General features: G+C 72.3%; 55 protein-coding genes and 1 riboswitch (1 of these 56 cut by a window edge). Of the genes, 31 read left to right on the top strand and 24 right to left on the bottom strand.

Features of this window, described 5'->3' with window-relative positions:
• From cobN to ABZ354_RS12795, 5 genes are all read right to left on the bottom strand, one after another.
• A protein-coding gene (cobN, locus tag ABZ354_RS12815; RefSeq protein ID WP_358655937.1) for a cobaltochelatase subunit CobN crosses the window boundary here: on the bottom strand, positions 1–2112 show its 5' portion. The gene continues 1608 nt to the left of window position 1, outside the view; only the first 2112 of its 3720 coding nucleotides appear in the window; its start codon is at positions 2110–2112; its stop codon lies off the left edge, out of view.
• On the bottom strand, positions 2109–3620 hold the full coding sequence (locus ABZ354_RS12810) for a cobyric acid synthase (protein ID WP_358655935.1): 1512 nt from the start codon (positions 3618–3620) through the stop codon (positions 2109–2111). The genes cobN and ABZ354_RS12810 overlap by 4 nt, the downstream gene beginning before the upstream one ends.
• Before the next feature lie 31 nt (positions 3621–3651).
• The gene (locus tag ABZ354_RS12805) at positions 3652–4623 is read right to left on the bottom strand and encodes a cobalamin biosynthesis protein (RefSeq protein ID WP_358655933.1); all 972 of its coding nucleotides are present in this window, start codon (positions 4621–4623) and stop codon (positions 3652–3654) included.
• Positions 4624–4722: 99 nt separating this feature from the next.
• A riboswitch (cobalamin riboswitch) is annotated at positions 4723–4864 on the bottom strand.
• A 186-nt stretch (positions 4865–5050) separates the two neighbouring features.
• The gene (locus tag ABZ354_RS12800; protein ID WP_358655932.1) at positions 5051–5272 is read right to left on the bottom strand and encodes a hypothetical protein; all 222 of its coding nucleotides are present in this window, start codon (positions 5270–5272) and stop codon (positions 5051–5053) included.
• 70 nt (positions 5273–5342) lie between these two features.
• Positions 5343–6638 carry an inorganic phosphate transporter gene (locus tag ABZ354_RS12795; protein ID WP_358655930.1) on the bottom strand — a complete coding sequence of 432 codons (1296 nt, stop codon included), beginning with the start codon at positions 6636–6638 and terminating at the stop codon, positions 5343–5345.
• A 230-nt stretch (positions 6639–6868) separates the two neighbouring features.
• Here ABZ354_RS12795 and ABZ354_RS12790 point away from each other — a divergent pair, with 230 nt between their 5' ends.
• The 3 genes from ABZ354_RS12790 to ABZ354_RS12780 all read left to right on the top strand — a co-directional run bounded on the left by ABZ354_RS12790 (position 6869) and on the right by ABZ354_RS12780 (position 10475).
• Positions 6869–7609: a class II aldolase/adducin family protein gene (locus ABZ354_RS12790; RefSeq protein ID WP_358655928.1), complete on the top strand. Its 741-nt coding sequence runs from the start codon at positions 6869–6871 to the stop codon at positions 7607–7609.
• Between the two features lie 80 nt (positions 7610–7689).
• The gene (locus ABZ354_RS12785) at positions 7690–8919 is read left to right on the top strand and encodes an alpha/beta hydrolase (protein WP_358655926.1); all 1230 of its coding nucleotides are present in this window, start codon (positions 7690–7692) and stop codon (positions 8917–8919) included.
• A gap of 305 nt (positions 8920–9224) precedes the next feature.
• Entirely contained in the window at positions 9225–10475 is a 1251-nt protein-coding gene (locus tag ABZ354_RS12780; RefSeq protein ID WP_358655924.1) for a hypothetical protein, read from the top strand.
• Between the two features lie 85 nt (positions 10476–10560).
• Here ABZ354_RS12780 and ABZ354_RS12775 read toward each other — a convergent pair whose 3' ends face one another.
• The gene (locus ABZ354_RS12775) at positions 10561–10974 is read right to left on the bottom strand and encodes a VOC family protein (RefSeq protein ID WP_358655922.1); all 414 of its coding nucleotides are present in this window, start codon (positions 10972–10974) and stop codon (positions 10561–10563) included.
• A 234-nt stretch (positions 10975–11208) separates the two neighbouring features.
• Between ABZ354_RS12775 and abc-f the strand changes: the two genes are divergently transcribed.
• The 3 genes from abc-f to ABZ354_RS12760 all read left to right on the top strand — a co-directional run bounded on the left by abc-f (position 11209) and on the right by ABZ354_RS12760 (position 14349).
• Entirely contained in the window at positions 11209–12807 is a 1599-nt protein-coding gene (abc-f, locus tag ABZ354_RS12770) for a ribosomal protection-like ABC-F family protein (RefSeq protein ID WP_358655921.1), read from the top strand.
• Positions 12808–13161: 354 nt separating this feature from the next.
• Complete coding sequence (locus ABZ354_RS12765; protein ID WP_358655919.1) at positions 13162–13383, top strand: helix-turn-helix domain-containing protein; 222 nt, start codon at positions 13162–13164, stop codon at positions 13381–13383.
• A gap of 162 nt (positions 13384–13545) precedes the next feature.
• Positions 13546–14349: an enoyl-CoA hydratase/isomerase family protein gene (locus ABZ354_RS12760; RefSeq protein ID WP_358655917.1), complete on the top strand. Its 804-nt coding sequence runs from the start codon at positions 13546–13548 to the stop codon at positions 14347–14349.
• Positions 14350–14371: 22 nt separating this feature from the next.
• Here the strand turns inward: ABZ354_RS12760 and ABZ354_RS12755 are convergent, their stop codons facing one another.
• Positions 14372–15112, bottom strand: a complete 741-nt coding sequence (locus ABZ354_RS12755) for a nucleopolyhedrovirus P10 family protein (protein ID WP_358655915.1) — start codon at positions 15110–15112, stop codon at positions 14372–14374.
• Between the two features lie 133 nt (positions 15113–15245).
• Between ABZ354_RS12755 and ABZ354_RS12750 the strand changes: the two genes are divergently transcribed.
• The 5 genes from ABZ354_RS12750 to amaP are packed head-to-tail and all read left to right on the top strand — an operon-like array spanning position 15246 to position 17618.
• Positions 15246–15695: an Asp23/Gls24 family envelope stress response protein gene (locus ABZ354_RS12750; protein WP_358656215.1), complete on the top strand. Its 450-nt coding sequence runs from the start codon at positions 15246–15248 to the stop codon at positions 15693–15695.
• Positions 15696–15752: 57 nt separating this feature from the next.
• Complete coding sequence (locus ABZ354_RS12745; RefSeq protein ID WP_358655913.1) at positions 15753–15947, top strand: hypothetical protein; 195 nt, start codon at positions 15753–15755, stop codon at positions 15945–15947.
• Positions 15944–16339, top strand: coding sequence for an Asp23/Gls24 family envelope stress response protein (locus ABZ354_RS12740; RefSeq protein WP_358655911.1), 396 nt, complete (start codon positions 15944–15946; stop codon positions 16337–16339). Before ABZ354_RS12745 ends, ABZ354_RS12740 begins: the two co-directional genes overlap by 4 nt.
• Entirely contained in the window at positions 16336–17034 is a 699-nt protein-coding gene (locus ABZ354_RS12735; protein WP_358655909.1) for a DUF6286 domain-containing protein, read from the top strand. The genes ABZ354_RS12740 and ABZ354_RS12735 overlap by 4 nt, the downstream gene beginning before the upstream one ends.
• The gene (amaP, locus tag ABZ354_RS12730; protein ID WP_358655907.1) at positions 17031–17618 is read left to right on the top strand and encodes an alkaline shock response membrane anchor protein AmaP; all 588 of its coding nucleotides are present in this window, start codon (positions 17031–17033) and stop codon (positions 17616–17618) included. Before ABZ354_RS12735 ends, amaP begins: the two co-directional genes overlap by 4 nt.
• Before the next feature lie 293 nt (positions 17619–17911).
• Here the strand turns inward: amaP and ABZ354_RS12725 are convergent, their stop codons facing one another.
• The 5 genes from ABZ354_RS12725 to ABZ354_RS12705 form a co-directional block, all read right to left on the bottom strand.
• Entirely contained in the window at positions 17912–18667 is a 756-nt protein-coding gene (locus ABZ354_RS12725; RefSeq protein ID WP_358655905.1) for an SDR family oxidoreductase, read from the bottom strand.
• Positions 18668–18672: 5 nt separating this feature from the next.
• On the bottom strand, positions 18673–20457 hold the full coding sequence (locus ABZ354_RS12720) for a glycoside hydrolase family 15 protein (protein ID WP_358655903.1): 1785 nt from the start codon (positions 20455–20457) through the stop codon (positions 18673–18675).
• 78 nt (positions 20458–20535) lie between these two features.
• The gene (locus tag ABZ354_RS12715; protein WP_358655901.1) at positions 20536–21357 is read right to left on the bottom strand and encodes an SURF1 family protein; all 822 of its coding nucleotides are present in this window, start codon (positions 21355–21357) and stop codon (positions 20536–20538) included.
• Positions 21358–21406: 49 nt separating this feature from the next.
• Positions 21407–21640, bottom strand: coding sequence for a hypothetical protein (locus tag ABZ354_RS12710; RefSeq protein ID WP_358655900.1), 234 nt, complete (start codon positions 21638–21640; stop codon positions 21407–21409).
• Positions 21641–21988: 348 nt separating this feature from the next.
• Positions 21989–22978 carry a DEDDh family exonuclease gene (locus tag ABZ354_RS12705; RefSeq protein WP_358655899.1) on the bottom strand — a complete coding sequence of 330 codons (990 nt, stop codon included), beginning with the start codon at positions 22976–22978 and terminating at the stop codon, positions 21989–21991.
• 613 nt (positions 22979–23591) lie between these two features.
• Between ABZ354_RS12705 and ABZ354_RS12700 the strand changes: the two genes are divergently transcribed.
• Both ABZ354_RS12700 and ABZ354_RS12695 read left to right on the top strand, forming a co-directional pair.
• Complete coding sequence (locus ABZ354_RS12700; RefSeq protein ID WP_358655898.1) at positions 23592–24473, top strand: sterol desaturase family protein; 882 nt, start codon at positions 23592–23594, stop codon at positions 24471–24473.
• The gene (locus ABZ354_RS12695; protein WP_358655896.1) at positions 24470–25144 is read left to right on the top strand and encodes a lysoplasmalogenase; all 675 of its coding nucleotides are present in this window, start codon (positions 24470–24472) and stop codon (positions 25142–25144) included. Before ABZ354_RS12700 ends, ABZ354_RS12695 begins: the two co-directional genes overlap by 4 nt.
• A 352-nt stretch (positions 25145–25496) precedes the next feature.
• Here the strand turns inward: ABZ354_RS12695 and ABZ354_RS12690 are convergent, their stop codons facing one another.
• Positions 25497–27032, bottom strand: a complete 1536-nt coding sequence (locus ABZ354_RS12690; protein WP_358655894.1) for a S8 family serine peptidase — start codon at positions 27030–27032, stop codon at positions 25497–25499.
• Positions 27033–27290: 258 nt separating this feature from the next.
• Between ABZ354_RS12690 and ABZ354_RS12685 the strand changes: the two genes are divergently transcribed.
• The 3 genes from ABZ354_RS12685 (at position 27291) to moaA (ending at position 30414) form a co-directional block, all read left to right on the top strand.
• Entirely contained in the window at positions 27291–27647 is a 357-nt protein-coding gene (locus ABZ354_RS12685) for a DUF485 domain-containing protein (protein WP_358655892.1), read from the top strand.
• Positions 27644–29263, top strand: coding sequence for a cation acetate symporter (locus tag ABZ354_RS12680; RefSeq protein ID WP_358655890.1), 1620 nt, complete (start codon positions 27644–27646; stop codon positions 29261–29263). The genes ABZ354_RS12685 and ABZ354_RS12680 overlap by 4 nt, the downstream gene beginning before the upstream one ends.
• A 161-nt stretch (positions 29264–29424) precedes the next feature.
• Positions 29425–30414, top strand: a complete 990-nt coding sequence (gene moaA / locus ABZ354_RS12675; RefSeq protein WP_358655888.1) for a GTP 3',8-cyclase MoaA — start codon at positions 29425–29427, stop codon at positions 30412–30414.
• Between the two features lie 282 nt (positions 30415–30696).
• Here the strand turns inward: moaA and ABZ354_RS12670 are convergent, their stop codons facing one another.
• Together ABZ354_RS12670 and ABZ354_RS12665 are read right to left on the bottom strand one after the other, a co-directional pair.
• Positions 30697–30942 carry a hypothetical protein gene (locus ABZ354_RS12670; RefSeq protein ID WP_358655886.1) on the bottom strand — a complete coding sequence of 82 codons (246 nt, stop codon included), beginning with the start codon at positions 30940–30942 and terminating at the stop codon, positions 30697–30699.
• A 212-nt stretch (positions 30943–31154) separates the two neighbouring features.
• A complete protein-coding gene (locus tag ABZ354_RS12665) occupies positions 31155–31556 on the bottom strand; it encodes a DUF3099 domain-containing protein (RefSeq protein ID WP_358655884.1) in 402 nt (133 codons plus the stop codon).
• 241 nt (positions 31557–31797) lie between these two features.
• On the opposite strand from ABZ354_RS12665, the gene ABZ354_RS12660 reads away from it, so the two are divergent.
• Positions 31798–32076, top strand: coding sequence for a GlsB/YeaQ/YmgE family stress response membrane protein (locus ABZ354_RS12660; protein WP_358655882.1), 279 nt, complete (start codon positions 31798–31800; stop codon positions 32074–32076).
• 176 nt (positions 32077–32252) lie between these two features.
• On the opposite strand, the gene tyrS is transcribed toward ABZ354_RS12660, so the two are convergent.
• The 3 genes from tyrS to ABZ354_RS12645 all read right to left on the bottom strand — a co-directional run bounded on the left by tyrS (position 32253) and on the right by ABZ354_RS12645 (position 36544).
• The gene (gene tyrS, locus ABZ354_RS12655; protein ID WP_358655881.1) at positions 32253–33521 is read right to left on the bottom strand and encodes a tyrosine--tRNA ligase; all 1269 of its coding nucleotides are present in this window, start codon (positions 33519–33521) and stop codon (positions 32253–32255) included.
• Between the two features lie 108 nt (positions 33522–33629).
• Entirely contained in the window at positions 33630–35024 is a 1395-nt protein-coding gene (locus ABZ354_RS12650; protein ID WP_358655879.1) for a metallopeptidase TldD-related protein, read from the bottom strand.
• Positions 35021–36544, bottom strand: a complete 1524-nt coding sequence (locus ABZ354_RS12645; RefSeq protein ID WP_358655877.1) for a TldD/PmbA family protein — start codon at positions 36542–36544, stop codon at positions 35021–35023. Before ABZ354_RS12645 ends, ABZ354_RS12650 begins: the two co-directional genes overlap by 4 nt.
• 365 nt (positions 36545–36909) lie before the next feature.
• Between ABZ354_RS12645 and fabG the strand changes: the two genes are divergently transcribed.
• From fabG to ABZ354_RS12630, 3 genes are all read left to right on the top strand, one after another.
• The gene (fabG, locus tag ABZ354_RS12640; RefSeq protein ID WP_358655875.1) at positions 36910–37629 is read left to right on the top strand and encodes a 3-oxoacyl-[acyl-carrier-protein] reductase; all 720 of its coding nucleotides are present in this window, start codon (positions 36910–36912) and stop codon (positions 37627–37629) included.
• 5 nt (positions 37630–37634) lie between these two features.
• Positions 37635–38402: an enoyl-ACP reductase FabI gene (gene fabI, locus ABZ354_RS12635; RefSeq protein WP_358655873.1), complete on the top strand. Its 768-nt coding sequence runs from the start codon at positions 37635–37637 to the stop codon at positions 38400–38402.
• A gap of 245 nt (positions 38403–38647) precedes the next feature.
• Positions 38648–39034, top strand: coding sequence for a hypothetical protein (locus ABZ354_RS12630; protein ID WP_358655871.1), 387 nt, complete (start codon positions 38648–38650; stop codon positions 39032–39034).
• Here the strand turns inward: ABZ354_RS12630 and ABZ354_RS12625 are convergent.
• Positions 38970–39704: a FadR/GntR family transcriptional regulator gene (locus ABZ354_RS12625; RefSeq protein ID WP_358655869.1), complete on the bottom strand. Its 735-nt coding sequence runs from the start codon at positions 39702–39704 to the stop codon at positions 38970–38972. The genes ABZ354_RS12630 and ABZ354_RS12625 overlap by 65 nt on opposite strands.
• Before the next feature lie 70 nt (positions 39705–39774).
• Between ABZ354_RS12625 and ABZ354_RS12620 the strand changes: the two genes are divergently transcribed.
• The 4 genes from ABZ354_RS12620 to ABZ354_RS12605 all read left to right on the top strand — a co-directional run bounded on the left by ABZ354_RS12620 (position 39775) and on the right by ABZ354_RS12605 (position 42399).
• Complete coding sequence (locus ABZ354_RS12620; RefSeq protein WP_358655867.1) at positions 39775–41136, top strand: CynX/NimT family MFS transporter; 1362 nt, start codon at positions 39775–39777, stop codon at positions 41134–41136.
• Positions 41137–41246: 110 nt separating this feature from the next.
• The gene (locus ABZ354_RS12615) at positions 41247–41363 is read left to right on the top strand and encodes an SGM_5486 family transporter-associated protein (protein ID WP_358655865.1); all 117 of its coding nucleotides are present in this window, start codon (positions 41247–41249) and stop codon (positions 41361–41363) included.
• A gap of 227 nt (positions 41364–41590) precedes the next feature.
• The gene (locus tag ABZ354_RS12610; protein WP_358655863.1) at positions 41591–41797 is read left to right on the top strand and encodes a hypothetical protein; all 207 of its coding nucleotides are present in this window, start codon (positions 41591–41593) and stop codon (positions 41795–41797) included.
• Between the two features lie 83 nt (positions 41798–41880).
• A complete protein-coding gene (locus ABZ354_RS12605) occupies positions 41881–42399 on the top strand; it encodes a histidine phosphatase family protein (protein ID WP_358655861.1) in 519 nt (172 codons plus the stop codon).
• A gap of 530 nt (positions 42400–42929) precedes the next feature.
• Here the strand turns inward: ABZ354_RS12605 and serB are convergent.
• On the bottom strand, positions 42930–44192 hold the full coding sequence (gene serB, locus ABZ354_RS12600) for a phosphoserine phosphatase SerB (RefSeq protein WP_358655859.1): 1263 nt from the start codon (positions 44190–44192) through the stop codon (positions 42930–42932).
• A 542-nt stretch (positions 44193–44734) separates the two neighbouring features.
• Here serB and ABZ354_RS12595 point away from each other — a divergent pair.
• On the top strand, positions 44735–47287 hold the full coding sequence (locus tag ABZ354_RS12595) for an FHA domain-containing protein (RefSeq protein WP_358655857.1): 2553 nt from the start codon (positions 44735–44737) through the stop codon (positions 47285–47287).
• 83 nt (positions 47288–47370) lie between these two features.
• On the opposite strand, the gene ABZ354_RS12590 is transcribed toward ABZ354_RS12595, so the two are convergent.
• From ABZ354_RS12590 to ABZ354_RS12580, 3 genes are all read right to left on the bottom strand, one after another.
• Positions 47371–48090 (bottom strand): transglycosylase SLT domain-containing protein, encoded by a 720-nt coding sequence (locus ABZ354_RS12590; protein WP_358655855.1) that lies wholly within the window; start codon positions 48088–48090, stop codon positions 47371–47373.
• Positions 48091–48395: 305 nt separating this feature from the next.
• Positions 48396–49577, bottom strand: coding sequence for an S-adenosylmethionine:tRNA ribosyltransferase-isomerase (locus ABZ354_RS12585; protein WP_358655853.1), 1182 nt, complete (start codon positions 49575–49577; stop codon positions 48396–48398).
• A complete protein-coding gene (locus tag ABZ354_RS12580) occupies positions 49574–50272 on the bottom strand; it encodes an SDR family oxidoreductase (protein WP_358655851.1) in 699 nt (232 codons plus the stop codon). The genes ABZ354_RS12585 and ABZ354_RS12580 overlap by 4 nt, the downstream gene beginning before the upstream one ends.
• A 281-nt stretch (positions 50273–50553) precedes the next feature.
• Here ABZ354_RS12580 and ABZ354_RS12575 point away from each other — a divergent pair, with 281 nt between their 5' ends.
• The 3 genes from ABZ354_RS12575 (at position 50554) to ABZ354_RS12565 (ending at position 52720) form a co-directional block, all read left to right on the top strand.
• On the top strand, positions 50554–51699 hold the full coding sequence (locus ABZ354_RS12575; RefSeq protein WP_358655850.1) for a GAF domain-containing sensor histidine kinase: 1146 nt from the start codon (positions 50554–50556) through the stop codon (positions 51697–51699).
• Positions 51692–52333 (top strand): response regulator transcription factor, encoded by a 642-nt coding sequence (locus ABZ354_RS12570; RefSeq protein WP_358655848.1) that lies wholly within the window; start codon positions 51692–51694, stop codon positions 52331–52333. The genes ABZ354_RS12575 and ABZ354_RS12570 overlap by 8 nt, the downstream gene beginning before the upstream one ends.
• 144 nt (positions 52334–52477) lie before the next feature.
• Positions 52478–52720: a chaplin gene (locus ABZ354_RS12565; protein ID WP_358655846.1), complete on the top strand. Its 243-nt coding sequence runs from the start codon at positions 52478–52480 to the stop codon at positions 52718–52720.
• 130 nt (positions 52721–52850) lie between these two features.
• Here ABZ354_RS12565 and ABZ354_RS12560 read toward each other — a convergent pair whose 3' ends face one another.
• Positions 52851–53639 carry a hypothetical protein gene (locus ABZ354_RS12560; protein WP_358655844.1) on the bottom strand — a complete coding sequence of 263 codons (789 nt, stop codon included), beginning with the start codon at positions 53637–53639 and terminating at the stop codon, positions 52851–52853.
• 150 nt (positions 53640–53789) lie between these two features.
• Here ABZ354_RS12560 and ABZ354_RS12555 point away from each other — a divergent pair, with 150 nt between their 5' ends.
• From ABZ354_RS12555 to ABZ354_RS12545, 3 genes are all read left to right on the top strand, one after another.
• Positions 53790–54587: an ABC transporter ATP-binding protein gene (locus ABZ354_RS12555; RefSeq protein ID WP_358655842.1), complete on the top strand. Its 798-nt coding sequence runs from the start codon at positions 53790–53792 to the stop codon at positions 54585–54587.
• An 82-nt stretch (positions 54588–54669) separates the two neighbouring features.
• Positions 54670–55101: an NfeD family protein gene (locus tag ABZ354_RS12550; RefSeq protein WP_358655840.1), complete on the top strand. Its 432-nt coding sequence runs from the start codon at positions 54670–54672 to the stop codon at positions 55099–55101.
• Between the two features lie 140 nt (positions 55102–55241).
• A complete protein-coding gene (locus tag ABZ354_RS12545) occupies positions 55242–56204 on the top strand; it encodes an SPFH domain-containing protein (RefSeq protein ID WP_358655838.1) in 963 nt (320 codons plus the stop codon).
• The last annotated feature ends 179 nt before the right edge of the window (positions 56205–56383 follow it).

Raw genomic sequence — 56383 nt, 5'->3', positions numbered from 1 at the left:
CGCCCGCCCGCCCCACACCTGTGAGGCCCGCAGCACCGCCAGTACCAGGTTCACGCGGGGTTCACCGACCGGGCCGCCGCCCAGGACGTGCAGGCCGTCGCGGATCTGCACGTCCTTGATCTCGCACAGGTAGCCGTCGATGTGCATGACGAACTCGTCGAACCCGGCGTCGTCCGGCTGCTCGTCCACGCGCAGGTCGTGGTGGAGCTCGGCCGCCTTGACCAGCGTCCAGATCTGCGCGCGCACCGCCGGTGCCTTCACCGGGTCCAGGTCGCAGACCAGCGCGTACTCGTCGAGCAGCTGCTCCAGTCTGGCCAGGTCGCCGTAGGTGTCGGCGCGGGCCATGGGCGGCACCAGGTGGTCCACCACGGTGGCGTGCCCGCGCCGCTTGGCCTGCGTGCCCTCGCCGGGGTCGTTGACGATGAACGGGTAGACCAGGGGGAGTTCGCCGAGCACGGCGTCCGGGGCGCAGCCGCCGCTCAGCCCCAGGCCCTTGCCGGGCAGCCACTCCATCGTGCCGTGCTTGCCCATGTGCACGATCGCGTCCGCGCCGAAGCCGCCCTCCGACGTCGCGGCCTCCAGCCAGCGGTACGCGGCCAGGTAGTGGTGCGAGGGCGGCATGTCCGGATCGTGGTAGATCGCGATGGGGTTCTCGCCGAAGCCGCGCGGCGGCTGGATCATCACGACGACGTTCCCGAACCGCAGCGACGCAAGCACGATGTCGTCGCCGTCGACGTACAGCGAACCCGGCGGCTCACCCCAGGCCTCCAGCATCGCGGCCCTGAGGTCCGGGTCGAGCCGGTCGAACCAGGCCCGGTAGTCGGCCAGTGGCACCCGTGCGGGCGCGGCGGCCAGCTGGTCCTCCGTCAGCCACTCCACGTCGTGCCCGCCGGCCCCGATGAGCCGGTGGATCAGCTCGTCGCCGCCCGAGGGGTACCCGCGGACGCCGTACCCGGCGTCCCGCAGCGCGTCCAGCACCCGTACCGCCGACGCGGGCGTGTCGAGGCCGACCGCGTTGCCGACCCGCGAGTGCTTCGTCGGGTACGCGGTGAAGACCAGCGCCAGCCTCTTCTCCGCGTTGGGCTTGTGCCGCAGCCGGGCGTGCCGTACGGCGATGCCGGCCACGCGCGCCGCCCGCTCCGGGTCGGCGGTGTACACCGGGACGCCGTCCGGGCCCTGCTCCTTGAAGGAGAACGGCACGGTGATCAGCCGGCCGTCGAACTCGGGGATGGCGACCTGCATCGCGGCGTCCATGGGGGACAGCGCGGTGTCGGACTCCTGCCAGGCGGCGCGCGAGGAGGTCAGGCAGAGCCCTTGCAGGACGGGCACGTTCAGGTCGGCGAGGGCGCCGACGTCCCACGCGTCCTCGTCCGCCCGTCCGCCCCCGCCGTCCTCGGCGGCGGTGCCGCGCACCACGGGGTCGTGCCCGCCCGCCGAGGCCCCCGCCGCGTGCGTGCCGCCCGCCGCGAGCACGGTCGCGACGAGCGCGTCCGCCGCCCCGAGCAGCTCGTACAGCCCGGCGTCCGCGCCGCGCAGCGAACCGCAGTACACCGGCAGGGCGTTGGCGCCGTGCGCCTCGATCGCGTCGCACAGGCTGTCCACGAAAGCGGTGTTGCCGCTCAGTTCGTGCGCCCGGTAGAAGAGCACGCCGACCGTCGGCCGGCCCTCGGCCCGCGCGCGGGCGCCGTGCACGCCGTACTCGGGCATCTGCCGCGGCCCCGCGAAGCCCTCGCCGGTCAGCAGCACGGTGTCCGACAGGAACCGGGCGAGCTCGGTGAGGTTCTCCGGCCCGCCCTCCACCAGGTACCTCAGCGCCTCCGCGACCACACCGGCGGGCACCGACGACTCGGCCATCAGCTCCGCGTCCGGCACGGCCTCGCCGCCCAGCAGCACGGTCGGCACCCCGGACGCCCGCAGCGCCGCCAGCCCGTCCTCCCAGGCCCGCCTGCCCCCGAGGAGGCGTACGACGGCGACGTCCGTGCCGTCGAGCAGCGCGGGCAGCTCCCCGGCGACGTCCACGCGGGTGGGGTTGCCGATCCGGTAGGACGCGCCGGAGGCACGGGCCGCCAGCAGGTCCGTGTCGGCGGTCGACAACAACAACACTGTGCTCATGCGGGCGCTCCCGGTGGAATGAAGGGCAGTCCTCGTGGCGCGCCGGACTCGATGAGCCGCCACAGCGCGTCCGTGTCCGCGTGCTGTTCGATCAGGTCGCCGAGCCGGTCGAGCTGCTCCTCGCGCAGCGCGGCGAACGATGTGCCGGGGGCCGGCACGAAGCGGCGGCTCGCGGCTGCGGCGACCTCGCGCAGGAAGGCCCGCCGGAAGCCGTCCGACTCCAGCGAGCCGTGCCAGTGCGTGCCCCAGGTGTGCCCGACGCGGCATCCGTCGAGGAAGGGCTCGCCGCCCCGGACGTCGGCGACGCCGTGGTGGATCTCGTACCCCTCGACGCGCTCGCCGAGGGCCTCGCCGACCGGCCGCGTCAGGGTCTTCTCGCGGGCGAACCGCACCCGCACGGGAAGCACGCCGAGCCCGTCGACATGCCCGCGGCGGCTCTCGACGTCGTCCTCGATGTGCTCGCCGAGCACCTGGAAGCCGCCGCAGACCCCGAGCAGGGGCCGCCCCTCCCGGGCCCGCCGGACCAGCGCCCGGGCCAGCCCCCGCTGCCGCAGCCAGTCCAGCGCCCGCACGGTCCCGCGCGTTCCGGGTACGACGACGAGGTCCGCGTCCGCCAGTTCCTCCGGCCGGTCCACGAACCGCACCACGACACCCGGCTCGGCCGCCAGCGCGTCCACGTCGGTGAAGTTCGACATCAGCGGCACCGCGCACACCGCCACCCGCAGCACGTCCTCACCGACGGGCGGCGCCACGGCCGACTCCCGCACCGTCCCGCGCAGCGACACCCGCAGCCCGTCCTCCTCGTCGATCCCGAGCCCGTGCCGGAACGGCAGCACCCCGTACGACGGCCGCCCGGTCAGGCCCCGCAGCATGCCGAGGCCCGGCTCCAGCAGGGACACGTCCCCGCGGAACTTGTTGACGAGGAACCCGGCGACCAGTTCCTGGTCCTGCGGGGAGAGCAGCGCCACCGTGCCGAAGAACGACGCGAAGACCCCGCCCCGGTCGATGTCGCCGACGACGAGCACGGGCAGCCCGGCCCCCCGCGCGATCCCCATGTTCACGATGTCGGTCCGGCGCAGGTTGATCTCGGCGGGCGACCCGGCGCCCTCGCAGATCACCGCGTCGTACGAGGCCCGCAGCTCGGCGAGACAGTCCAGCACCGTGCCGAGCAGCTCCCGCTGCCGCCCGCCGTGATAGCCCCGCGCGCTCATCTCGCCCACCGGCCTGCCCAGCAGCACGACCTGGCTGGACTGTTCGCCGCCCGGCTTGAGCAGCACCGGGTTCATCAGTGCCGTCGGCTCCACGCGGCACGCCTGCGCCTGCATGGCCTGCGCCCGCCCGATCTCGGCGCCCTCCCGCGTCACGAACGAGTTCAGCGACATGTTCTGCGCCTTGAACGGCGCCACCTTCACGCCCCGGCGCGCCAGCCAACGGCAGATCCCGGCCGTGACGACGCTCTTGCCCGCGTCGGAGGTGGTGCCGGCGACGAGCAGCCCCCCACCGTTCATGACGTACGCCCCTTCACACGAATCCGGCCGTTCACGCCGTGCGCCTCTCCCCGGGCGGCTGACGCCGTACGCGCTCCACGAGGAGCCGTCCGGCCGCGCAGACGCCGAACGCGAGCAGTCCCACGCGCCGCGACAGGCGTACCGCGCGGTCGATGTCCCGGACGTCGACCGCGCGTCCCGCCGCCGCGTTGAGCACGGGCCGGTGCTCGACCCGCCCCCCGTACGACAGCGTGCCGCCCAGCCGCACCCCGAGGGCGCCCGCGAACGAGGCCTCCACGGGCCCGGCGTTGGGGCTCGGGTGCTGTCGCGCGTCGGCACGCCAGGCCCGCAGCGCGCCCCGGGGGCGGCCGCCGGACACGGCGGCGAGGGCGGCGGTCAGCCGGGCCCCGGGCCAGCCGGCGACGTCGTCCAGCCGCGCCGAGGCCCAGCCGAAGCGCCGGTACCTCGGGGACTGGTGACCGACCATCGCGTCCAGCGTGTTGACGGCCCGGAAGCCCACCAGCCCCGGCACCCCGGCCACGGCACCCCACACGAGGGCGCCCACCACGGCGTCCGAGGTGTTCTCCGCGACGGACTCGACCACGGCGCGGGCGATGCCGTCGGCGTCCAGCGCCCGCGGGTCGCGCCCGCACAGGTGCGGCAGCCGGGCCCGCGCCGCCTCGACGTCCCCGGCCCGGAGCGCCCGCCCGACGGCCCCCGCCTCCCGGGCCAGCGACGTTCCGCCGACGACGGCCCAGGTGGCGGCGGCGGTCAGCGCGACGGAGGCGGCGGGGGAGCGGCGTACGGCACGGGCGGCGAGGGCGGCGGCCGAGACGGCCCCACCGGCGCACACGGCGGTGTGCAGCGCGCCCCACCCTCGGCGGTCCCGCCAGCACAGCCCTTCCACGACGGCCGCGGCCCGCCCGAACACGGCAACGGGATGCCCGCGGCGCGGATCGCCGAGGAGCAGGTCGCCGAGGAGGCCGGTGGCGGCGCCGTACGCGAAGACGCGGTCGGCACCCATCGGTTCAGCCGACCGCGGTCGCAGACGGGTCGGCCGGGAAGTACCTCAACAGGCAGCCGCGCATGGCGATATGTCCTCACTCAGGGTGTCCGCGCCCTGGTTCGACGAGACCGGCGGTGAGAGTTCCTGGCTTCCGGGGTGTGCACCCCGGTGACAGTGGCGGGACCGCGCCGGATTCGCACCGGCTTCCTCTCTTGCCGCCGTACTTGGCCCGGGCAGTCCACCACGCCCGCGAACATCGGTCAACCTGCCGTTGACCTGCGAGGGCGGAGTGTGCGAAGGCCCACACGACGGTGTCCGCCGCGGGAAGGGCGCCGCGCTCCACGGGATCCCGGCCATGACGAAACGGGGTGCGGGGGCGGTGGTCCGTCCCGCACCCCGCGGTGCCGTGTGCCCGCCTGCTCCGGCGCCCGGGCGCCGTGGCGTGTCAGGCGACGATCAGATAGATGCCGTAGCCCACGGCCGCCGCGCACGCCGCGAAGCACGCGTACGCGCCGGTGACCGCGAGGGTCGCGGAGCCGCCCTGCTCGACGGCCCGCTCACGGCGGGACAGCCCGGCGATGCCGACGGTGAACAGGCCCACCAGGGCCACGGTGACCACGAAACTGACTCCGAAGACGGAGCCGAGGGCCGCCCAGTCGATCTTCATGCTGCTTCTCTTCCTTCGCGCCCGGCGCCCCCGGCGGACCGGGGGTGCGGGGGAGCGGGGGCTCGGGGTCTCAGACGGTCGTGGGGGCCGACGGGGCCACGGGGGCAGGCGGGGCGGAGGCGACCAGAGGAACCAGGGGTGCCGAAGCCGCCCCGGGCCCGTCGGTGGCCTGGGCCGGGATGGTCGCGGAGAACTCCTCGGTCATCGTGCCCGCGGGGGGCGGGGTGACGGCGGCGATCGCGGTGGTCACCACGCCGGCCGGCTCCTCGACGTCGTTGACGTTCGTGGCGTCGACGACCTCGCGCCGGGAGAGCTTCCAGATCCAGGCGCTGGAGGCGATCAGGAAGACGGCGACGAGCGCCGTGCCCCAGTCGCCCAGGTCGCAGACGTACTCGGCGAGGGCGGCGACCAGGGCCGCGGCCGGCAGCGTCAGACCCCAGGCGATGAACATCCGGGTGGCCGTCGACCAGCGCACCACGCCGCCCTTGCGGCCGAGGCCCGCGCCCATCACCGAACCGGACACGGAGTGCGTGGTGGACAGGGAGAAGCCGAGGTGGGAGGAGGCCAGGATGACCGTGGCCGCGCTGGTCTGGGCGGCGAAGCCCTGCTGCGGCCGAAGCTCGGTCAGGCCCTTGCCCATGGTGCGGATGATGCGCCAGCCGCCGAGGTAGGTGCCCATCGCGATGGCGAGACCCGCGGAGAGGATGACCCACAGGGGCGGGTCGGAGTCGGGCGCGACGGCGCCGCCGGCGACCAGGGCCAGGGTGATGATGCCCATCGTCTTCTGCGCGTCGTTCGTGCCGTGCGCGAGGGAGACCAGGGCGGCCGAGGCGATCTGGCCGGAGCGGTAGCCCTTCCTGGCGGCCTCACCGTCGGACTTCTTGCCGAGGACGTACGTCAGCCGGGCCGCGAACAGCGCGGCGACGCCCGCGACGATCGGCGCGGCGATCGCCGGGAGGAGGACTTTGGTGACGAGTACGTCGCCGTGCACCGCGCCCAGGCCGGCGGAGGCGATGGTGGCGCCGATCAGACCGCCCATGAGGGCGTGCGAGGAACTGGACGGGAGGCCGACCAGCCAGGTCACCAGGTTCCAGAGGATCGCGCCGACCAGGGCGGCGAAGATGACCTCGGGACGGATGCCGGCCTCGTCGACGAGACCCTTGGAGATCGTGTTGGCGACCTCCACGGAGAGAAAGGCGCCCACCAGGTTCAGCGCGGCGGACATGGCCACCGCGACCTTGGGCTTGAGCGCGCCGGTCGAGATGGTGGTGGCCATCGCGTTGGCGGTGTCGTGGAAACCGTTCGTGAAATCAAACGCGAGTGCGGTGACGACCACAATCGCGAGGATCAGCGAGAAGCTTTCCATTTACCCAGACAATCGTTCGAGGTCATTGTCGAGTTGAACGTAGGCAACCCGGGTGAACGGAAGATGAACTGAGGAGGGCTTGACGGTGACCGGAGCAGGGGGGTGTCGCGTCCTTGCGGGACGCCCGCCCGGCACCCCGGCACCCGCTCGCCCCGCGGCGCCCGCCGGCCCGGCCCCGCGACCGCCGGCGGAGGTCCGCCTCACCCGCACCGGCCTGGCAGGATCGCCCCATGACTGAGCACCGCGAGGAAGCGACCGTGACCAGGGACGGGAACGTGGACGACACGGGGGCGCACGCCCGGAGTGAAGCGGCGGCGCGCACCGGAAGCGCGGCGGAGGAGCGGGCCTGGGGCGAACTGGTCGCCGCGGCCCGCCGGACCGTCCGTGACGGCCTCGTCGTCGGCACCTCGGGCAACGTCTCGGTACGCGTCGGCGACACCGTCCTCGTCACCCCGTCGGGCGTCCCCTACGACCGGCTGGCACCCGACGACATCACCTGCGTCGACCTCGACGGCCGGCAGGTCCTCGGCACCCTGGTGCCCACCAGCGAACTGCCCATGCACCTCGCCGTGTACCGCACCACCGACGCCCGCGCCGTCGTCCACACCCACGCCGTGCACGCGACGGCCGTCTCCACACTCGTGCCCGAGCTGCCCCTCATCCACTACATGGCCGCGCCCCTCGGCGGCCCCGTCCGCGTCGCCCCGTACGCGACGTACGGCAGCGCGGAGCTGGCCGAACACATGCTCCGGGCCCTCGCCGGCCGCACCGGCTGCCTGCTGCGCAACCACGGCACCATCACCTACGGCGCCACCCTCGACCAGGCCTACGACCGCACGGCCCAGCTGGAGTGGATGTGCCGCCTGTGGCTCACGGCGTCCTCCGTCCCGGGCACCGCCCCGACCCTCCTGACCCCGGAGCAGCTGACCGAGGTGCAGGAGAAGATGCGGGGTTACGGGCAGCGCCCCTGAGCCCGCGGACCCGTCCACCGGGCGGCGGCAGGCGAGCCGGTCCACTGGCCGCCGGGCGGGTCCACCGGGACACTGGACCGGTGCGCACAGTCAACGCGACGGCCACCGCCGTCACCGCAGCCCTGGCAGTCGCCGCCGCGGGCGTCGCCGTCGGCCGGCTGGCCGCCGACGCGGCGCTCAAGGCGGCCCCGGGCCGGCCCCTGCCGACCGAACCCCGCCTCACCGTGCACGGCACGGCCGCAGGCCAGATCACCCTGACCCGCGACCTCGCCACCCTGCGCCCCGGCCGCTACGGACTCACCGGGAACGGCACGCACGCGATCGTCGGCCCCGTCCTGCCCGACGCCGAGCACACCGCCGACACCGTCGTACGCCGCCTGGAACGCGTCACGCGCGGCACGCTCGAACCCGGCGACAGGGCCTGGCTCACCCCTTCCGTCCACATCGGCGACCCCGGCACCGCCCTCGGCCTCGACCACACCGACGTCGAGGTCCGCGGAGAACTCGGCGCGCTCCCCGCCTGGTTCGTGCCGGGCAGCCGGGACACCTGGATCATCGCGGTGCACGGCCTCGGCACCACCCGCGAACACACCCTGAACGTCATGGGTTTCCTGCACCGCCACCACTTCCCGGTGCTCGCCCTCGCCTACCGCGGGGACGCCGGAGCCCCGCGCCCGCCCGACGGCCTCGGCCACCTCGGCGAGACCGAGTGGCACGACCTGGACGCGGCGATCCACCACGCTGTACGGTCCGGCGCCCGCCGCGTCGTCCTGCACGGCTGGTCCACCGGCGCCACCATGGCGCTGCGCGCCGCCGCCCGCTCCGAACTGCGCGACCTCGTCTCCGGGCTCGTCCTGGACTCCCCCGTGCTCCACTGGGAGACCACCCTGCGTGCCCTCGCCGCCGCCCGCCGCACCCCGAGCGTCCTGCTGCCCCTCGCGGTACGCGCCGCCCAGGGCCGCATGAAGGCCTCCCCCCAGCACCACACCGGGACATCAGGGACTCCAGGAACCACCGGGACCACCGGGACCACCGAGACCCCGAGGGCCCCTGAGACCCCCGGCGCCACCGGGGCATCCGGAACCGCCCGCCCCGCCACCGCCCCGGAAGGCCCGCGCATCCCGACCCTCGTCGTGCACGGACCCGACGACCGGGTGGCCCCCTGGCAGCTGTCCCGCCGCCTCGCCGACGCCGGCCCGGGCCCGGTCACCCTGCACACCGTCCGCAACGCCCCGCACGGCGCGATGTGGAACGCCGACCCGGACGCCTACGAAGAGGTCCTGCGCCGCTTCCTGACCCCTCTCGTGTGAGCACGGCCAGAGCCATCCCGACCATTCCGCTTAACACCTCACATCGACCCGTTCCAGGTGTCTCACCACATGTGGAAGCGGTCCCCGGGCCGTTCTCGTGACCTCCGTCAGCATTCCGTTTGGGTTTTCCGACCGTCAACCGGAAGACTGCACCCGTGACGTCCCGTATCCCGCGCGACTCCAGGCTCCGACTCGTCCGCCCGCGACCCCTGGCCGCTGCCTCGAGAACGATGAACCAACGGCCCTCCCGCCGCCCCGCGCCGCGCCCCCCGGAGGGCACTCCCGCCCGCTCCGAACTGGCCGGCATGGCACGTTCGGAGCTGGCCGGTGCCGCCCTCGTGGCCCGCTGGGCCGACAGCACCCTCGGCCCCGGCCGCGGCGGCGCCACCGCCGACGGCCAGGCCACGCTCTCCGAGGCGACCGCCGAACGGGCGGCCGAGGACCTCGGCCTGACCCTGGCTCAGGTACAGGCCGTCTGGGACACCGCCCGGCTCGCCGGCCTCGTCGAGGTGCACGGCGGACGCGCCCGCCCCGGCTGGCGGCTGCGCGCCTGGAACCGCGACGACAGCGCCGTCCTGCGCGGCTGGGTCGCCCTCTTCGACGCCTGGTCGCTCGCCTGCCCGGAGCCCGCCGAGCACGCGCCCGCCGCCGTCGCCGAGGTGGTCTCGGCCATGCCGCAGGTGCTGTCCTTCCTCCAGCTGTCCGCCGGGCCCGTCCCCGTCCCGCAACTCCTCGACCTGCTGCAGCAGCGCGTCACCGAGCTGCGCACCGAGCGCTGCGAAATCCCCTACGGCCCGCAGCCCGAGCCCGTCGCCCCCCAGCCGGCCGACGAGACCTCGCTCGCCCCGCTCCTCGACTGGGCCCTGCGCGCCCTCGCCTCGGTGGGCGCCCTCACCTACGGCGACGGCCAGGCCACCCTCACCCCGCTCGGCAGCTGGGCGGTCTGGGTCAAGCTGGAGCAGATCTGCGTCGCCGCGCAGAGCCCCGCCGGGAACATCGAGCAGTCCGCCGAGGCCATGCTGCGCGGCTGCGCCCAGCTCCGCCCCAACGCCGCCCGCGCCGAATACCGCGCCTGGCTCGCCGCCCGCCCCGTCGGCAGCGCCGTCGCCGAACTCCTCGGCGCCGCCCGCGGCGAGGACGCCCTGCTGCGCGGCCTGGCCTTCGAGGCGCTGCGCGTCGTCGGCGCCCCCGCCGAGCCCGACGTGCGTGCCGTCCTCGACGAGCCGACGCTCAGGCCGTACGCCCTGCTGTGGCTGGCCGAGCACGAGGGCGCCGACCCCGAGGACGCCCACGAGGTCCTCACCCGGGAGGAGGCCACCTGGCTGTGGGTCGACACCGCCGCCGCGGTCGCCGACCACGGCGAGGCCCAGCTGCTCGTACGGCACCTGGAGTCCGCCGTGCAGTCCACGGTGCCGGCGCTGCTGGACGCGATACGCGCCGTGGGACACCCGCGCACCGTGCAGGTACTGGTCGCGCTGGCCGCCGCGCACCCCGACCCGGCGCTGGCGAAGGCCGTACGCCGGGCCGCATTCCAGGTCCACACCGGCCGCAACTGACCGACCCGGGAGGACGCCGTGGAACCGGCCGCCGGGAGCCGCCTCCCCGGGGAAGCGGCTCCCGGCGGCCGGCGCCCCCGGGCGGTCAGCCCCCGAGCACCGGCGCGTAGGTGCCGAAGCTCCACACATTGCCCTCCACGTCCCGGGCCATGTAGTCCCGCGAGCCGTAGTCCTGGTCCGTCGGCGGCATCAGGATCTCCGCGCCGTGCTCCACGGCCCGCCGGTGGTGTGCGTCCACGTCGTCCACGACGACGTACACCCCGGCGGTGCCCGCGTCCTTCATCGCCGCGTCGAACACGCCGCCGCGGCCCTTCGAGCCGAGCATCACCACGCCGTTGGCCTGGGCCAGCTCGGCGTGCATCACCGTGCCGTCCTCGCCCTCGTAGACCGACAGCTCCGTGAAGCCGAAGGCCTCCGTGAGCTGGCGGATGGCCGCCTTCGCGTCCGCGTAGAGCAGCGTGGGACAGATGCCCGGGGGGCCGCCGACCGTGCCTGCCATGCCGATCACTCCCTTGTGATCATCGTGGGAACGATCACCTGCCGCTCAGTCTCGCAGCCACCACTGACAACGCCCGCCGGACGCGGGCCGGCCCGGTGATCGAACGCGCGCACGCAGAAAAAGTGCTTGCACGAGCCCGGTAGACTGGCCTCCATGGCCATTCTCCTCGCGCATTAGACGGCGGGAACGCCCTCAGCCGCCCATCCCGCTCCCACCCGCCCTGGAGTCTGACCAGTGATCTCCGCCTCCGGCATCGAGCTGCGCGCCGGTGCCCGCGTCCTCATCGAAAGCGCCACGTTCCGCGTCGCCAAGGGCGACCGCATCGGCCTCGTCGGCCGCAACGGCGCAGGCAAGACCACCCTCACCAAGTGCCTCGCGGGCGACGGGATCCCGGCCGCGGGCACCATCACCCGCTCCGGCGAGGTCGGCTACCTCCCGCAGGACCCCCGCACCGGCGACCTCGACACCCTCGCCCGCGACCGCATCCTCTCCGCGCGCGGCCTCGACGTCCTGCTCCGCAAGATGCGCGAGAACGAACAGCGCATCGCGAACGGCCAGGGCGCCACCCGCGAGAAGGCCCTGCGCCAGTACGAGCGCCAGGAGACGGAGTTCCTCACCAAGGGCGGGTACTCCGCGGAGGCGGAGGCGGCCACCATCGCCGCCGCGCTGAACCTGCCCGACCGCGTGATGGGCCAGCCCCTGCACACGCTCTCCGGCGGCCAGCGCCGCCGCGTCGAACTGGCCCGCATCCTGTTCTCCGACGCGGACACCCTGCTGCTCGACGAGCCCACGAACCACCTCGACGCGGACTCCATCGTCTGGCTGCGCGACTACCTGAAGACCTACCGCGGCGGCTTCATCGTGATCTCCCACGACGTCGACCTGGTCGAGACGGTCGTCAACAAGGTGTTCTACCTGGACGCCAACCGCGCCCGGATCGACGTCTACAACATGGGCTGGAAGCTCTACCAGCAGCAGCGCGAGGCCGACGAGAAGCGCCGCAAGCGTGAGCGGCAGAACGCCGAGAAGAAGGCCGCCGCGCTCAACGCCCAGGCCGACAAGATGCGCGCCAAGGCCACCAAGACGGTCGCCGCGCAGAACATGGCCCGGCGCGCCGAGAAGCTGCTCTCCGGCCTGGAGGAGGTCCGCCAGAAGGACAAGGTCGCCAAGCTGCGCTTCCCGGAGCCCGCCCCCTGCGGCAAGACCCCGCTGATGGCGGAGGAACTGTCGAAGTCGTACGGCTCCCTGGAGATCTTCACCGACGTCAGCCTGGCCGTCGACAAGGGCTCCCGCGTCGTCATCCTCGGCCTCAACGGCGCCGGCAAGACGACCCTGCTGCGCCTCCTCGGGGGTGTCGAACAGCCCGACACCGGCATGGTCGTCCCCGGCCACGGCCTCAAGCTCGGGTACTACGCGCAGGAGCACGAGACCCTCGACCCCGACCGCACGGTCCTGGAGAACATGCGCACCGCCGCGCCCGACCTGGACCTCGTGGAGGTCCGCAAGGTGCTCGGCTCGTTCCTGTTCTCCGGCGACGACGTCGACAAGCCGGCCCGCGTCCTCTCCGGCGGGGAGAAGACCCGGCTCGCCCTCGCCACCCTCGTGGTCTCCTCGGCGAACGTGCTCCTGCTGGACGAGCCGACGAACAACCTCGACCCGGCCAGCCGCGAGGAGATCCTCGGCGCGCTGCGCACCTACAAGGGCGCCGTCGTCCTCGTCACGCACGACGAGGGCGCCGTCGAGGCGCTCCAGCCGGAGCGGATCATCCTGCTCCCGGACGGCGTCGAGGACCTGTGGGGCTCCGACTACGCGGACCTGGTCGCCCTCGCCTGACCCTCGTCCGACGAAACCGGACCGTGTGGATCCACTCGCTATGGATCATTCGGCCCATCGGTGATCCACCATCTGTGTGAGATCTCCTCGTATCGAGGTGTGTCCTACACGGATTTCCCGGCCGATCCCTTGATCCCCGAGGGGTCGGCCGTCGCGCGTTCCTGACCAGGAACTTCACGGAACAACCCGTTCGGACGCATGGACCACAACACCTGGAATGACTTCTTCCACTTGTGGGGACGCGCTCCTGTCGTCACGACGATGTCCCACGGACCTTGCCGAATGGGTGGCCATCCTGCCCCGGAGGGGTGATCATGAGGAGAACCAGAGCGCACTTCCCATGAGGAGGCACGGGTGGCCGAGACTCTGAAGAAGGGCAGCCGGGTGACCGGCGCCGCGCGCGACAAGCTCGCGGCAGACCTGAAGAAGAAGTACGACGCCGGTGCGAGCATCCGGGCGTTGGCCGAGGAGACCGGCCGCTCGTATGGCTTTGTGCACCGCATGCTCAGCGAGTCGGGCGTCACGCTGCGAGGGCGTGGCGGGGCGACTCGGGGCAAGAAGGCCTCGACGGCCTGATGCCCCGGGCAGCCTCACGGCTCCAGGGCTCCGACGGTGGCCACCCGGTCGGCCGACCGGCAGACCGGGTGGTTACTGTGCAGTCACTTAAGGACGCCGTACGGACTCCGCAACGGAACTCCGTACGGCATCCGCACTGACCGCACCCATCGGAGGCGCCCCATGGCTTCGCCCGCCAAGGACCTCGGTCCGGTACTCGACAAGGACGGGGTACGGCTCACCGTCGACGACGCGCTCGCCACGGTGACGCTGACCAACCCCACCAAGCGCAACGCGCAGAGCCCCGCTCTGTGGCGCGCGCTGGCCGAGGCGGGCCGGCTGCTGCCGGGCGCCGTCCGCGTCGTGGTGCTGCGGGCCGAGGGCAAGTCGTTCTCGGCCGGCCTCGACCGGCAGGCGTTCACGCCCGAGGGCTTCGACGGGGAACCGTCGTTCATCGACCTCGCGCGCGGCGGTGACGCCGAGCTCGACGCGGCCATCGCCGAGTACCAGGAGGCGTTCACCTGGTGGCGGCGCAACGACATCGTGTCCGTCGCCGCGGTCCAGGGGCATGCCATCGGAGCGGGCTTCCAGCTCGCACTCGCCTGTGACCTGCGCGTCGTCGCCGACGACGTGCAGTTCGCCATGCGCGAGACCAGTCTCGGACTGGTGCCGGACCTGACCGGCACCCATCCGCTCGTCGGCCTCGTCGGATACGCCCGCGCCCTGGAGATCTGCGTGACCGGGCGCTTCGTCACGGCCGGGGAGTCCGTCACCACGGGCCTCGCCAACCTCGCCGTGCCCGCCGGCCAGCTCGACGACGCCGTACGCGACCTGACGGCGGCCCTGCTCGCCGCGCCCCGCAACGCGGTCGTCGAGACGAAGGCGCTGCTGCGCGGCGCGCTCGACCGGGACCACGAGGCGCAGCGCGTCGCCGAACGCGCGGCCCAGGCGCGCCGGCTGCGGGACCTGGCCGGGATGGGCGACTGAGTCCGTACCCCGCCGCCTGTCGTCACTCGACGGCGGTGACCAGGACCGTCACCGTCGGGCGGTCCGGCAGCAGCTCACCCGTCCGCGCGCGGACCTCCCGGGCCACGTGCAGCGCCCGGTGGTCCGCGCGCACGGCGATCTGCACCTGAACGTGCCGCCTCGGCAGGGCGGGGTCCCCGTCCGTCGCCGCTTCCCAGAACCCCACCGGCCGCCGCGCCGGCACGCCGGTCAGCCCGGCGACCCCGGGAACGGCCAGCACGGCACGGGCCACCCGGCCGGCGTCACCGGAGTCGGAGTCGCGGACGTCGGCGGGAGGGTGCCCCCCGTCCGTGGCGTCCGCGGGGGCCTCGCTGCCGGCGGCGTCCTGGCTCTCCCACAGGTCCGTCACCCGCAGGTCCACCTTCGTGACCCGCAGGCCCAGCCGGTGCGTCGCCGCCGTCGACAGGGCCGTCCGGAGCCGGGACGCCGTCTCGGGCAGGGGCTCCGTCGCTGTCGCCGCGAAGTCGGCCGTCACGCGCAGCGGGCCGGGCGGCAGGGCGCCGGGCGGCGGCGGCACGACCGGGTCGGTGGTGTCCTCCGGGTCTGCGAGGGCGATGCGCACCCGGCCCGGCCGTACGCCCGGCACGTTCCGCGCCGCGTCCCGCAGCACCGCCCCGGCCGCGGCCTCCGCGAGCCATGCCCCGTCGTGAGGTCCGCCGAGGGGCAGCAGCCTGCCGAGGCCCACCTGCTGCCGTACCGTCCGTGTCCACCGGTCAGCCGTCATTCCTCCAGCTTGCCGTACCCCCGGCGCGCGAGCGCGCATCCGCGCTTACGGTGGTCACAAGGACGACCGAAAGGGACGTGCGAACATGAATGATATGACTGAGTCGAATCAGACAAGTGCGAAGGAAAGCGGCATGGAGCTGCCCGGCACCTCCGGTGCCCACAGGGCGCAGCCGGCCAGGCGGGGCGGCGGAGACCCCGGCACGCGCGGCCGCACCACCATCGCCGACGGGGTGGTCGAGAAGATCGCCGGGCTGGCCGCACGGGACGTCGACGGCGTGCACGCCATGGGCAGCGGTATCTCGCGGACCTTCGGGGCCGTACGGGACCGGGTGCCCGGGGGTGCGAAGTCGGTGACCCGTGGGGTGAAGGCCGAGGTCGGCGAGGTGCAGACGGCTCTCGACCTGGAGATCGTCGTGGACTACGGCGTCGCCATCGCCGACGTGGCCCGGGACGTGCGCGAGAACGTCGTCGCCGCCGTCGAGCGGATGACAAGTCTGGAGGTGGTGGAGGTCAACATCGCGGTGAGCGACGTGAAACTGCCCGAGGACGAGGACGAGGAACCGGAAAGCCGGCTCCAGTGAGCCCCGTCCGGACCATCCGGGACGGGCGAGCCGGGACGATGAGCTGAGGAGCGCAGCATGAGCATGGCCGTGGTCGGCCTGATCGCGGGAATGGCGCTGGCCTTCGCCGGGTATTTCGGCGGCTTCGGCGCGTTCCTGCTGGTGGCGGCGCTGGGCGCCGTCGGCCTTGTCGTCGGCCGGTTCCTCGAGGGGGACCTGGAGCTCGGCGACTTCATCCGTACGCGCGACGACCGGCGGCGAGGACGGCGGTGAGTACCGCGGCCGAGGCGTTCCGCAGCCCGCAGGCCGTGGTACCGCAGGGTGAGCGCGGGGCGACCCGGATCGCCGACCGGGTCGTCGCCAAGATCGCGTCGCAGGCGGCACGCGAGGCGCTGGGCGCACCCCCGCCGGACGGTTCGCCGCCGCACGCCACGGTGAGCGTCCACCCCCGGCCGGGGCATTCCGCAAATCAGGTCGCCCACGTCCGCGTGCACGTCGAACTCGGCTACCCCGGCGACATCGGCGCCCACTGCCGCGCGGTGCGTCGCCATGTCGCCGAACGGGTAGGCACCTTGGTGGGCATGCACGTGCCGGAGGTCGCCGTCCACGTGGAGCGGCTGCATCTGTCCCCGGCGCACGGTGCGGACCAGGGGAGGATTCGATGAGCGAACCCGAGGGCCTGGAGGGCAGCACGCCGCGGACACCGGTCATGGAGAAGGACACCGGTGCCGGGGACGGACCGGGCCCCCCGGGCCAGTCGGCGTCCGCCGCCGCGTACGACGCGCCGCCGCCCGCCCTCGAGGACGGTGCCGGCGGCAGCGGACGGTTCTGGTCGGTGCGCCGCGTCCCCGCGGGCCTCGTCGCGCTGCTGCTCCTGGCGGGCGCGGCCCTTCTCCTCTACGACGTCGTGGCCGTGCGCCTCGACCGGCCGGTGATGGGCTGGCGCCGCGCACTGGCCCGGCAGCTCGCCGAGCGGCCACTGGACGACGTGTGGGTGCTGGTGGGCGCCGGTGTCGCCGCCGGCCTCGGACTGTGGCTGGTGGTGTTGGCGGTCACGCCCGGCCTGCGGGGCGTACTGCCGATGCTGCGGCCGCACACCGACGTGCGCGCCGGACTGCACCGGGACGCGGCCGCCCTGGTGCTGCGGGACCGGGCCATGGAGGTGACGGGAGTGCAGTCCGTACGGGTACGGATGCGCCGCTCACGGGCCGACGTCCGCGCCGTGTCGCACTTCCGCGCGCTGGACGACGTACGCCACGACCTGGACGACGTGCTCGCGGAGGCCGTGCGGGAGCTCGGTGTGACCCGCCCGCCCGCGCTGTCGGTGCATGTCCGGCGGCTCGGCAGGAAGAAGGGGTGAAGGCCGTGCTCAGGTCCGTCAACCGGGTACTGCTGGGGCTGCTGGGCCTCGCCCTGCTCGCCGTCGGGGGCTCCGTCCTGGCCGTCGGGCTGGGCGCGCCCCCGCCGTCCTGGTGGATCCACCACGGGCGGCACGACGTGCTGCTGACCGCGGCCGAGCGGACCCGCTGGCGGGACGCCGGCTGGTGGTGGCCGGCCGTCATCGCCGGGCTCGCCGCGCTCGCGCTGCTGGCCCTGTGGTGGCTGGTCGCGGTGACACGGCGACGCCGGCTGACCGAGGTGCTGGTCGAGACGGGCGACGGCGAGGGCGCGCTGCTGCGCGGGCGGACCCTGGAGGGTGTCGTCGCCGAGGACGCGGGCGGCACCGAGGGTGTCGAACGAGCCGACGTCGCCCTCATCGGCCGCCGTGCCGCCCCCGAGGTCCGCATGCGGGTTCTGCTGGGCCCGCACGCGGCCCCGGGCAGTGCGCTGCGGCGCCTGACGGCGGGGGCGCTGGCCCATGCCCGCGACTCGGCCGGCTTGGCCAGCCTGCCGGCGGAGGTGCGGCTGAGGGGCGTCAGACACCGCGCGGAACGGGTCGGCTGACCGAACCCGGGACCGCGGCAGGACGCGGTCCAGAAGGTGGTGCCGACTCCACCACCCGGTGGACCGGACCCCCGACCCCGGACCCCCGACCCCGGACCCCCGACCCCGGACCCCCGACCCCCGGGTGGGACCCCGGATCCCGGGAGCCCGACCCCCGGCGCGGGAACCCGGACCGCGGGAGCCCGGACCCCGGACGCGGGAACCCGGACCACGGGAGGCCGGACCCCGGGCGCGGGAACCCGGGCCCCGGACCAGGGACCCCCGGGGATGCGCCCGGCTTCTCGAACGGTCCCTCAGAACCCGTGCCGTACACCGCCGTCCACCGGCAGCATGACGCCTGTCAGGTACGACGCGGCCGGGGAGAGCAGGAAGGCGGCCGCGCGGCCGAATTCCCGCGGGGCGCCGTACCGTCGCAGCGGGATGCGTGACTCGGCGGCCGTGCGGGTCGCCTCCGGGTCGGCGGACAGCGCGTCCAGCTCCCGTACCCGGTCGGTGTCGATGCGGCCGGGCAGCAGGCCGACGACGCGGATGCCGCGCGGGCCGAGCTCGTCGGCGAGGGACTTCGCGAACCCGGCGAGACCCGGGCGCAGCCCGTTGGAGATGGTCAGGCCCGGGATCGGCTCGTGCACCGAACCGGACAGCACGAAGCCGATGACGCCACCCTCGCCCAGCTCCGCGGCGGCCGTCCGCGCGAGCCGGACCGCCCCCAGGAACACCGACTCGAACGCCGCCTGCCACTGTTCGTCCGTCGTGTCCGCGACCAAGCCCGGCGGTGGCCCGCCCACGCTGACGAGGACGCCGTGGAAGGCGCCGAAGTGCTCGCGGGCGGCGGCGACCAGCCGCTCGGCCACCTGCGGGTCGGCGTTGTCTGCGGCGACCCCGACAGCGTTCGGGCCGAGCGCGGCGGCTGCCTCGGCGACGGTCTTCTCGTCCCGCCCCGTGACGACCACCTTCGCGCCGTCGGCGACGAGCTCGCGCGCTGCGGCGTTGCCGAGGCCACGGGTGGCCCCGGTGACGACGTACACCCGGTCCTTCAGTCCAAGATCCATGGCCTCTATCCTGCCCCGTCCTCCCCGTACAGGGCGAGGGCGGTGTGCACCAGACCGATGTGGCTGAACGCCTGCGGGAAGTTTCCGAGCTGCCGGCCCGCCACCGGGTCGTACTCCTCCGCCAGCAGACCGACGTCGTTGGTGAGCCCCACCAGCCGCTCGAACAGCTCGCGGGCCTCCTCGGTGCGGCCCGTGGCGTGCAGCGCGTCCGCGAGCCAGAAGGAGCAGACGAGGAAGGTGCCCTCACCGCCGGGCAGGCCGTCGACGGTCGTCTCGTCGGCGGTGTAGCGGCGCAGGAAGCCGTGGTGGCCGAGGTCCTCGCGGATCGCCTCGATGGTGCCCAGCACCCGGGGGTCGTCGGGCGGCAGGAAGCCCAGGCGCGGGATCAGCAGCAGCGCGGCGTCCAGTTCGCGCGAGCCGTAGGACTGCGTGAAGGTGTTGCGTTCGGGGTCGTAGCCCTTCTCGCAGACCTCGCGGTGCACCTCCTCGCGCATCGCCCGCCAGCCGTCGAGATCGCCCTGCAGCTCCGGGTACTGCTCCAGCGCGCGCACCGCCCGGTCCGCGGCCACCCACACCATCACCTTCGAGTGCACGAACTGCCGCCGTCCGCCGCGCACCTCCCACAGTCCCTCGTCGGGTTCCCGCCACTGCTTGCACAGGAAGTCCATCAGCGCCCGCTGCACCGCCCACACGTCCGGCTTGGCGGACAGGCCCGAACTGCGGGCCAGCGCCAGGGAGTCCATGACCTCGCCGTACACGTCGAGCTGCAGCTGGTTCACGGCGTCGTTGCCGATCCGTACGGGCGTCGACCCGGCGAAGCCGGACAGCCACGGCAGCTCGGACTCCGGCAGCCGCCGCTCGCCCGCCAGTCCGTACATGATCTGCAGGTCCCGGGGGGCGCCGGCCACCGCGCGCAGCAGCCAGTTCCGCCAGGCCTCCGCCTCCTCCTGATAGCCCGCCGACACCAGCGCGCCCAGGGTGAGGGTCGAGTCGCGCAGCCAGCAGTAGCGGTAGTCCCAGTTGCGTACGCCGCCCAGTTCCTCGGGCAGGGAGGTGGTGGGCGCGGCGACGATGCCGCCGGTCGGCGCGTACGTCAGCGCCTTGAGGGTGATCAGGGAGCGGATCACGGCGTCGCGGTGCGGCCCGTCGTAACGGCACCGCGCCGCCCACGCCCGCCAGTCGGTGACGCTGTGCTCCAGCGCGTCCAGCGGGTCGATGAGCGGCGGGCGCGGCTCGTGCGAGGGATGCCAGGTGAGCACGAACGCCACCTTTTCGCCCGCCGCGACGGTGAACTCGGAGTGCGTGCCGTACTTCTCGCCCCACGTGCGCACCTCGGGCTCGGACCGCAGCCACGCCGAGTCCGGGCCCGCGACCGCCACCCGGTGGCCGTCGACGCGGCGCACCCACGGCACGATCGAGCCGTAGTCGAAGCGCAGCCGGAGCACGCTGTGCAGGGTGACCTCGCCGCTGAGGCCCTCCACGACGCGTACGAGGTCGGGGGCGCGGTCGCGTTGCGGCATCAGGTCGGTGACGCGCACGCTGCCCTGCGGGGTGTCCCACTCGGTGTCCAGGACCAGTGTGCCGGGGCGGTAGGCGCGGCGGGCGCAGCGCTCCGCGCCCTCGGGGGCGATGCGCCAGTGGCCGTTGTCCTCGTCGCCGAGGAGCTTCGCGAAGCAGGCGGCCGAGTCGAAGCGGGGCAGGCACAGCCAGTCGACCGAGCCGTCCGGGCCGACGAGCGCGGCGGTCTGTTCGTCGCCGATGAGTGCGTAGTCCTCGATGCGGGGGTGCACGCAGGTGCGAGTGCCCGGCGGACCTCGGGCGCAATCCGTGCAGGGGTCGGGAGGGCGACCGGAGGACTGTGACGTCGGTTACACGACGGCGGGTTCGCTGTCCTCCTCGGCGTCGCCCGCGTCGCCCGCGCTCTCCTTCCGCGCTGCCGCAGCCTCCGCCCGGTCGCGGCGCTCACGGCGGACCAGCACGAACCAGCCGACGGGGACGCCCGCGGCGAACAGCCACCACTGGACGGCGTACGCGTAGTTCAGCGCGGCGTTCTCACGGCCGGGCTCGCCGATCGGCTGAGGGGCGTCGCCCCTGGGCGCGGGCGCGGTCTGCACGACGTAGCCGCCGAGCACCGGGGCGTCGAGGCGGCGGGCCTCCTGCGCGCTGTCGATGAGCATGATCTGCCGGTCGGGCAGGCCCTCGAGGTCCTTGATGCCGCTCGCCTCGGTCGTCTCGTCGGGCATCAGCCGCCCGGTGACGGTGAGCTCGCCGCGGGGCGGTGCCGGGATCTCGGGGAACGCCGTCTGGCTCGGGCCGTCGGCGGGGATCCATCCCCGGTTGACCAGCAGCACCTTGCCGTCCGTGAGGACGAACGGGGTCAGGACGTGGTAGCCGACCTGGTCGTCGGAGTTGGTGCGGCGGCGCACGACGACCTCGTCGGCGGTGTCGAAGTGGCCCCGCGCACTCACGCTGCGGTACCGCTCGCCGGTGGTGACGGCGTGGCCGGGGGCGGTCAGCCGGGCCACGGGCACCGGGTCGGCCGCCAGCGCGCCGGAGACCTGCTGGTTCCGGTCGGTGCGCAGCTCGTAGCGGTGCATCTGCCAGATGCCCAGCCTGATCATCGTGGGGATGAGGAGGAGGGCGGCCAGCGTGAGGATCACCCACTGCCGGGACAACAGGAAGCGGTACACCCCACGACCGTACAACTCGGTCATGGGGCGTCTCGCGCCGGGTACGGGTTCACACCTTGTCGACGATGCCCGCCCTCCCCTCGGCCCGGGCACAGTGGGCGCCGCAGAACCAGTGGCCCTCGACCTCGATGCCCTGTCCGATGATCTGGACGCGACAGTGCTCGCAGATGGGCGCCATGCGGTGGATCGCGCAGGAGAAGCAGTCGAAGACGTGGACGGCGCCCTGCGCGTGCACCTCGAACGTCATGCCGTAGTCGTTTCCGCAGACCTCGCAACGTGCCATGCGCCACACACTGGGTGCTCGGCCTCCCGTGTGCGAGCGGCCGCCGGGCGAGTCGCCCGGCAATCACCCGGTCGTACGGTCACCCGGTCGTACGGTCAGCCGGTCGTACGAGTCACGGGCTGCAGGGGCCGCGCGTCGAGGACACACGTCGTAGGGTCACGGGTCGTACGGTCCACCCGTCGGACGGTCAAGGGCCGTACGGATCCCCGGTCGAACGGCCACGGGCGTACGGACCCCTGGCCGACCGGGGCGGACATGACGCACGGGCGGGTGGGACGAACGGGCCGGAGGCCGCCGGGCCCGCCGCCCGCCGTCACACCTGCCGTCCGGCCGGGTCACCCGCCGCGCTCACCCGTCCGCCGCCTCCACGTCCCGCAGCAGCTGTCCGAAGGCCGCCTCGTCGACCACCGGGGTGCCGAACTGCCGGGCCTTGACGACCTTCGAGGTGCTCGAGTCCGGGTCGTTCGTGACGAGGAGGCTGGTCAGGCGGGACAGGCTCGACGCGACGTGCAGCCCCGCCTCGGTCGCCCGGTCCTCCAGCAGTTCGCGGTCGACGGAGGTGTCCCCGGAGAACGCCACGCGCATGCCCTGCTTGAGGGGCCTGCCCTCCTCGTAGCGGCCCGGGTTGGGGTAGGGGCAGGCGGGTCTCCTGCGGGAGGGGCGCCAGCCGCCCGCCCGGTAGCCGCCGCCGTGGCCGGCCTGCCGGCCGATGCCCGGGGCGGGGCGGTCCGTCCACTCGGTCAGCGGCCGGCACTCGTGCAGCGGTAGCCGGAGACCGCCCGCGGCGGCGGCGCGCAGACTCGGCCGGAAGGCCTCCGCCAGTACGCGCGCGTCGTCCAGCGCGTGGTGCGCGCGCTGCTGCACGACGCCGAAGTGGGCGGCCAGCGACTCCAGCTTGTGGTTGGGCAGTGGCAGACCGAGCTCCTTCGACAGGGCGATGGTGCACAGCCGCTGCCGCACCGGTGCCTCGCACTGCGCGCGCGCGTACTCCCGGGCGATCATCTGCCAGTCGAACACCGCGTTGTGCGCCACGAGCACCCGGTCGCGCAGCCGGTCCGTGAACTCCTCCGCCACGTCGCGGAAGAGGGGCGCGCCCTCGAGTACGTCGCTCGTCAGACCGTGGATCCACACCGGGCCCGGGTCGCGCTCCGGGTTGACCAGCGTGTACCAGTGGTCCTCGACCTCGCCGCGCGCGTCCAGCCGGTAGACGGCCGCGGAGATTATCCGGTCGTCCCGCGCGAGTCCGGTGGTCTCCACGTCAACGACCGCGTATCCCGGGGGATATGCGGCCGGCCACGCAGTCGGGGACGCTGCGGTCGTCATACGGTCTTCGAGCATGGTCCCTGAGGATACGGGCCGCGACCGACAGCGCGGGCCGGGAGGGCGGGACGCGTCAGGTCGCGCCCCGGTGCCAAACGCGGTGCAGCGCCCGAGAAGTGACGGGCTGTGCGCCGTCGGCACGGCCACTGTCGCCGCGCGAAGGCGCGGCCTGCGGGGACGGCAGCAGTCCGAACACGGGGCAGCTGCAGCGCTTCTGAGGGGACGTGGCCCGTCCCCGCGCGTCGCGTCCGTGGCCGCCGAGCGGTTGACGGAGCGTGACGCACGGCGCCCCGGCCGAGGCCGTGGCCGGCCACGCGGGGCGATCCCGCACGCGGGCACGGGCGCGGCGGGCGGGTGCGGTGGACAAGGAGATGCACGGTGTTCCCCGCGCACGCACACACCGGCGGGCACACCCGGCGGGCAGGGCAGCACCCCCGGCGTTCACCCGCGCACGCGTGCACGCGACGAGCCCATCCCGCGGGCAGGACGGCACCGTCGGCATTCCTCGCGCGCACGCGCGCGTTCCCGTTGTCCATTGGCGGGGAGTGCCAACAGGGCGGCGCTACTCCCGGGTAAAACTTGTCGGTAATAACGTCTGGTGGTGTCCTGCCGACGGTCCTACGGTGCAACCATGCCGAACTTGCCCGATGTCGTGCTGTGGTCGATACCCGCCTTCGTGCTGCTCACCGTGGTCGAGATGATCAGCGTGCGTCTCCATCCCGACGAGGAGGCCGCGGGCTACGACACCAAGGACGCCGCGACCAGCGTCGGCATGGGCCTGGGCAGCCTCGTCTTCGACCTGCTGTGGAAGATCCCGATCGTCGCCGTCTACACGGCGCTCTACGAGCTCACGCCGCTGCGCGTGCCCGTCCTGCTGTGGACGGTCCCCCTGATGCTGCTCGCGCAGGACTTCTTCTACTACTGGTCGCACCGCGGCCACCACGTCGTCCGCATCCTGTGGGCCTGCCACGTGGTCCACCACTCCAGCCGCAAGTTCAACCTCACGACCGCGCTGCGCCAGCCCTGGACGTCCCTGACCGTCTGGCCGTTCTACGTCCCGCTCGTCCTGTGCGGCGTACACCCGGCGGCTCTCGCGTTCTGCTCCTCGACGAACCTCGTCTACCAGTTCTGGATCCACACCGAGCGCATCGACAAGATGCCCCGCTGGTTCGAGTTCGTGTTCAACACGCCGTCCCACCACCGCGTGCACCACGCCTCCCAGGGCGGCTACCTCGACCGGAACTTCGGCGGCATCCTCATCGTCTGGGACCGCCTCTTCGGGTCCTTCGTGGCCGAGACCGAGCGGCCGATGTACGGCCTGACCAAGAACATCTCCACGCACAACCCGCTGAGGGTCGCCACGCACGAGTACGTCGCCATCGCCAGGGACCTGAAGGCGGCCCACAGCTGGCGCGAGCGGGCCGGGCGGGTGTTCCGCGGCCCCGGCTGGCAGCCCGCCCGGCACACAGCCCCGCCCGCCGCGACGCCCGCCGAGGAGACCTTCGCCGCGTGAAGCCCACCCGTGGCCTGCTCGCCGCGTTCGCCTTCGCCGCCGCCGTCGATCTCGTCAGCCTCCTCGCGGGCCCCGACACCGGCCACACGATCGCCAAGCCCTTCCTGATGCCGCTGCTGGCCGCCTGGGCGGCGGTGTCCGGCGCGCCCCGGCTGCTGGTGGCCGCGCTCCTCTTCGGCTGGGGCGGCGACACCCTGCTGCTGTTCGACGCGGATCCCGCCTTCCTCGCCGGCATGGGCTGCTTCGCGGCCGGACACGTCTGCTACCTCACGTTGTTCGCGCGGCGCGGGCGGAACTCGCCGTCCCCGCACACGCGTGCCCGGCTGCTGGTCATCGGCTACGGCGTCGCGCTGGCGGCTCTCCTGGTCCTGCTCCGGCCGGACCTGCCCGCCGGGCTGCGGGTCCCCGTCGCCGTCTACAGCGCCCTGCTCACGTCCATGGCGTGCGCAGCGGCCGTCCGCGTCGGTGCCGTCGCCGGGCTCGGCGGTGCGCTGTTCCTGCTCTCCGACACGCTCATCGCCACCGGCATCGCCGACTGGCCGCAGCTCCCGCGCGCCGACTTCTGGGTCATGCTGACCTACCTCGCGGGACAGGCCCTGCTCGCAGCCGGCGTACTCGCCGCCGGGGGCCCGCGGCCGGCTCCGGCGGCGGCATCGGGCGCGGCTGCCTGAAGACACGACGCCCACCCGCACGCCCGCCGGGCAAGGGGCTTACCCGGTTGCCCGTCCCCGCTCCCGCCGACGGCAGGCACACCCGACCGTCTCGCCCCCCGATGGTCGGCCCACCCGCACGCGCGCAAGGCGGTCGGCACACCCGTATGCCCGCACGCTCGCCCGCGCGTCGGCGGCGGCCCGACCCGCACGCCCGGCGGCCGGCCCCACCCGCACGCGCGTGCCCCGCGCGCGCCCCGGGGGGTGACCCGGGCGTGCGGCCGGGCCAGGCCAAAGGGCCGGGCACAGGGCCCGGCCCTCTCGCTCACACGGCGACCACACCGCGACGGGTGCGGCTACTTCGCCACAGGTGCTACCACTTCGTGACCGCGGCCAGCGCGTCCGCCATGCCCCAGCCGTAGAACCCGTTGCGGTTCTTCGTGCCCTCGCACACCGCGTCGATCTTGCCGTCGCCGTCGATGTCGTACGGGTCCGTGCACGACGTGCCGTCGGCCTGCGCGTACAGCAGGGTCTTCACCACGGCGGGCGAGGCCTTCGGGTACGTCGACTTGATGAGCGCGGCGACGGCCGCGACGTGCGGCGACGCCATCGACGTACCGGCCATGTAGCCCCAGGTGCCGCCGGGCAGCGTGCCCAGGATGCGGCCGTCCACGGCGGGCGCGTCCGGCGTCTGGTACGCGGTGCGGTCACCGCCGGGCGCGGCGATGTCGATCACGCCGAGGCCGTGGTTGGAGAACGACGCCTTCAGACCCTTGGCGCCGGTCGCCGCGACCGTGACGACACCCGGCAGTTGGGTCGGGATGTCGAAGCACTCCGACGGGTCGACGACACGCTCGCCCGGCATGCTGTCGTTGGGGGAGGAGGCGTCGGTGATCTCGTCGGCCGTGAGGTCGTAGTTCTCGTTGCCGGCCGCCGCCACGTTCACCGCGCCCTTGCGCTCCGCGTACCGCGTGGCCCGGGTGAGGGCCGTGACGAGCGCCTTCTGGTCCGGGTCGTCCGTGCAGTTGAAGTACCACGGGTCGGTGTAATAGCTGTTGTTGGTGACGTCGACGCCGTGCTCGGCCGCCCACACGAAGCCACAGACCACGGCCTCCGTGTAGAAGAAGCCGTTCGGGTTGGACACCTTGATGCCGGCGACCTTCACGCCGGGCGCGACGCCCGTCATGCCGATGCCGTTCTTGGCGGCGGCGATCTCACCGGCGACGTGCGTGCCGTGCGGGCTCTCCGCGGCGCCCGGCCTCCAGGCACCCTCGGAGGTGTCCGGCTTGCCCGCCACGCAGTTCACCGAGGCGTCCCGGTCGAAGTTCGGCGCCAGGTCCGGGTGGGTGTCGTCCACACCCGTGTCGATGACGGCGACCGTCACCTTGTCGCTGCCCAGCGACTTCTCGTGCGCCTTGTCCGCCTTGATGGCGGGCAGGTCCCACTGCAGCGGCTCCAGCGGGTCCTTCCCGTCCACGGCGTCGGCGGCGGCGACCTCGGACGCGCTGAGCACCTTCGGGGTGCCCACGTCGGTCGTCGACTGCGCGGGAAGCGGCGCGGTACGCGTCGCACCGGCCGACTGCACCCCGCGCACCGTGCGTATGTGCTGGGCGAACTCGGGGTTCGCGGAATGGACGACGACGACACCGATCCGGTCGTACGACGTGACGATGGTGCCGCCGAACTCGCCGATGGCCTTCTTCAGCGCACGGGACGGGGCCTCGCCCTCGCGGATGTTGACGACGTAACTGAACGAGTCCGCGTCCGCGGCGGTCTGCCCGAGGGCCCGCGCGGCGGATTCCGCCTGAGGGGCGGCGGACGCGGCGGGGAGAAAACCGATCGAGGCGGTCAGCGACATCACCACGGGAACGGCGAGCGCGAGTGTGCGTCTTGAACGCAGATGAGCCATGGGATCTCCACAACATCCGGAAACGAAACCGGCCCGAGCCACAGATGGTGCTCGGGCAGGTACATGACTGTCGGTACAGAGGTGAAGCTATCTCCACATGTCGCTGGCCAGCAATGACTTGCCGGAGGCGACTTGAGAAAGAAGTCGTGACGAGTTGAACCGGTACTCGCGTGGCGCCGTGACCTTGTGCAAGGAGGGCGAGGACACTCGCCCCCGTCCCTTTTGCCGAAACCGCATCAAGCAACGCGAGGAGACTCCGTGGCCACCGACGCCCCGCCCCCCTCAAAAGAGACGTACGTCCTACCCTCCGCCGAGGAATTCACGGCAGTGCAGCAGAGCGCGGAATTCGGTGAACTGCGCCGCTCCCACCGGTCGTTCGCCTTTCCGCTGACCGTCGCCTTCATCGCCTGGTACCTGCTGTACGTACTCCTGTCGAACTACGCCGGCGGCTTCATGGGCACCAAGCTCTTCGGCAACATCAACGTCGCCCTCGTCTTCGGCCTCCTGCAGTTCGCCACCACGTTCCTCATCGCCTGGTGGTACTCGCGGCACGCCGCCGCGGAACTCGACCCCAAGGCTGAGGCGATCAAGTCCCGGATGGAGAACCGCGCATGAACGTCGCGACGACCCTCGCGGCCAACGAGGCCAGTGAGCACCGGTCACTGATCATCACCCTGTTCGCGCTCTTCGTGGTCGCGACCCTTTTCATCACCGTCTGGGCGGGCCGGCAGACCAAGGACGCCGCCGACTTCTACGCGGGCGGGCGCTCCTTCAGCGCCTTCCAGAACGGCCTCGCGGTCTCCGGCGACTACATGTCGGCCGCGTCCTTCCTCGGCATCGCGGGCGCCATCGCCCTCTTCGGATACGACGGCTTCCTGTACTCCATCGGCTTCCTGGTCGCCTGGCTCGTGGCCCTGCTGCTGGTCGCCGAACCGCTGCGCAACTCCGGCCGCTACACCATGGGCGACGTCCTCGCGTACCGCATGCGCCAGCGCCCGGTGCGCACGGCGGCCGGCACGTCCACGATCGTCGTGTCGATCTTCTACCTGCTGGCCCAGATGGCGGGCGCCGGCGTCCTCGTCTCGCTGCTGCTCGGCATCACCTCCGACGCGGGCAAGATCCTCATCGTCGCTCTCGTCGGCGTCCTGATGATCGTGTACGTCTCCATCGGCGGCATGAAGGGCACCACCTGGGTCCAGATGGTCAAGGCCGTGCTGCTCATCGGCGGCACCATACTGATCACCTTTCTGGTGCTGCTGAAGTTCAACTTCAACATCTCCGACCTGCTCGGCCAGGCCGCCGAGAACAGCGGCAAGGGCGAGGCCTTCCTGGAGCCCGGCCTGCAGTACGGCCTCGACGGCACCACCAAGCTGGACTTCATCTCCCTCGGCATCGCCCTGGTCCTCGGCACGGCCGGCCTGCCGCACATCCTGATCCGCTTCTACACCGTGCCCAACGCCAAGGCCGCCCGGAAGTCCGTGAACTGGGCCATCGGCATCATCGGCGGCTTCTACCTGATGACGATCGCGCTCGGCTTCGGCGCCGCGGCACTCATCTCGCAGGACGAGATCATCGCGTCGAACCCGTCCGGCAACACGGCGGCCCCGCTGCTCGCCCTGCACGTCGGCGGCGTCGACTCCACCTGGGGCGCGATCCTGCTCGCCACCATCTCGGCGGTGGCCTTCGCCACGATCCTCGCCGTCGTCGCGGGCCTCACCCTGGCCTCGTCGTCGTCGTTCGCCCACGACATCTACGCGAACGTCATCAAGAAGGGGCAGGCCTCCGAGAAGGAAGAGGTCAGGGCCGCGCGGCTGGCCACCATCGGCATCGGCGCCGTCTCCATCCTGCTCGGCGCCCTGGCCCGCGACCTGAACGTGGCCGGCCTGGTCGCGCTCGCCTTCGCCGTCGCGGCCTCCGCCAACCTGCCGACGATCCTCTTCAGCCTGTTCTGGAAGCGCTTCACCACCCAGGGCGCGCTGTGGTCGATCTACGGCGGTCTCATCGTCTCCGTCGTCCTGGTGCTGTTCTCGCCCGTCGTCTCCGGTGACCCCAAGGCGATGTTCCCCGACGTCGACTTCGCCTGGTTCCCGCTGAAGAACCCGGGCATCATCTCCATCCCGTTCGGTTTCCTGATGGGCTGGCTCGGCACGGTCCTGTCCAAGGAGGAGCCCGACGCGGCGAAGTACGCGGAGCTCGAGGTCCGGTCCCTGACCGGCACCGGAGCGCACTGACGCCCACCCCCGCACCGCCCCGCACGCGGCCGTGTCGTAGCTCTCCACGACACGGCCGCGTGCGGCGTCCCGGTACCGGACCCCTGGTGTTGTCAGCGGCGTCACGTAGGCTCGTTCGTGACGGCAGACCGACGTGCTCCGCGACGAGGGAGGGGGCCTTCGTGCTCATCGACACCTACGGCCGGGTGGCCACCGACCTGAGAGTCTCACTGACGGACCGGTGCAACCTGCGCTGCACGTACTGCATGCCCGAGGAGGGCTTGCAGTGGCTCGCCAAGCCCGACCTGCTCACGGACGACGAGATCGTCCGCCTCATCGACATCGCGGTGACCTCCCTCGGGATCGAGGACGTCCGCTTCACCGGCGGCGAGCCCCTGCTGCGACCGGGGCTGTCCGGCATCGTCGAGCGGGTCGCCGCGCTCGCACCGCGCCCCCAGATGTCCCTCACCACCAACGGCATAGGCCTCAGGCGCACGGCCGGCGCCCTCAGAGCGGCCGGCCTGGACCGGGTGAACGTCTCGCTGGACACCCTGCGCCCCGACGTCTTCAAGACGCTGACCCGCCGGGACCGCCACAAGGACGTCCTGGAGGGCCTGGAGGCCGCCCGCGCGGCGGGCCTCACCCCCGTCAAGGTCAACTCGGTCCTGATGCCCGGACTGAACGACGACGAGGCCCCCGACCTGCTGGCCTGGGCCGTCGAGCACGACTACGAGCTCCGCTTCATCGAGCAGATGCCCCTGGACGCCCAGCACGGCTGGAAGCGCGACGGCATGATCACCGCCGGGGACATCCTGACCTCGCTGCGCACCCGCTTCGAGCTCACCGCCGAAAGCTCCGAGGAGCGCGGCTCCGCCCCCGCCGAGCGCTGGCTCGTGGACGGCGGGCCCTACCGCGTGGGCGTCATCGCCTCCGTCACCCGCCCGTTCTGCGCCGCCTGCGACCGCACCCGCCTCACCGCCGACGGCCAGGTCCGCACCTGCCTGTTCGCCCGCGAGGAGACCGACCTGCGGGCCGCGCTGCGCTCCGGCGCGTCCGACGAGGAGATCGCCCGCATCTGGCGGCAGGCGATGTGGGGCAAGAAGGCGGGCGCGGGCCTTGACGACCCGTCCTTCGTCCAGCCGGACCGCCCGATGTCCGCCATCGGCGGTTAGGGTCTGTCGTTTGGATCAGGCCGGCTGTGAGGCGCGGTGCTCTGCAGCCGACCCGAGCGGGGTCCGGTGCGTGCGGCTGCAAGGCGGAGGAGGGCGTGACGCGGAGCGTTGGCAACCGACGACAACGCGGCAGATGTGCGTGCCGGACCCCGCGACGCCGGGGTGATCCACACGACAGGTCCTCAACCGGCAGACGACCGGTGGCGGGACCAGAGGGCCGCACCGGCGTGTCGGACAGGCGAACCGCACCGTCATGCCGGACGGGTGGGCCGGACCGGCGGGTCAGACGGGCGGCCGGGTCCCGGGTCGCTCGGAGCCTTCGGGAGCCTGCCACTCGCCCAGCGGGACGACATCCTTCAGAAAGCCCCGTACGCCGAGGAACTGCGAGAGGTGGTCCCGGTGCTCCTCGCACGCCAGCCACGTCTTTCGGCGCTCCGGGGTGTGCAGCTTGGGGTTGTTCCAGGCCAGTACCCACACGGCGTCGGCGTGGCAGCCCTTGGCGGAGCAGATCGGGTTTTCGTCACTCACGGGTTCGTCTCACAGGTCCGCACACAAGGCGACGCCGAGCAGCCACGGGGGGAGCTGCCCGGCGTCGGTCCGTCGCTCCGACGGGGGATGCGGAGCGCTTACGAAGTATGTCACGGGTGACCGGTCGCTCGGCACTGGAATGGCACGATTGATCTGAGCTTTTCTTGAGTTTTGGCGTGAAACCTGCTTTCGCTTACGGCCCGGACTGCACCTCAGGACTTCTCGTGTTTCTCGCGTCCCGCGCCCGGCATCGCGTCGGACACCACGTCTTCCGGGACGGATTCCGCCGGGCCGCCGTCCGCCCGGGGCGGCTCGATCATCTGCCGGGGTGGGGCGGCGACGAACGTCGACGGGAGCGACGGCGCGTTCTCGCGCCCGGCGTTGGCGATCACCACCGCCACATAGGGGAGCACCACGCCCAGCACCAGCGCCACGATCGCCACGTGCCGTTCCACGTTCCACAGGGTCGCCGCGAGGATCACCGACAGGGTGCGGACGGACATCGAGATGACATACCGGCGCTGCCGGCCGCGCACATCCTCCTGGAGGCTCGTCCGGGCTCCGGTGATCCGGAACACCTCGGCCTTACCGTCGCCGTGCAGTTTCCGCTTCACACTCCACCATCCGCCCGCGTCGGCCGTCCCGCCCGCCACCCGGTCCGTGGCCGCTCGGGTGACCGGGCCCGGACACCTCCCACGGTACGCCGCGCCCGCGACCGTCACGAGCCCGGGGCGCCCGCCACTTCCGCCCGCTCGACCTGTGCCGTTGACCGTCGGTCCCGTCCGACGTGCGGCATGCGGTGGGCGGGCCGAAACTGGCGGTAATGCTCACGTCGAGCCGGACGAGGAGGCAGCCATGGGCTGGTTGTGGGCGATCATCGTGGGATTCGTACTGGGGCTGATCGCCAAGGCGATCATCCCTGGTAAACAGCACAGTCCCCTGTGGCTGACGACCATCTGCGGCATGCTGGGCGCCATCGCGGGCAATGCGATCGCCCGCGGCTTCGGTGTGGACGAGACCGAGGGCATCGACTGGGCACGGCACATCTTCCAGCTCGTCGCCGCGATCGTCATCGTCTTCCTGGTCGACATGGCGTACATGACCCTGCGGGGCAAGAAGAAACAGCGGGCTTGAAACAGCGGGACCGGCGGGCGCCGGGTCCGGCACCCGGAGGCCGGCGGATCTCGCTCGCCTCGAAGGGGGCGCCTCCCACGTGGGAGGCGCCCCCTTCGAGGCGAGCCGTAGGGCGGCTAGCGCCCGCCCGGCCGTGCGCCCGGTAGAGGCGGCCGACCCGGCGGCGACGGCCCGGGTCAGGCGCCGGTGACCTCCACCGCCGCCAGGTTCTTCTTGCCGCGGCGCAGCACCAGCCAGCGTCCGTGCAGCAGGTCCTCCTTGGCCGGGACGGCGTCCTCGGCGGTGACCTTCGCGTTGTTCACGTAGGCGCCGCCCTCCTTCACCGTGCGCCGCGCGGCCGACTTGCTGGCGACCAGACCGACCTCGGCGAACAGGTCGACCACCGGGCCGAGATCGGCCACCCGGACGTGCGGCACCTCGGACAGGGCCGCCGCCAGCGTCCGCTCGTCCAGCTCCGCCAGCTCGCCCTGCCCGAACAGCGCCCTGGAGGCGGCGATCACGGCGGCCGTCTGGTCGGCGCCGTGCACCAGCGTCGTCAGCTCCTCCGCCAGCGCGCGCTGCGCGGCACGGGCCTGCGGCCGCTCCTCGGTCTGCTTCTCCAGCTCCTCCAGCTCGGCGCGCGACCTGAAGGACAGGATCCGCATGTAGCCGGAGATGTCCCGGTCGTCCACGTTCAGCCAGAACTGGTAGAACGCGTACGGCGTCGTCATCTCCGGGTCGAGCCACACGGCCCCGCCCTCGGTCTTGCCGAACTTGGTGCCGTCCGCCTTCGTCATCAGCGGCGTCGCCAGTGCGTGCACCGAGGCGTCCGGCTCCAGACGGTGGATCAGGTCGAGGCCCGCGGTGAGGTTGCCCCACTGGTCGCTGCCGCCCTGCTGGAGCGTGCAGCCGTAGCGTCGGTAAAGCTGGAGGAAGTCCATGCCCTGCAGGAGCTGGTAGCTGAACTCGGTGTAGCTGATGCCCTGGTCGGACTCCAGGCGGCGGGCCACGGAGTCCTTCGTCAGCATCTTGTTGACGCGGAAGTGCTTGCCGATGTCCCGCAGGAACTCGATCGCGGTCAGGCCCGCCGTCCAGTCGAGGTTGTTCACCATCACCGCGGCGTTCTCGCCGTCGAAGGACAGGAAGGGCTCGATCTGGTGGCGCAGCCTGTCCACCCAGCCGGCCACGGTCTCCGGTGAGTTCAGCGTGCGCTCCGCCGTCGGGCGCGGGTCACCGATCAGGCCCGTGGCGCCGCCGACCAGCGCCAGCGGCCGGTGCCCGGCCTGCTGGAGCCGGCGCACGGTGAGCACCTGCACCAGATGCCCCACGTGCAGCGACGGCGCCGTCGGGTCGAATCCGCAATAGAACGTGACGGGACCGTCCGCGAGCGCCTTGCGCAAAGCGTCCTCGTCAGTGGACAGGGCGAACAGCCCGCGCCACTTCAGCTCGTCGACGATGTCCGTCACGGTTCTCGCGTCTCCTAGGTGATCTTCTTGCCGGTGTTCTCGTGGTCGTCCACCGGTCGTCCTGCTGGTCTCGGGCGGCCCGACCTCCGGCCGCGAACGCCTACGAGGTTATACGCCCCGGCTGACAGAGCTCATGTTGAAATCCGGGACCCTGAGCGGCGGCATCGCGGCCCGGGTGAACCAGTCGCTCCACTCCCGCGGCAGCGTCTGCTCCGTACGCCCCGCCTCGCTCGCCCGGCCCAGCAGGCCGACCGGCGACTCGTTGAACCGGAAGTTGTTGACCTCGCCGGTCACCTCGCCGTTCTCCACGAGGTAGACGCCGTCCCGGGTCAGGCCCGTCAGCAGCAGCGTCGCCGGGTCGACCTCGCGGATGTACCACAGGCAGGTCAGCAGCAGCCCCCGCCCGGTGGACGCGACCATCTCCTCCAGCGAGCGGTTCTCGCCGCCGTCCAGGATCAGATTGTCGATGCCCGGCGCCACCGGCAGCCCGGTCAGACCGGCACTGTGCCTGCTGGTCGTCAGCCGCGACAGCTCGCCCTCACGCATCCACTCGGTCGCGGCCAGCGGCAGCCCGTTGTCGAACACCGACTGGTCGCCGCCCGAGGAGTGCGCGATCACGAACGGCGCCGACTGCAGACCCGGTGCGTGCGGATCACTGCGCAGCGTCAGCGGCAGGTCGGTCAGCCTCTCGCCCACGCGCGTGCCGCCGCCCGGCTTGGAGAACACGGTGCGCCCCTCGGCCGCGTCCCGGCCCGACGCCGACCACATGTGGTAGATCAGCAGGTCGGCGACGGCCGTCGGCGGAAGCAGCGTCTCGTACCGGCCCGCCGGCAGGTCGATCCGCCGCTCCGCCCAGCCGAGCCGTACGGCCAGTTCCGCGTCCAGCGCGGCCGGGTCGACGTCCTTGAAGTCCCGGGTCGACCGGCCCGCCCACGCCGACCGCGTACGGTCCGGTGACTTGGCGTTCACCTCGAGCGTGCCGTTCGGCTGGTCGTGCCGCAGCCGCAGGCCCGTGGAGCTGCCCAGATAGCTGGAGACCATCTCGTGGTTGGCGAAGCCGTACAGTTCGCGGCCACCGGCACGCGCGCGTGCGAACGCCTCACCGAGCGCGGGCGCGAAGTCCCCGAACACGGCGGACGACGTCTCGGCCGGTGCCTCCGTGAACTCCGGCGACGCCGCCACGCCCGCCACCAGCGGCTGGGCGTCCTCCGCGGGCGCGGCACCCCGGGCGGCGGCCTCGGCGGCCCGCACCAGCGGCTCGAGGTCGTCGGCCGTGACCGCCGACCGGGACACCACACCGGAGGCGGTGCCCTCCTGGCCGTCGACGGTCGCCACGACGGTGAGCGTCCGCCCGCGCGTCACGCCGTTCGTGGTGAGCGCGTTGCCCGCCCAGCGCAGGTTGGCGGTGGAGTGCTCGTCGGCGATGACGACACAGCCGTCCGCACGGCACAGTGCGAGGGCCTGCTCGACGATCTCGTGGGGCTTGCTGACGCGGGCGCTCATCGACCGGCCTCCTGCGTGGTGTTGAGGATGTTGACGCCCCGGAACAGGGCGGACGGGCAGCCGTGCGACACGGCCGCGACCTGGCCCGGCTGGGCCTTGCCGCAGTTGAACGCGCCACCCAGGACGTACGTCTGGGGGCCGCCGACGGCCGCCATCGAACCCCAGAAGTCGGTGGTGGTCGCCTGGTAGGCCACGTCCCGCAGCTGCCCCGCGAGCCGCCCGTTCTCGATCCGGTAGAAGCGCTGCCCGGTGAACTGGAAGTTGTACCGCTGCATGTCGATGGACCACGACCGGTCACCCACGACGTAGACGCCCCGCTCCACGCTCCCGATGAGGTCCTCGGTCGACATCCCGGCCGGGTCCGGCCTGAGCGACACGTTCGCCATGCGCTGCACCGGCACGTGCCCGGGGGAGTCGGCGTACGCGCACCCGTTGGACCGCTCGAACCCGGTCAGGCGGGCGATCCTGCGGTCCAGCTGGTAGCCGGTCAGCACCCCGTCCTTCACCAGGTCCCAGGACTGCGCCTCGACGCCCTCGTCGTCGTAACCGATGGTCGCCAGGCCGTGCTCGGCGGTGCGGTCGCCGGTGACGTTCATCAGCTCGGAGCCGTACTTCAACGTGCCGAGCTGGTCGAACGAGGCGAACGACGTGCCCGCGTAGGCGGCCTCGTAGCCCAGCGCCCGGTCCAGTTCGGTGGCGTGCCCGATGGACTCGTGGATCGTCAGCCACAGGTTGGACGGGTCCACGACCAGGTCGTACGTGCCGGCCCGCACGCTCGGGGCGCGCATCTTCTCGGCGAGCAGCTCGGGCAGCTCGGCGAGCTCGGACTCCCAGTCCCAGCCGGTACCCGTCAGGTACTCCCAGCCGCGCCCGGCGGGCGGCGCGATCGTCCGCATCGAGTCGAACTCGCCGCTGGACTCGTCGACCGCCACCGCGGTCAGCTGCGGGTGCAGCCGCACCCGCTGCTGCGTCGTCACGGTGCCCGCCGTGTCGGCGTAGAACTTGTTCTCGTGCACGGTGAGCAGCGAGGCGTCGACATGGTCGACCCCGCGCGCCGCGAGCAGCCGCCCGGACCACTCCGCGAGCAGCCCGGCCTTCTCCTCGCCCGGCACGGTGAACGGGTCGATCCCGTACGACGAGATCCACGTCCGGTCGGCGTGCACGGGCTCGTCGGCCAGTTCGACCCTCTCGTCGGACCCGGCCGCCCTGATGACCTGCGCGGACAGCTTCGCCATGGCCACCGCCTGCGAGGCGACCCTGGCGGCGGCGTCCATGCTCAGGTCCACGCCCGAGGCGAATCCCCAGGTGCCGCCGTGCACGACCCGCACCGCGTACCCGAGGTCGGTGGTGTCCGACGACCCGGACGGCTTGGCGTCCCGCAGACGCCAGGACGCACTGCGCACCCGCTCGAACCGGAAGTCCGCGTGCTCCGCCCCCAGCGCACGCGCGCGTGCGAGCGCGGCGTCGGCGAGGGCGCGCAACGGCAGTGCCGTGAAGGCTTCGTCGATCGTATGAGGCACCGGCATCTCTTTCTGTGGATCTTTCTGCGACGTGACCTGGCTGCCTCCGATCATGTCCCGCCGGGCCGCCCGCGGACCACACCTTTCCCCACGCCACGGCCGACGGCGCGGGAAAGGCCGCGGGACGGATGACCCGGGGGATCGCGGGGCGGGAGGGGGCAAAGACCGGGAGAGGGCCGGGAGAGGGCCGGATCGCGGGGCGGGTTTTCTGTAGGGACCCGACAGGGAGTCCTGTAAGGCACTGTGGATGCCCGAATGTCCGGGGCCCGTACCGGACCGATAGGTTTTCGGGGAAGCCGCCTGTGAGCCCGGGGGTAACCCCCGGTGAGGGCGGTGTGTCAGACCGCTAAGGAAAGGGTGATCCGTTGAGCCGCTCGGTTCTCGTCACCGGAGGAAACCGGGGCATCGGCCTCGCCATCGCCCGCGCTTTCGCCGAGGCCGGCGACAAGGTCGCGATCACGTACCGCACGGGTGAGCCGCCCGCCGCCCTGACGGAACTGGGCTGCCTCCCCGTCAAGTGCGACATCACCGACACCGAGCAGGTGGAGCAGGCCTACAAGGAGATCGAGGCCGAGCACGGCCCGGTCGAGATCCTCGTCGCCAACGCCGGCATCACCAAGGACCAGCTCCTGATGCGCATGAGCGAGGAGGACTTCACGTCCGTCCTCGACACCAACCTCACGGGCGCCTTCCGCGTGGTCAAGCGCGCCAACCGCGGCATGCTGCGCGCCAAGAAGGGCCGTGTCGTCCTCCTCTCGTCGGTCGTCGGCCTGTACGGCGGCCCCGGACAGGCGAACTACGCCGCCTCGAAGGCCGGCCTCGTCGGCTTCGCCCGCTCCCTGGCCCGCGAGCTGGGCTCGCGCAACATCACCTTCAACGTCGTCGCGCCCGGCTTCGTGGACACCGACATGACCAAGGTGCTCACCGACGAGCAGCGCGAGGTCATCGTGAAGCAGGTGCCGCTCGGCCGTTACGCGCAGCCGGAGGAGATCGCCGCGACGGTGCGGTTCCTCGCCTCGGACGACGCCTCGTACATCACTGGAGCCGTCATCCCCGTTGACGGCGGACTGGGAATGGGTCACTGATCACCATGAGCGGAATTCTCGAGGGCAAGCGCGTCCTGATCACCGGTGTGCTGATGGAGTCCTCCATCGCCTTCCACACCGCGAAGCTGGCCCAGGAGCAGGGTGCCGAGATCATCCTGACCGCGTTCCCGCGCCCCACCCTGACCCAGCGCGTCGCGCGCAGGCTCCCCAAGCCCACCAAGGTCATCGAGCTCGATGTCACCAACGACGAGCACCTCGGCCGCCTCGCGGACACCGTCGGCGAGGAACTGGGCGGCCTCGACGGTGTCGTGCACTCGGTCGGTTTCGCGCCGCAGGACGCGCTCGGCGGCAACTTCCTCAACACGCCCTTCGAGTCGGTCGCCACGGCCATGCACGTCTCGGCGTTCTCCCTGAAGTCGCTCACCACGGCCTGCCTGCCGCTGATGCAGAACGGCGGTTCCGTCGTCGGCCTCACCTTCGACGCGCAGTACGCCTGGCCGCAGTACGACTGGATGGGCCCGGCCAAGGCCGCCCTGGAGGCCACCAGCCGTTACATGGCGCGCGACCTGGGCAAGCAGAACATCCGCTGCAACCTCATCTCCGCGGGCCCCATCGGCTCCATGGCCGCGAAGTCCATCCCGGGCTTCTCCGAACTGGCCACGGTGTGGGACAACCGCGCGCCGCTGGAGTGGGACCTGAAGGACCCCGAGCCGGCCGGCCGCGGCGTCGTCGCGCTGCTGAGCGACTGGTTCCCGAAGACCACCGGCGAGATCATCCACGTGGACGGCGGCCTGCACGCCATCGGCGCCTGACCTGCCGTACCTCCTGGGGACCTCTGCCACAAGCATCCGTCGCCCGTCGCCGACGCCCCGTTTCCCGCAGTGCGCGGGGAGCGGGGCGTCACCCGTTCGGCTCCGCAGGCCGGGCGGAGACCTCGGCCGGCCGCGCACGCTGGAGACGCGTTCACCGAGCGATCCACTGAGACCGAACCGTGCTCCCCGGTGGTCCTCCGTGCTTCCGGCGTGATTCCCTCCCCAGCGCGGCCGAGGAGGTCCCTGTGCAGCTGATACACAGCCTGGCCTCGGCGACCGTGGCCGCGGCCCTCCTGCTGAGCCTGCCGTGCGAGGCACTCGCGCACACCCGCCTGCGCGTGCCGCGCGGAACACCGGCGCACGCGCACGCGGCGGGCCCGTCGGCGGGGCGAGCGCCTTTCGGCGCGGAGTGCCGGATAGCCGTCCGCGGCTCGCAGGCGGTGGTCCACTGCCACAACCCGTACGTGGACACCGACCGGGTGCGCCTGCACATCGAGTGCGAACGCTGGTGGGACCTGGACACCGACAGCGCCCCCGCCGACACCGGCCCGGCCGAGACGGTACGGCTCACCGGCCGGTGCTGGAAGGAAGTCGGCGCGGTGTGGGTGAGCCACCAGAACCGGGGCTCCTGAACCGCCCCGGACGGCACAGGAACGGATAGCCGGCCGCCTCCGCCGCGGCGGCCGCCGTGTCGCCCGCGCGGATCGCGTCGACCAGCGGCGCGTGGCCCATGTACGACTCCGGCGTCAGCTCCGCTCCGACGTCGTCGCGCAGCCAGTCCCGCAGCACCTCGCCGAGGTCCGCGTACATCGTCGTCATCACGTCGTTGTGGGACGCCGACACCACGGCCAGGTGGAAGGTGGTGTCCGCCGCCACGAACGCCTCCGTGTCACCCGATTCCCACGCCTCCTCGCGGCGCAGCAGCAGCGCGTCCAACTGCTTGAGGTCCTTCTCGGTGCGCCGCTCGGCGGCCAGCTTCGCGGCGGCCGACTCCAGCGCGGACCGCAGCTCCGCGACGTGCCCCGGGTCGGCGTCCGCGAAGCGGCGGTGCATCACGCCGGCCAGCTCGCTGGTCGCCACGACATACGTGCCGGAGCCCTGCCGGATGTCCAGCAGGCCGTTGTGCGCGAGGGCGCGGACGGCCTCCCGGACCGTGTTGCGGGCCACGCCGAGCTGCTCGACCAGCTCGGGCTCGGTCGGGATGCGCGAGCCCACGGGCCATTCGCCCGAGGTGATCTGGGTGCGCAGCGCGGCGATGACCTGCTCGGAGAGCGCGGAACGCCGGGGATGGCTCAGAGGCATGGCACACCTTCGAACGGCGGCTCGGGCAGCGGGGCGCCGGGCCATGGACGGTTAATCATCCCATGATTCTATGATGGGCCGCATGGCACGTGAGGAAATTCGGTCACCCAGGTCCACGACGATCACCGCGAGCGCAGGCCCGTCGGGAGGGTCCGGTGAGCCCGTGGAATCCGGTGGGAGCGGGGCGGCCCGCCCGCGCGCGTGGACGGCGCGGCTCCTCGTCGTCGCCATCGTGCTGGCCGCCGTCAACCTCCGCCCGGCCATCACCAGCCTCGGCGCGCTCCTCGAAGAGGTCCGTGACGGGCTCGCCATGAGCGGCAGCGTCGCCGGCCTGCTCACCTCCGTGCCCCCGCTCTGCTTCGCGGTCTTCGGCGCCACCGCCTCGCGGCTGGCCCGCCGCTTCGGCCCCGGCGCGGTGGTCTGCGCCGGCATGGCCGCCATCGCGGCGGGCCTGCTCATACGCCCCTACGCGGGCGGCACCCCCGCGTTCCTGGCCGCCAGCGCCCTCGCCCTCATGGGTATCGCCGTCAGCAATGTCCTGATGCCGGTCGTCGTCAAGCGCTGGTTCCCCGACCGGGTCGGCTCCATGACCGGCGTGTACTCGATGGCCCTGGCCCTCGGCACCTCCGTCGCCGCCGCGGCGACCGTCCCCGTCACGGACGCGCTCGGCGGGAACTGGCACGGTGGCCTCGCCCTGTGGGCCGTACCGGCGGCGGTCGCCGTCCTGCCCTGGCTCGCGTTCGTACGGGACCGGGGTACGCCGGGTACCGGGCGGCCCGGCGCGGCGCGGCGCGGCACCGGCACCGGTACCGGCACCGGTACGGGCGGCGGCGTGGAGCGGCCCGCCGCGCGCATCACCCGGAGTCCGACCGCCTGGGCACTCGCCGTGTTCTTCGGGCTCCAGGCCACCGCCGCGTACATCACGATGGGCTGGATGCCGCAGATCTTCCGGGACGCGGGCGTGCCGGCCGGCACCGCCGGGCTGCTGCTCGCCCTGATCATGGTGATGGGCGTCCCACTGGCCTTCGTCATCCCGCGCCTGGCGACCCGGCTGCCCCACCAGGGCCCTATCGTCCTCGTCCTCGGTGCCTGCGGCCTCGCCGGGTACGCCGGCCTGTACGTCGCGCCGGCCGGCGGTGCCCTGGCCTGGGCGCTGCTGCTCGGCGTCTCCAACTGCGCCTTCCCGCTCGCGCTCACCATGGTCGGGATGCGGGCCAGGACCGGCGCGGGCGTCGCCCAGCTGTCGGCCTTCGCGCAGAGCACCGGCTACCTGATCTCCATCCCGGGCCCGCTGCTGGTCGGGGTGCTCTACCAGCACAGCGGGGGCTGGGGACTGCCCCTCGCCCTCATGGCCGCGCTGATGATCCCGCAGATGCTGGTGGGCACCCTGGCGGGCCGCAACCGCACGGTGGAGGAGGAGACGGCCCGCTGATCCCGGTGCCCGGACTCCTGCCCGCGGCCGCGCCGGGACGAGGCCCGGGTACGGGTGGGAGCCCGGGACCCCACGTCGGGCCCGGACCGCCGGGGTGCGAGACTTGCCGTATGCCAGTGCTCGACCCGAACCCCCGCGACGGCCAGAAGAAGATGCTGCGCATCTTCGGCGCGTTCTTCGCCATCTTCGTGATCATCGCCGTCATCGCGACCATCGCCGCTCCCTGACGGGACGCCCTGACGAGACCCGCCCGGCCGAGGCGTCGACGCCGACGCCCTGCCGCGGGCCGCGATGGTAGGGCTGGCACCCCTGTCCCCTAGGGGGTCAGGGTCAGGGGCAAGTGGGTGGATCTCCGGATGGGTTGAGGGCCGCGGATTCCGTAGCTTCGAGAGGTGGCCGCGTACGGCGGACCACGCGGCGCGGACCATTCGTCCCGAGACCTGCGGAGGCACCCATGTCGGCCCCCTCGCACACCCGGCCCCACCCGGCCTCCCCGGGCGGCGCCGACGGCAGACTGCCCTGGTGGGCCCTCGCCCTGCCGACGGTGCTCTTCGCCGCCCTGCTCACCCTGATCCTGCACCCGTCCGATGCCCAGGCCGCCGCAGGAGACCCGGCGGTCAGCAGGCTCCTCGAACACCTCCAGCAGCTGATCACGCGCTGACCGGCCGATCACACGCCGACGGTGGCCGGGAGGGCGGTCAACTCCCTGCGCCTCATGGCCTGTTTCATGCGAAGCTGGAACACATGAGCGTCGCAGAAGCCCGCAGGATTGTCCTTTTCCGGCATGCGAAAGCCGACTGGCCACAGGTGACCGACCATGAGCGACCGCTCGCCGAGCGGGGGCGCATGGACGCCGCGTTCGCAGGACGCAAGCTGGCCGACACCGGCATCCCCTTCGACCTGGCCCTGTGCTCCACCGCGACCCGGACCCGCGAGACCTGGAAGCTCGCCGTGCACGAGTTCGAGCACCGACCGAAGACCGTCTACGAGGAACGGATCTACGACGCCTCGCCCGGCGAGCTCGTCAGCGTGCTCAACGAAACCCCCGACGACGCGCGCAACGTCCTGCTCATCGGTCACAACCCCGGCATCCACGGCCTCGCCGAGGTCCTGGCAGGGGCGGCGGAGGACACCGCCCGTGACCGGATGGCCCGCCGCGGCTTCCCGGCCGCCGCGTTCGCCGTCCTGACCTTCACGGGGAACTGGAAGTCCGTGGAGCCCGGCGCCGCCGCCCTGGTCGCCTACTGGGCGCCCACGGAGTAGCGGCCCACGGCACCCCGGCCCACAGCCTTGGGTGACCGACGGTCCCTCGGCCCACGGAACCCCCGCCCCGGGCTTTCCACGACCGGGGTTTCTCGGCCCACGGCTTCCCGATCCACTGCGTCCCGGCCCACGGAACCCCGATCCACGGCATCCCGGCCCACGGAATGCCGTCGCCCGGCCTTCCGCGGTCGGCGGGAGTGACGGGCCCGGGCGGGGGCGAGGGTCGCGGACGGAAGTGACGGACCCGGACGGGCGGTACGACGGGCCGGGGCGGGTGTGAACGTCGCACCCGACGGACACCACGGGCGAGAACGCAAACGCCAGGCCCGGCACCACGAAGCACGAAGTGCCGGGCCCTTCACGCACGTGTGCGGGTGAGCGCGTGCCGAGGCGCCTGCCGCACCGGGCCCCGGGCGCGGGGCGAGCAGGGCGGCGAAGATCACCGTCGGCAGGGCGAGGGCCCACCGAGGCCGGCGATGACGGCGTTGGCCGCGATGACGGCGATGATCACGAAGATGGTGAGGACCGGGTCAGCGTGACCGGGGGTGCGCCTCGGGGCCCGTGGCCGGGTCCAGGTCGAGGTCGAGGTCGAGGTCGAGCGTGTCCGCCGCCTCGACCTCTTCGCGGGTGACGCCGAGCAGATACAGCACCGTGTCCAGGAACGGCACGTTCACCGCCGTGTGCGCGGCCTCCCGGACCACCGGCTTGGCGTTGAAGGCGACGCCGAGACCGGCCGCGTTCAGCATGTCCAGGTCGTTGGCGCCGTCACCGATGGCCACTGTCTGTGACAGCGGCACGCCCGCCTCCGCGGCGAACCGGCGCAGCAGCCTCGCCTTGCCCGCCCGGTCCACGATCTCGCCGGACACCCTGCCGGTCAGTTTCCCGTCGGCGATCTCCAGCGTGTTCGCCTGGGCGAAGTCCAGACCGAGACGTTCCCGGAGGTCGTCGGTGACCTGGGTGAACCCGCCGGACACGACACCGACTTGGTAGCCGAGGCGCTTCAGCGTACGGATCAGGGTGCGTGCGCCGGGCGTCATCCGCACCTCGCTGCGCACCTTGTCCACCACCGAGGCGTCCAGGCCCGCCAGGAGCGCCACGCGCGCGTGCAGCGACTGCTCGAAGTCGAGTTCGCCGCGCATCGCCGCCGCGGTGACCTCGGCGACCTTGTCCTCGCAGCCGGCGTGCGCGGCGAACAGCTCGATCACTTCGTCCTGGATGAGGGTGGAGTCCACATCCATGACGACGAGCCGCTGGGCGCGCCGGTGCAGACCCGCGGCGACGACCGCCACGTCCACGCCGAGCGCCGCCGCGTCCGTGACCAGGGCCGTGCGCAGGGTCGCGGTCTCGACGCCGGACACCGCGAACTCCACCGCCGTCACCGGGTACTTGGCGAGCCGGAAGATACGGTCGATGTTGCCGCCGGTCCTGGTGATCCGGGCCGCTATGGCGGACGTCGCCTCCGCGGTGAGCGGGTGGCCGAGCACGGTGACGAGGGAGCGGCCGAGGCCGCGCGGCCGGTTGTCGCCGAGCCCGGAGATGATCTCCGCCTGGAGTTTCATCGTTTCCGCCCAGCTGTGGACGGTCGCGCGCAGCTCGCCCGCCAGACCCTGGGGCGGCTCGGTCACGAGCGCGCACAGCACGATCCGGCCACGCGTGACGACCTGCTCGATGTCGACGACGTCGACGGAGTAGGCGGCGAGAGTGTCGAAGAGGCCGGCCGTGATGCCCGGCCTGTCCTTGCCGAAGATCTTGACAAGGAGCGTGGGGACGTCAGAGGTCTGCAGTGCGCTCATGGTGTTTCCACCGTATCCGGCACCCCGCGGGTTCCGCCCCGGCGGTCCGCCAGCCGGACAGGAACCGCCGCGGCGCCGCCGTCGTCGGCCGCGCCCCGAATGGCGTGATCTCGGTGGCGCGATGCGCCTCGACGCCGTAGCGGCCGAGTGTGGGCGCCCGGCCGGAATGCGTGACCATACCGACTGCCCCGAACGCCGCAGCCGTCCCCCGTCTCACGCGCCCGCCGCACCCCGCAGCTCCACCACCCGGGCAGAGTGCACCAAAGGCCCTCCGGTCACACGGCCGCCGCTCCGATCGCACCACGGGCACCCGGATCCGCGACGCGGCTCTTGCCGCCCATGTCCCCCTCACGGGAGGTTGCTACGCTCCGACCCGCTTTCCACCCCCTCAAGGAGGTCGGCGGTGAGCTCCTGCGGGGTCTTCACAAGGCCCGACTTTCGGTCAGGGGCCCGAGCCTGAAATAGTTCCCTCCGATGTTCGACATCCCTAGGCTCCCCACGACGGGGGCACTATTCGGGGGACAAAATCAGTGGGGCATGGAGTGCCGGAACTCGTACTGGAATTCAATGGGCGGACCTGGACGCTGGATCCGTCCAGGTCGTACACGCTCGGACGCGATCCACAGGGAGACGTCGTGTTCGACGACGCCAGGGTGTCCTGGCGTCACGCCACGGTCGGTTTCAACGGCCGTAGTTGGGTCGTCGAGGACCACGGCAGCACCAACGGCACGTTCATGCAGGGCCGACGGATCCAGCAGCTGGAGATCGCTGCGGCCACGGTCCTGAACCTGGGCAACGCGACCGAGGGACCGCGGGTCACCTTCTCCGGTTCCGCTGCCGCTGCGCCGCAGGCGCAGCCCCAACAGCAGTTCCCTCAGCCTCAGCAGGCCCATCACTCCCAGCAGGCCCATCAGCCGCAGCAGCCGCCGTATGGGGCGCAGGGCGCGAACGCCGGCTGGGCGCAGCAGACGCCGCCGCAGCAGGCGCCTCAGCCTCAGCCGCAGCAGCCCGCCGCGCACATTCCGCAGCAGCAGGCACCCGGTGGTGGCGCGGGGGCGCCGCCGGTGCACGGCGACCGCAGCCCGACCACGTTCCACCAGTTCGCCCTCGGCCGTGTGATGCGCATCGGCCGTGCCCTGGAGAACGACCTGGTCGTCTCCGACCTGCAGGTCTCGCGCAATCACGCCGAGTTCCACGCGACGCCCGACGGCCGCCTGGAGATCCGCGATCTCGGCTCGCACAACGGCACGTACGTCAACGGTCAGCCGATCGCGAAGGGCGGCTCGCAGCTGCTCGGCCCGGCGGACATCGTCGGTGTCGGCCACTCGACGTTCCGGATCGTCGGCGACCGGCTCGAGGAGTTCGTCGACACCGGTGAGGTGTCCTTCTCCGCGCGCCACCTGACCGTCACGGTCGACGGCGGCAAGCAGATCCTGAAGGACGTCTCCTTCGGCGTCCCGGAGAAGTCGCTGATCGCGGTCATCGGACCGTCCGGTTCCGGCAAGTCGACGCTGCTCAAGGCGCTCACCGGCTACCGCCCGGCCGACCAGGGCGAGGTTCTCTACGACAACCGGAACCTCTACAAGCAGTTCGCCGAGCTGCGTCAGCGCATCGGTCTGGTCCCGCAGGACGACATCCTGCACAAGGAGCTGACCGTCAAGAAGGCCCTCAAGTACGCGGCCAAGCTGCGCTTCCCGGCCGACACCACGGCCGCCGAGCGGGACGCCCGCATCGACGAGGTGCTGCGCGAGCTCAAGCTGGACATCCACAAGGAGAAGAAGGTCACCTCCCTCTCCGGCGGCCAGCGCAAGCGCGTCTCGGTGGCCCTGGAGCTGCTCACCAAGCCGTCGCTGATCTTCCTGGACGAGCCGACCTCGGGCCTCGACCCGGGCATGGACCGCGACGTCATGCAGCTGCTGCGCGGCCTCGCCGACGACGGCCGTACGGTCCTCGTCGTCACGCACTCGGTGGCCGAGCTGGCGATCTGCGACAAGCTCCTGGTGATGGCGCCGGGCGGTTCGGTCGCCTACTTCGGCCCGCCCGAGGAGGCGCTGAACTTCTTCGGCTACGACACCTGGGCCGATGTCTTCTCCGCCTTCGAGAACTACCGCGACTACGACTGGGCGGGCCGCTGGAAGGGCTCGCAGCACTACCAGATGTACGCCGCGGAGATCGACGCCGTCGCCCCGCAGCCCGTACAGGTGCCGTCGATGCAGGCGATGCGGCCGCCGAAGCCGCAGGGCTGGATGTCGCAGTTCGTCACGCTGGTGCGCCGCTACGTCTCGGTGATCGCCTCCGACGGCGGCTTCCTCGCGCTGATGGTGATCCTGCCGGCGGTGCTCGGCGCGGTGAGCCTGCTCATCGACGCCGACAAGGGCCTGCTGCCCAACCCGGTGAACCCGCAGACGGGCCGGACCCTCCCGAACGGCACGGCCACCACGGTCCTGCTGATCCTCGCGGTCGGCGCCTGCTTCGCCGGTGCGGCGAACTCGGTCCGTGAGCTGATCAAGGAACGGGTCATCTACGAGCGGGAGCGCGCGACGGGCCTGTCCCGGTCGGCGTACCTGATGTCGAAGGTGTTCGTGCTGGGCATGATCACCGTGCTGCAGGGCCTGCTGGTCGGCGTCATCGGCTTCGCCACCCGGGAGATCCCGGAGGAGGGCCTGGTCCTCGGCGGGCTCACGCTGGTCGAGCTGTCCCTGCCGATCATGGCGCTGGGCTTCACGTCGATGATGTTCGGCCTGATCATCTCGTCGCTGGTGAAGACGGCCGAGAAGACCATGCCGCTGCTGGTGATGTTCGCGATCATCCAGGTCGTGTTCACGGGCTGCCTGTTCGCGCTGAACGGCACGGTCGGCGTCAACCAGTTCTCGTATCTGATGCCGTCGCGCTGGGCCGTCGCCGCGGCGGGCGCCACGCTGGACTTCAACAGGATCAGTCCGCCGGAGGAGGGTGCCGACACGGATCCGCTGTGGGAGCACAGCGTCGGCGCCTGGGGCATGGACATGGCCGCCCTGATCCTCCTCGGCGTGGTCTGCGGCTTCTTCGTGGCCCGCTTCCTGCGCCGCCACGAGCCCGAGGTCATGCGCAAGTAACCACGTTCGTCATGCCCGAAGGGCGGCACCCCGACAGGTGGGTGCCGCCCTTCGGTGTTCACGGGCAGAGGTCCGCGCCGACCTCAGTACGCGCTGTTGACGTTGTCGATCGAACCGTAACGGTCGGCCGCGTAGTTCGCGGCGGCCGTGATGTTCGAGACCGGGTTCCAGATGTTCTTGGGCGTGCCGTTCACGTGGTACGTGTCGAAGGTCGGCGGGATCACCTGGAGCAGACCCTTGGACGGGATGCCGTTCTGGGCGTTGATGTCCCAGAGGTTGATGGCCTTCGGGTTGCCCGAGGACTCCCGGATGATGTTCTTGTGCAGGCCGTGGTACGAGCCCGGGATGCCCTTCTGCTTCATGATGTCGAGGGCCTCACGGATCCAGCCGTCCAGGTTGTTCGCGTAGGTCTTCTCGACCGGGGCGCGCTGAGCGGAGCGGCTGGCGGTCTCCTTGGCCGCGCGCTCCTTCGCGACGGCCTGGGCGACGGCCTTCTTCTTCGCCTCGGCGGCCTTCTTCGCGGCGGCGTCGGCAGCCGCCTTCTTCTTGGCCGCGATGGCCTCGACCTTGAGGTTCGCCTCGGCGAGCTGGTCGGTGACGCTGGTCTGCACGTCCGCGACGCGCTCGGAGCTGTACTTCACCGGAGCGGCGGACACGGCCTCGGTCGTGGTCGTCGACGCATTGCTCGGCACGGCCGAGAAGGCCAGGGCGGAGACGCCGAGGGTGGCGGCACCGGCAATGGCGACCTTGTACTTGCGGTCGAGGGGGCGACGGGAACCACGGTTCAGGCTGATCTTGGGCATGGCGATTGGACCTCTTCGGATAGCGCGGAGGTCGCTCGTCGTCCGGCGGACACTGGTGCTTCCCTGCACGAACGCCGCGGAAGAACCCACGACGCTGAGCGACGTGAGCCATTGTTAGCGGCGGCAAAAAGCCATGGCAAAGATGTGACGTACGAAGCTCTGTAGTGGATCACGAAAGGGCGAAACAGCGCATACCCGGACAGATTCCTAGGTGATGTGGGATGCCTTGGGGGAGTTTATCTCCTATTGGCCTTCGTACGTGACCTGCGCCCTATGCCCGGGCTCACACGGGGCGCCCCCGGCTCTCACCCCGCGTCCCCCGCGCGCTGCTCTGCGTAAGCAAACTCCCCGCCCGGCTGCGGCAGTACGAGATGGACGTCCCCGAACTCGTGCCACAGGTAGCGCCCGCGCAGGGCCTCCGCGTAACCGCGCTCCACCGCCGCCCGCCCCGCGACCGCCTCCAGCATCAGCAGGTGCGAGGCCTCCGGCTCGTGCAGACCGGTCAGCAGCCCGTCCACCGCCCGCACCCCGCGCTCCGGCGTCACCACCAGATCCGTCCACCCCGACCGCGCCCGTACGACCCCGTCGGCGCCGGCCGCCGACTCCACGGCCCGTACGGCCGTCGTGCCCACCGCGATCACCCGCCCGTCACCCGCCCGCACCGCGTTGATGACCCGCGCCGACGCCTCCGGCACCACGAACCGCTCCGGATACGGCGGCTCGTGCGCCTCCGCCGACGCCACCCCGGTATGCAGCGTGACCGGCGCGAACTGCACCCCCCGGCTCACCAGCTCCGCCACCAGCCGCGCCGTGAAGGGCCGCGCCGCACTCGGCATCTCCGCGCTGCCCAGCCCGTCGGGCGACGGCAGCGCGAACACCGTCTGGTACACGGACAACGGCTGGTCCCGCTCCGTGTACGCGTAACGGATGGGCCGCCCGTACTCCCGCAGCACCCCCGGCACCCCCGGCCCCGACACCGACGCCCACCACAACCGGTCGCTCCCCGCGGCCAGCGGCTCCACGAGCACCAGCCTCACCCCACCGGGCAGCCACACCTCCGTACCCGCGGGCCCGCCCGCCCGCGGGCGCGTCGTACCCCCGGCAGGAGCCGCGCATGCCCCCGCCGGTGAGGAGGGAGAACCCGCACCCGCGCGCGTGGCGCCCCCACCGCACGGATCCCGCAGCTCGACCGCCCACCGGCCGTCGTCCGCGCGCGTGGAAAAATGCACCACCACGCACGCGCGCCCGATCCGCCCGTCGACGGCCGCGGCCAGCGTGGGCGAGGTGTTGACGACGAGCAGGTCTCCGGCCCGCAGCAGCCGCGGCAGCTCGGCGAAGGCGTGGTGCGTCACATCGGTCCCGCGCGACACCAGCAGCCGTACCGCGTCCCGGTCCCGCCCAGGGCCCCGCTGCTCGGCCGGCACCCGCGCCGACAGCTCGGCGGGCACCCGCCAGGCCCGCACCGGGCTCCCCGCGGCCCGCGTCACCGCCGTCCCTCCAGCAGAGCCCGGGCGGCGTACCGGCCGCTGACCGGCCGCTCGTCCAGCAGCCGCAGGAAGGCCGGCGCCACCGCGGCCGGATCGGGCCGCGGCCCCTCGTCGTCCGGTACGGCCGCCGCGTACAGGTCCGTCGCCATGTCCCCGGGATCCACCGCCCACACCCGCAGCCCCGGCTCCTCCACCGCCAGAACGGCCGCGAGCTGCTCCAGCGCCGCCTTCGACGCCCCGTAACCGCCCCACGTCCCGTACGCCTCGGCCGCCGCGTCCGAACCGACCGCGATCACCGTGCCCGCCCGCGACGCCCGCAGCAGCGGCAGCGCCTCCTGGACCAGACCCAGCGCCGCCACCACGTTCACCTCCAGCGCCCGCCGCAGTCCCTCCAGCGGCAGCTTCTCCAGCTCCACGAGCGGTTCGGCACCCAGCGCGCTCGCGTTGTGCACCAGCAGATCCACCCCGCCGAGGCGCCGTGCCGCCGCGACGAGCTCCGCGCGGTGCCCGGCGTCCGCGACATCCCCGGGCAGCGCCGTCACGCGCGTGCCGTGCGCGGACACCACCCCGGCCGCCTCCGCCAGCGGGACCGGCCCCCGCGCGTCGAGCACCAGATCCCAGCCCCGCGCGGCCAGCGCCCCGGCCAGCGCCAGTCCCAGCCCCCTCGAAGCCCCCGTGATGATCGCAACAGGCATGACACCCGTCCCTTCGTCTCGTCGTCGCCACCGCCCCCTCGGGCGTGCCGCCAACCTATGGAGGGACCCCGCCCCGCCACCTCGGCCGCCGGACGCAGACCCCGAGGGCACTTCGCCCTACACCACCGGCCCGGGCCCGCGGCCCTACGCCCCGTCTCCCGGCCTCCGGACCTACGCCCCGCGCCCCGGCCACAGGGCCCACAGACCTACGACCACCGTCCCCGGCCGGGGCCATCACGCGCCCGATACGCACGGTCACCGGCCGCCGGTACGGTGAGGACATGAGCAACGGCCCCCGGTCCGGTCTGGCAGCGGTGAGCTCCGCGCTACTGGCCATGAGCAGGCACCTCGAGGTGCGCGACGTCCTCAAGACGATCGTCGCCTCGGCCCGCGAACTGCTCGACGCGCAGTACGCCGCGCTGGGCGTCCCCGACGACCACGGCGGCTTCGCGCAGTTCGTCGTCGACGGAGTCGGCGACGAGCAGTGGAAGGCCATCGGCCCCCTCCCGCGCCAGCACGGCATCCTCGCCGCGATGCTCCACGAGGCCCGGCCCGAGCGCCTGGCCGACGTCCGCGACGACCCCCGCTTCGAGGGCTGGCCGGCCGCCCACCCCGACCTCGCCGACTTCCTCGGCCTGCCGATCCGCGACGGCGACGACGTCATCGGCGCGCTCTTCCTGGCCAACAAGACCTGCCCGAAACCCGGGGGCGGCTGCGGCTTCACCGAGGAGGACGAGGACCTGCTCGGCATCCTCGCCCAGCACGCGGCGATAGCCCTCACCAATGCCCGGCTCTACGAACGCAGCCGCGAACTCACCATCACCGAGGAACGCTCCCGCCTCGCCCACGAACTGCACGACGCGGTCAGCCAGAAACTGTTCTCGCTGCGCCTGACCGCCCAGGCCGCCACCGCCCTGGTCGACCGCGACCCCGAGCGCGCCAAGGGCGAGCTGCAGCAGGTGACCGCGCTCGCCGCCGAGGCCGCCGACGAACTGCGCGCCGCCGTCGTGGAGTTGCGCCCCGCCGCCCTCGACGACGACGGCCTCGTCGCCACCCTCCGCACCCAGACACAGGTCCTCGACCGCGCCCACACCGCGCGCGTCACGTTCACCAGCCACGGCGTACGAGCCCTCCCGTCGGCCCAGGAAGAGGCTCTGCTCCGAGTCGCCCAAGAGGCCCTGCACAACGCGCTGCGGCACTCCGGCGCCGACCACGTCGACGTCACCCTGGACCGGCGCGGCGGCGGCGCCGTCCTGCGGATCACGGACGACGGCAGCGGCTTCGACCCGCGCCCGGTGCGCCGCGCCGGACGCCACCTGGGGCTGGTCTCCATGCGCGACCGCGCCAATGGCGTCGGCGGCGGCCTGACGGTGGAATCGATGCCGGGCAAGGGCACCACGATCGAGATGGAGGTCCCCGGTGGCTGACGCAATCAAGGTGCTCCTCGTCGACGACCACCAGGTGGTCCGCAGGGGCCTGCGCACGTTCCTCGAAGTGCAGGAGGACATCGAGGTGGTGGGCGAGGCCGCCGACGGCGCCGACGGAGTCGCCCGCGCCGAGGAACTCAAGCCCGACGTCATCCTCATGGACGTCAAGATGCCGGTCATGGACGGCGTCGACGCGCTGCGCCGCCTCCACGAACTCGGCAACCCCGCGCGCGTACTGATCGTCACCAGCTTCACCGAACAACGCACGGTGGTCCCCGCCCTGCGCGCGGGCGCCGCCGGCTACGTCTACAAGGACGTCGACCCGGAAGCCCTGGCCGGCGCCATCCGCTCCGTGCACGCGGGCCACATCCTGCTCCAGCCCGAGGTCGCCGGCGCCCTGCTGTCCCAGGAGGAGACCAACGCGGGCCAGGGCAGGGGCGGTTCGCTCACCGAGCGGGAGCGCGAGGTACTCGGCCTGATCGCCGAAGGCCGCTCCAACCGGGAAATCGCCCGCGCACTGGTCCTGTCCGAGAAGACGGTGAAGACACACGTGTCCAACATCCTGATGAAACTCGACCTGTCGGACCGCACCCAGGCGGCCCTGTGGGCCGTACGGCACGGCCTGGCCGGCTGACCGGCACCCCGGGAAGTTCCCTCCGGGCCGAGATTCATACTGTCGTGGGAATGTCCCCCGTATGGCGCACCCACCGCGCGCCCCGGCCGTTCTCCAGTGCGTGCCGCGGCGACTGCCGCGGTGATCGCGAGGAGGGCTCGAGAAGTGAAGAACCTGAAGAAGGCCGTGGCCGCGACGATGATGGCGGGCGGTCTCATCGCCGCCGGTGCCGGCCTGGCCTCCGCCACCGACGGCGCGCTGGTCGCGGGCCAGACCGTGGCGTCGCCGGGCGTCGCCTCCGGCAACCTGGTCCAGGCCCCGGTGCACGCCCCGGTCAACGTCGTGGGCAACTCGGTCAGCGTCATCGGCGCGATGAACCCGGCCTTCGGCAACGTCGGCCTGAACTGACACACGGCTGACCCACGACGGGGTGCCGACCGTGCATCCGGCGGTCGCCCGCGCCACCCCCCACGGCACGGGCCACCGCAGGCGGCACCCCGTCGATGCCGGGCGTATACACACCATCCGGCGCCCGCGGTCAGCGAGCCCCGCGCTCCCGCTCCTCCACCACGGAGTTGTACGCCGCGACCTGCGCCCGCCGAGCCGTCCGCTCCACCGGCCGCAACGCCTCGGCCCGCGCCCCGATCTCCGAGGCACTCACCGCACCGCCGTGCCCGTTCTCGTACGCCACGGAAATCAGCAGCCCCACCCGCTGAGCCAGCTCCAACACCCGCACCGCCCGCGGCGGATACCCCGGCGCCAGCACCTCCCGCCCCCGCTCGGCCCGTGCCCGGTACGCGTCGACCGCCGCCTGGGCCACCGGCCCCGACCCGGCCACGTCCAGCCGCGACAACACCTCGGTCGCGTCCCGCAGCGCCTCCGCCAGTTCTCGCTCGGCCTCCCCGAGGGACGGCACATCGGCGGGCGGCGCCTCCCGCACCGGCAGGCAGTGCCACACCACCTCGACATGCACATCACCGTCCGGCCCGGCCTCGTACACCTCGGGCACCAGGCCGAACGCCGCGCCGTGACAGACCACGGCCTCCTCCGCCTCCAGCGCCCGCGCGTTGAACTCCGGCGGCCCGCTCAGCCCCAGCGGATGACCCGGCGCGGGCAACGCCACCCTCAGCGCACCCACCCCGAGTGCGCGCAACCGCCCCAGCGCGAGCGTCAGCCCGACCGGCGCGGATTCACCCGGCAGTCCCTCCACCCGGTGCACGGCGTCCCCGCCGACCATCGCGAGCACAGCGTCATCTGGCGAGACAAGTCCGGCCAAAAGGGCATTCCCCCACGAGGCCAGTCGTCCAGAGCGTGGTTCCGACAACATGCCTCCACCCTAAGGACAGGACCGATGGAATGGATGCGCCGACCAGTGGCGTAGATTTCTGAAGGGCTGCGCCCGCGGGCGCGGCGGACCGAGCCACAGGCGACCGCGACAGCCGAGACCGGCCACACTGCAAGGGGAGACAACGCGCTCATGAGCGATGTTCTGGAGCTTCAGGACGTATCCGTGGTCCGCGAGGGCCGGGCTCTGGTGGACCAGGTCTCCTGGTCGGTGAAGGAAGGGGAACGCTGGGTCATCCTCGGTCCCAACGGCGCCGGCAAGACCACCCTCCTGAACATCGCCTCCAGCTACCTCTACCCCAGCAGCGGCACCGCCGCCATCCTCGGTGAAACCCTCGGCACCCCCGGCACCGACGTCTTCGAACTGCGCCCCCGCATCGGCATCGCCGGCATCGCCCTCGCCGACAAGCTCCCCAAGCGCCAGACCGTCCTCCAGACCGTCCTCACCGCCGCCTACGGCATGACCGCGCACTGGCAGGAGGACTACGAGGAGATCGACGAGCAGCGCGCCCGCGCCTTCCTCGACCGCCTCGGCATGTCCGAGTTCCTGGAGCGCAAGTTCGGCACCCTCTCCGAGGGCGAACGCAAGCGCACCCTCATCGCCCGCGCCCTGATGACCGACCCCGAGCTGCTGCTCCTCGACGAGCCCGCCGCCGGCCTCGACCTCGGCGGCCGCGAAGATCTCGTACGGCGCCTCGGCCGTCTCGCCCGCGACCCCATCGCCCCTTCGATGATCATGGTCACGCACCACGTCGAGGAGATCGCCCCCGGCTTCACCCACGTCCTGATGATCCGCCAGGGCAAGGTCCTCGCCGCCGGACCGCTGGAGCTCGAGCTCACCTCCCGCAACCTCTCCCTCTGCTTCGGCCTGCCCCTCGTCGTGGAACAGGTCGGCGACCGCTGGACCGCGCAGGGCCTGCCGCTGTCCTGAACCCCAAGAACCCACCACCGCAAGCGCCTTGAACGGACCGGCGCACTGTCGGTGACCGGGCCCCGCGACCTACCATGAACCCGTGGACATCGACGCATGGGTGTGGTGGCTGGTCGGAGCGGCAGCGCTCGGCATCGGGCTGGTGGTCACCGCCATGCCCGAGCTGGGCATGCTCGCGGTGGGTGCCGTCGCCGCGGCGACGGTCTCGGGCTTCTTCGGCGGTGGTGCCGTCGTTCAGGTCGTGGCCTTCGTGGTCGTCTCGACCGCCCTCATCGCCGTCGTCCGGCCCATCGCATACCGGCACCGCTCACAACGCCCCCGGTTCACCAGCGGCGTGGACGCGCTCAAGGGCAGAACAGCCGTCGTCCTGGAGCGTGTCGACGCGCGCGGCGGACGTATCAAGCTCGCCGGGGAAGTCTGGTCGGCCCGCGCCCTCGACAACGGCAGCGCCTACGAGGTCGGACAGGAAGTGGACGTCGTGGACATCGAAGGGGCCACAGCGATCGTCATGTGACCGCGAACGACGCAGACTGCACCGAATGCCCCACGTGGCACACGACGGTCTGTCAGACTCGACCAGCAAGATCTTCAAGAGCCGTAGGATCTTCGGATCTTCCACGAGCGCCAAGGCGGAGAAGGGTACGGGGAACGTCGATGGAACCGGTCATCATCGTCCTGATCATTCTGGTGGTGTTGGTCTTCATCGCCCTGATCAAAACGATCCAGGTCATCCCACAGGCAAGCGCCGCCATCGTGGAGCGCTTCGGCCGCTACACCCGCACACTCAACGCGGGCCTCAACATCGTCGTCCCGTTCATCGACACCATCCGCAACCGCATCGACCTCCGTGAACAGGTCGTGCCGTTCCCTCCCCAGCCGGTGATCACCCAGGACAACCTGGTCGTCAACATCGACACCGTCATCTACTACCAGGTCACCGACGCACGGGCCGCCACCTACGAGGTCGCCAGCTACATCCAGGCGATCGAGCAGCTCACCGTCACCACCCTGCGCAACATCATCGGCGGCATGGACCTCGAGCGGACCCTGACCTCCCGTGAGGAGATCAACGCGGCCCTGCGCGGCGTCCTCGACGAGGCCACCGGCAAGTGGGGCATCCGCGTCAACCGCGTCGAGCTCAAGGCGATCGAGCCGCCCACCTCCATCCAGGACTCGATGGAGAAGCAGATGCGCGCCGACCGCGACAAGCGCGCCGCGATCCTCCAGGCCGAAGGTGTGCGGCAGTCCGAGATCCTGCGCGCCGAGGGCGAGAAGCAGTCCCAGATCCTGCGCGCCGAGGGCGAGGCCAAGGCCGCCGCCCTGCGCGCCGAGGGCGAGGCGCAAGCGGTCCGTACGGTCTTCGAAGCCATCCACGCCGGCGACCCCGACCAGAAGCTCCTCTCCTACCAGTACCTCCAGATGCTCCCCAAGATCGCCGAGGGCGACGCCAACAAGCTCTGGATCGTCCCCAGCGAGATCGGTGACGCTCTCAAGGGCCTGTCCGGTGCCATGGGCAACTTCGGCGGCCTCGGCGGCCTCGGCGGCGGTTCGGGCAGTGGAAACGGCGGAGCCGGCGTCCCGGCGCAGGAACGCCGCGAGAAGCCTTCCATCGACTGACACCAGCTCTCCCCGCACGCACGAAAGGGGGCACCCCCTCCGCCTTGGGTTCTAGGAGTCGTTGCAACACCCCAGTGCAAGGGATGCGATGGACTTCGAGATCCGTAAGGACCGGACGAAGCCTCAGGGCAGGAAGAAGCTCACCCGGGAGCGGGAGGCATACTCCCGGCTCATGCAGC

Origin of the sequence: Streptomyces sp. NPDC005925 (assembly GCF_040638805.1) — a bacterium.
In the GTDB taxonomy this organism is placed as follows: domain Bacteria; phylum Actinomycetota; class Actinomycetes; order Streptomycetales; family Streptomycetaceae; genus Streptomyces.
This window is presented reverse-complemented; position numbering and strand designations above follow the sequence as displayed.

Coding starts and splice junctions, on each gene's coding strand:
- ABZ354_RS12755 (WP_358655915.1), bottom strand. CDS start 15,112: ATGACGGCTGACCGGTGGACACGGACGGTACGGCAGCAGGTGGGCCTC.
- ABZ354_RS12790 (WP_358655928.1), top strand. CDS start 6,869: ATGACTGAGCACCGCGAGGAAGCGACCGTGACCAGGGACGGGAACGTG.
- ABZ354_RS12555 (WP_358655842.1), top strand. CDS start 53,790: ATGAGCGATGTTCTGGAGCTTCAGGACGTATCCGTGGTCCGCGAGGGC.
- ABZ354_RS12800 (WP_358655932.1), bottom strand. CDS start 5,272: ATGAAGATCGACTGGGCGGCCCTCGGCTCCGTCTTCGGAGTCAGTTTC.
- ABZ354_RS12625 (WP_358655869.1), bottom strand. CDS start 39,704: ATGCCTCTGAGCCATCCCCGGCGTTCCGCGCTCTCCGAGCAGGTCATC.
- ABZ354_RS12795 (WP_358655930.1), bottom strand. CDS start 6,638: ATGGAAAGCTTCTCGCTGATCCTCGCGATTGTGGTCGTCACCGCACTC.
- ABZ354_RS12560 (WP_358655844.1), bottom strand. CDS start 53,639: ATGTTGTCGGAACCACGCTCTGGACGACTGGCCTCGTGGGGGAATGCC.
- ABZ354_RS12650 (WP_358655879.1), bottom strand. CDS start 35,024: ATGAGCGCCCGCGTCAGCAAGCCCCACGAGATCGTCGAGCAGGCCCTC.
- ABZ354_RS12660 (WP_358655882.1), top strand. CDS start 31,798: ATGGGCTGGTTGTGGGCGATCATCGTGGGATTCGTACTGGGGCTGATC.
- ABZ354_RS12760 (WP_358655917.1), top strand. CDS start 13,546: ATGGCTTCGCCCGCCAAGGACCTCGGTCCGGTACTCGACAAGGACGGG.
- ABZ354_RS12810 (WP_358655935.1), bottom strand. CDS start 3,620: ATGAACGGTGGGGGGCTGCTCGTCGCCGGCACCACCTCCGACGCGGGC.
- ABZ354_RS12780 (WP_358655924.1), top strand. CDS start 9,225: ATGGCACGTTCGGAGCTGGCCGGTGCCGCCCTCGTGGCCCGCTGGGCC.
- ABZ354_RS12575 (WP_358655850.1), top strand. CDS start 50,554: ATGAGCAACGGCCCCCGGTCCGGTCTGGCAGCGGTGAGCTCCGCGCTA.
- fabI (WP_358655873.1), top strand. CDS start 37,635: ATGAGCGGAATTCTCGAGGGCAAGCGCGTCCTGATCACCGGTGTGCTG.
- ABZ354_RS12805 (WP_358655933.1), bottom strand. CDS start 4,623: ATGGGTGCCGACCGCGTCTTCGCGTACGGCGCCGCCACCGGCCTCCTC.
- ABZ354_RS12735 (WP_358655909.1), top strand. CDS start 16,336: ATGAGCGAACCCGAGGGCCTGGAGGGCAGCACGCCGCGGACACCGGTC.
- serB (WP_358655859.1), bottom strand. CDS start 44,192: ATGAGCGCACTGCAGACCTCTGACGTCCCCACGCTCCTTGTCAAGATC.
- ABZ354_RS12710 (WP_358655900.1), bottom strand. CDS start 21,640: ATGGCACGTTGCGAGGTCTGCGGAAACGACTACGGCATGACGTTCGAG.
- ABZ354_RS12615 (WP_358655865.1), top strand. CDS start 41,247: ATGCCAGTGCTCGACCCGAACCCCCGCGACGGCCAGAAGAAGATGCTG.
- ABZ354_RS12725 (WP_358655905.1), bottom strand. CDS start 18,667: ATGGATCTTGGACTGAAGGACCGGGTGTACGTCGTCACCGGGGCCACC.
- ABZ354_RS12700 (WP_358655898.1), top strand. CDS start 23,592: ATGCCGAACTTGCCCGATGTCGTGCTGTGGTCGATACCCGCCTTCGTG.
- ABZ354_RS12545 (WP_358655838.1), top strand. CDS start 55,242: ATGGAACCGGTCATCATCGTCCTGATCATTCTGGTGGTGTTGGTCTTC.
- ABZ354_RS12775 (WP_358655922.1), bottom strand. CDS start 10,974: ATGGCAGGCACGGTCGGCGGCCCCCCGGGCATCTGTCCCACGCTGCTC.
- ABZ354_RS12750 (WP_358656215.1), top strand. CDS start 15,246: ATGGAGCTGCCCGGCACCTCCGGTGCCCACAGGGCGCAGCCGGCCAGG.
- ABZ354_RS12680 (WP_358655890.1), top strand. CDS start 27,644: ATGAACGTCGCGACGACCCTCGCGGCCAACGAGGCCAGTGAGCACCGG.
- ABZ354_RS12705 (WP_358655899.1), bottom strand. CDS start 22,978: ATGCTCGAAGACCGTATGACGACCGCAGCGTCCCCGACTGCGTGGCCG.
- ABZ354_RS12620 (WP_358655867.1), top strand. CDS start 39,775: ATGATGGGCCGCATGGCACGTGAGGAAATTCGGTCACCCAGGTCCACG.
- ABZ354_RS12605 (WP_358655861.1), top strand. CDS start 41,881: ATGAGCGTCGCAGAAGCCCGCAGGATTGTCCTTTTCCGGCATGCGAAA.
- ABZ354_RS12745 (WP_358655913.1), top strand. CDS start 15,753: ATGAGCATGGCCGTGGTCGGCCTGATCGCGGGAATGGCGCTGGCCTTC.
- ABZ354_RS12610 (WP_358655863.1), top strand. CDS start 41,591: ATGTCGGCCCCCTCGCACACCCGGCCCCACCCGGCCTCCCCGGGCGGC.
- ABZ354_RS12590 (WP_358655855.1), bottom strand. CDS start 48,090: ATGCCCAAGATCAGCCTGAACCGTGGTTCCCGTCGCCCCCTCGACCGC.
- ABZ354_RS12580 (WP_358655851.1), bottom strand. CDS start 50,272: ATGCCTGTTGCGATCATCACGGGGGCTTCGAGGGGGCTGGGACTGGCG.
- ABZ354_RS12690 (WP_358655894.1), bottom strand. CDS start 27,032: ATGGCTCATCTGCGTTCAAGACGCACACTCGCGCTCGCCGTTCCCGTG.